General features: G+C 35.4%; 43 protein-coding genes (2 of these 43 running past the window's edge). 23 read left to right on the forward strand and 20 right to left on the reverse strand.

The window, feature by feature from the left end; genetic code table 11:
• From FFWV33_RS15910 to FFWV33_RS15960, 11 genes are all read right to left on the reverse strand, one after another.
• Positions 1–630, reverse strand: partial view of a DUF262 domain-containing protein gene (locus FFWV33_RS15910; RefSeq protein WP_108741809.1) — the 5' end (the start) only. It extends 1,803 nt beyond the left edge of the window; the window shows 630 of its 2,433 coding nt (coding positions 1–630); it begins with the start codon at positions 628–630; its stop codon lies off the left edge, out of view.
• 6 nt (positions 631–636) lie between these two features.
• Positions 637–2,433: a DUF262 domain-containing protein gene (locus FFWV33_RS15915; protein ID WP_108741810.1), complete on the reverse strand. Its 1,797-nt coding sequence runs from the start codon at positions 2,431–2,433 to the stop codon at positions 637–639.
• An 83-nt stretch (positions 2,434–2,516) separates the two neighbouring features.
• Positions 2,517–3,197, reverse strand: a complete 681-nt coding sequence (locus FFWV33_RS15920; RefSeq protein WP_108741811.1) for a hypothetical protein — start codon at positions 3,195–3,197, stop codon at positions 2,517–2,519.
• Between the two features lie 152 nt (positions 3,198–3,349).
• Entirely contained in the window at positions 3,350–4,012 is a 663-nt protein-coding gene (locus FFWV33_RS15925; RefSeq protein ID WP_211316273.1) for a hypothetical protein, read from the reverse strand.
• 116 nt (positions 4,013–4,128) lie between these two features.
• A complete protein-coding gene (locus FFWV33_RS15930; protein ID WP_108741812.1) occupies positions 4,129–4,629 on the reverse strand; it encodes a hypothetical protein in 501 nt (166 codons plus the stop codon).
• Positions 4,630–4,782: 153 nt separating this feature from the next.
• On the reverse strand, positions 4,783–5,337 hold the full coding sequence (locus tag FFWV33_RS15935) for a hypothetical protein (protein WP_108741813.1): 555 nt from the start codon (positions 5,335–5,337) through the stop codon (positions 4,783–4,785).
• Positions 5,338–5,346: 9 nt separating this feature from the next.
• Positions 5,347–6,069, reverse strand: a complete 723-nt coding sequence (locus tag FFWV33_RS15940) for a hypothetical protein (protein WP_108741814.1) — start codon at positions 6,067–6,069, stop codon at positions 5,347–5,349.
• A complete protein-coding gene (locus FFWV33_RS15945; RefSeq protein ID WP_159086056.1) occupies positions 6,066–7,304 on the reverse strand; it encodes a restriction endonuclease subunit S in 1,239 nt (412 codons plus the stop codon). The genes FFWV33_RS15940 and FFWV33_RS15945 overlap by 4 nt, the downstream gene beginning before the upstream one ends.
• Positions 7,298–9,736: a type I restriction-modification system subunit M gene (locus FFWV33_RS15950; RefSeq protein WP_108741816.1), complete on the reverse strand. Its 2,439-nt coding sequence runs from the start codon at positions 9,734–9,736 to the stop codon at positions 7,298–7,300. Before FFWV33_RS15950 ends, FFWV33_RS15945 begins: the two co-directional genes overlap by 7 nt.
• Before the next feature lie 223 nt (positions 9,737–9,959).
• On the reverse strand, positions 9,960–13,004 hold the full coding sequence (locus tag FFWV33_RS15955) for an AAA family ATPase (protein ID WP_108741817.1): 3,045 nt from the start codon (positions 13,002–13,004) through the stop codon (positions 9,960–9,962).
• Between the two features lie 12 nt (positions 13,005–13,016).
• On the reverse strand, positions 13,017–14,240 hold the full coding sequence (locus FFWV33_RS15960; RefSeq protein ID WP_108741818.1) for a metallophosphoesterase family protein: 1,224 nt from the start codon (positions 14,238–14,240) through the stop codon (positions 13,017–13,019).
• Between the two features lie 313 nt (positions 14,241–14,553).
• Here FFWV33_RS15960 and FFWV33_RS15965 point away from each other — a divergent pair, with 313 nt between their 5' ends.
• The 10 genes from FFWV33_RS15965 to FFWV33_RS16010 all read left to right on the forward strand — a co-directional run bounded on the left by FFWV33_RS15965 (position 14,554) and on the right by FFWV33_RS16010 (position 23,567).
• The gene (locus FFWV33_RS15965) at positions 14,554–15,060 is read left to right on the forward strand and encodes a YqiA/YcfP family alpha/beta fold hydrolase (RefSeq protein ID WP_108741819.1); all 507 of its coding nucleotides are present in this window, start codon (positions 14,554–14,556) and stop codon (positions 15,058–15,060) included.
• A 70-nt stretch (positions 15,061–15,130) separates the two neighbouring features.
• A complete protein-coding gene (locus FFWV33_RS15970; RefSeq protein ID WP_108741820.1) occupies positions 15,131–15,709 on the forward strand; it encodes a hypothetical protein in 579 nt (192 codons plus the stop codon).
• Between the two features lie 129 nt (positions 15,710–15,838).
• Positions 15,839–16,045 carry a hypothetical protein gene (locus FFWV33_RS15975; protein WP_108741821.1) on the forward strand — a complete coding sequence of 69 codons (207 nt, stop codon included), beginning with the start codon at positions 15,839–15,841 and terminating at the stop codon, positions 16,043–16,045.
• A gap of 48 nt (positions 16,046–16,093) precedes the next feature.
• Positions 16,094–16,669, forward strand: a complete 576-nt coding sequence (locus FFWV33_RS15980; RefSeq protein WP_108741822.1) for a hypothetical protein — start codon at positions 16,094–16,096, stop codon at positions 16,667–16,669.
• A gap of 601 nt (positions 16,670–17,270) precedes the next feature.
• Positions 17,271–18,593, forward strand: coding sequence for a TolC family protein (locus FFWV33_RS15985; protein WP_108741823.1), 1,323 nt, complete (start codon positions 17,271–17,273; stop codon positions 18,591–18,593).
• 11 nt (positions 18,594–18,604) lie between these two features.
• Positions 18,605–19,801 carry an efflux RND transporter periplasmic adaptor subunit gene (locus tag FFWV33_RS15990; protein ID WP_108741824.1) on the forward strand — a complete coding sequence of 399 codons (1,197 nt, stop codon included), beginning with the start codon at positions 18,605–18,607 and terminating at the stop codon, positions 19,799–19,801.
• 19 nt (positions 19,802–19,820) lie between these two features.
• Entirely contained in the window at positions 19,821–20,567 is a 747-nt protein-coding gene (locus tag FFWV33_RS15995; protein ID WP_108741825.1) for an ABC transporter ATP-binding protein, read from the forward strand.
• A gap of 2 nt (positions 20,568–20,569) precedes the next feature.
• Positions 20,570–21,790: an ABC transporter permease gene (locus FFWV33_RS16000; RefSeq protein WP_108741826.1), complete on the forward strand. Its 1,221-nt coding sequence runs from the start codon at positions 20,570–20,572 to the stop codon at positions 21,788–21,790.
• Positions 21,791–21,794: 4 nt separating this feature from the next.
• Positions 21,795–22,829 (forward strand): sensor histidine kinase, encoded by a 1,035-nt coding sequence (locus FFWV33_RS16005; protein ID WP_108741827.1) that lies wholly within the window; start codon positions 21,795–21,797, stop codon positions 22,827–22,829.
• Positions 22,830–22,832: 3 nt separating this feature from the next.
• Complete coding sequence (locus FFWV33_RS16010; protein WP_211316274.1) at positions 22,833–23,567, forward strand: LytR/AlgR family response regulator transcription factor; 735 nt, start codon at positions 22,833–22,835, stop codon at positions 23,565–23,567.
• 300 nt (positions 23,568–23,867) lie between these two features.
• Here FFWV33_RS16010 and FFWV33_RS16015 read toward each other — a convergent pair whose 3' ends face one another.
• Both FFWV33_RS16015 and FFWV33_RS16020 read right to left on the reverse strand, forming a co-directional pair.
• Positions 23,868–24,872, reverse strand: coding sequence for a PorP/SprF family type IX secretion system membrane protein (locus FFWV33_RS16015; protein WP_108741828.1), 1,005 nt, complete (start codon positions 24,870–24,872; stop codon positions 23,868–23,870).
• A 6-nt stretch (positions 24,873–24,878) separates the two neighbouring features.
• On the reverse strand, positions 24,879–33,866 hold the full coding sequence (locus tag FFWV33_RS16020; RefSeq protein WP_108741829.1) for a PKD domain-containing protein: 8,988 nt from the start codon (positions 33,864–33,866) through the stop codon (positions 24,879–24,881).
• Positions 33,867–34,271: 405 nt separating this feature from the next.
• Here FFWV33_RS16020 and FFWV33_RS16025 point away from each other — a divergent pair, with 405 nt between their 5' ends.
• From FFWV33_RS16025 to FFWV33_RS16040, 4 genes are read left to right on the forward strand one after another with little or no spacing between them, the layout of a single operon-like run.
• A complete protein-coding gene (locus FFWV33_RS16025; protein WP_108742583.1) occupies positions 34,272–35,084 on the forward strand; it encodes an SDR family oxidoreductase in 813 nt (270 codons plus the stop codon).
• Positions 35,085–35,138: 54 nt separating this feature from the next.
• Complete coding sequence (uxuA, locus tag FFWV33_RS16030; protein WP_108741830.1) at positions 35,139–36,296, forward strand: mannonate dehydratase; 1,158 nt, start codon at positions 35,139–35,141, stop codon at positions 36,294–36,296.
• Between the two features lie 7 nt (positions 36,297–36,303).
• A complete protein-coding gene (gene uxaC / locus FFWV33_RS16035; protein ID WP_108741831.1) occupies positions 36,304–37,716 on the forward strand; it encodes a glucuronate isomerase in 1,413 nt (470 codons plus the stop codon).
• Between the two features lie 39 nt (positions 37,717–37,755).
• A complete protein-coding gene (locus tag FFWV33_RS16040) occupies positions 37,756–39,201 on the forward strand; it encodes an MFS transporter (RefSeq protein ID WP_108741832.1) in 1,446 nt (481 codons plus the stop codon).
• An 816-nt stretch (positions 39,202–40,017) separates the two neighbouring features.
• Here the strand turns inward: FFWV33_RS16040 and FFWV33_RS16045 are convergent.
• Entirely contained in the window at positions 40,018–40,863 is an 846-nt protein-coding gene (locus FFWV33_RS16045) for an IS3 family transposase (RefSeq protein ID WP_245891548.1), read from the reverse strand.
• Between the two features lie 50 nt (positions 40,864–40,913).
• Positions 40,914–41,225 (reverse strand): transposase, encoded by a 312-nt coding sequence (locus FFWV33_RS16050; RefSeq protein ID WP_108741834.1) that lies wholly within the window; start codon positions 41,223–41,225, stop codon positions 40,914–40,916.
• A 142-nt stretch (positions 41,226–41,367) separates the two neighbouring features.
• Here FFWV33_RS16050 and FFWV33_RS16055 point away from each other — a divergent pair, with 142 nt between their 5' ends.
• Positions 41,368–41,721, forward strand: coding sequence for a 2-dehydro-3-deoxyphosphooctonate aldolase (locus FFWV33_RS16055; protein WP_159086057.1), 354 nt, complete (start codon positions 41,368–41,370; stop codon positions 41,719–41,721).
• A gap of 75 nt (positions 41,722–41,796) precedes the next feature.
• Here the strand turns inward: FFWV33_RS16055 and FFWV33_RS16060 are convergent, their stop codons facing one another.
• The 4 genes from FFWV33_RS16060 to FFWV33_RS16075 all read right to left on the reverse strand — a co-directional run bounded on the left by FFWV33_RS16060 (position 41,797) and on the right by FFWV33_RS16075 (position 49,135).
• Positions 41,797–43,359: a RagB/SusD family nutrient uptake outer membrane protein gene (locus tag FFWV33_RS16060; RefSeq protein WP_108741836.1), complete on the reverse strand. Its 1,563-nt coding sequence runs from the start codon at positions 43,357–43,359 to the stop codon at positions 41,797–41,799.
• Positions 43,360–43,377: 18 nt separating this feature from the next.
• A complete protein-coding gene (locus FFWV33_RS16065; protein WP_108741837.1) occupies positions 43,378–46,623 on the reverse strand; it encodes a SusC/RagA family TonB-linked outer membrane protein in 3,246 nt (1,081 codons plus the stop codon).
• Positions 46,624–47,176: 553 nt separating this feature from the next.
• Positions 47,177–48,757, reverse strand: a complete 1,581-nt coding sequence (locus tag FFWV33_RS16070) for an NADP-dependent glyceraldehyde-3-phosphate dehydrogenase (RefSeq protein ID WP_108741838.1) — start codon at positions 48,755–48,757, stop codon at positions 47,177–47,179.
• A 72-nt stretch (positions 48,758–48,829) separates the two neighbouring features.
• Positions 48,830–49,135, reverse strand: a complete 306-nt coding sequence (locus FFWV33_RS16075; RefSeq protein ID WP_108741839.1) for a rhodanese-like domain-containing protein — start codon at positions 49,133–49,135, stop codon at positions 48,830–48,832.
• A gap of 263 nt (positions 49,136–49,398) precedes the next feature.
• Here FFWV33_RS16075 and FFWV33_RS16080 point away from each other — a divergent pair, with 263 nt between their 5' ends.
• Positions 49,399–50,025, forward strand: coding sequence for a Crp/Fnr family transcriptional regulator (locus FFWV33_RS16080; protein WP_108741840.1), 627 nt, complete (start codon positions 49,399–49,401; stop codon positions 50,023–50,025).
• Between the two features lie 80 nt (positions 50,026–50,105).
• Complete coding sequence (locus FFWV33_RS16085) at positions 50,106–50,891, forward strand: sulfite exporter TauE/SafE family protein (RefSeq protein ID WP_108741841.1); 786 nt, start codon at positions 50,106–50,108, stop codon at positions 50,889–50,891.
• A gap of 1,063 nt (positions 50,892–51,954) precedes the next feature.
• On the opposite strand, the gene FFWV33_RS16090 is transcribed toward FFWV33_RS16085, so the two are convergent.
• Positions 51,955–52,209 (reverse strand): GIY-YIG nuclease family protein, encoded by a 255-nt coding sequence (locus FFWV33_RS16090; RefSeq protein ID WP_108741842.1) that lies wholly within the window; start codon positions 52,207–52,209, stop codon positions 51,955–51,957.
• A gap of 213 nt (positions 52,210–52,422) precedes the next feature.
• Between FFWV33_RS16090 and FFWV33_RS16095 the strand changes: the two genes are divergently transcribed.
• From FFWV33_RS16095 to FFWV33_RS16120, 6 genes are all read left to right on the forward strand, one after another.
• Positions 52,423–53,700 carry a tyrosine-type recombinase/integrase gene (locus FFWV33_RS16095; protein ID WP_108741843.1) on the forward strand — a complete coding sequence of 426 codons (1,278 nt, stop codon included), beginning with the start codon at positions 52,423–52,425 and terminating at the stop codon, positions 53,698–53,700.
• Between the two features lie 13 nt (positions 53,701–53,713).
• Positions 53,714–54,886 (forward strand): hypothetical protein, encoded by a 1,173-nt coding sequence (locus FFWV33_RS16100; protein WP_108741844.1) that lies wholly within the window; start codon positions 53,714–53,716, stop codon positions 54,884–54,886.
• A gap of 93 nt (positions 54,887–54,979) precedes the next feature.
• Positions 54,980–55,249, forward strand: coding sequence for a helix-turn-helix domain-containing protein (locus FFWV33_RS16105; protein ID WP_108741845.1), 270 nt, complete (start codon positions 54,980–54,982; stop codon positions 55,247–55,249).
• Positions 55,249–55,602, forward strand: coding sequence for a hypothetical protein (locus FFWV33_RS16110; protein ID WP_108741846.1), 354 nt, complete (start codon positions 55,249–55,251; stop codon positions 55,600–55,602). Before FFWV33_RS16105 ends, FFWV33_RS16110 begins: the two co-directional genes overlap by 1 nt.
• A complete protein-coding gene (locus FFWV33_RS16115) occupies positions 55,599–56,720 on the forward strand; it encodes an AAA family ATPase (RefSeq protein ID WP_108741847.1) in 1,122 nt (373 codons plus the stop codon). Before FFWV33_RS16110 ends, FFWV33_RS16115 begins: the two co-directional genes overlap by 4 nt.
• A 124-nt stretch (positions 56,721–56,844) precedes the next feature.
• A protein-coding gene (locus tag FFWV33_RS16120; protein ID WP_159086058.1) for a DUF6371 domain-containing protein crosses the window boundary here: on the forward strand, positions 56,845–57,671 show its 5' portion. The gene runs 58 nt beyond the window's last position; the window shows 827 of its 885 coding nt (coding positions 1–827); the start codon lies at positions 56,845–56,847; its stop codon lies off the right edge, out of view.

Here is a 57,671-nt window from a genome sequence, read left to right on the forward strand (position 1 = left end):
TAAATCTAAAAATTGAAATGTTAAGACTGGATTCTCATCTGAAAACAATAAATCATAGTAATGCTGCTTGTCTTTGAACATTAAATGAATTTCAAACAACATATTAATCATAGAGCAAACTGTAGCGTCTAAATTCCATGAAAGTTTATACCAATGAAGGTTTTGAACATATTTCTCAAAACCTATTTTTTTATCTTCACGCTCTTCAAATTCAACAAAATTAATGCCTTGATTCACCAATCCTTTACAAAATTCAGTCGAGCTTCTTCTGACCTCATATCTAAATTTAAATTGATTATCTCTGTTAATTAATTCAACCCACTCACTCTGACTTTCACTACCGTTTATGCTTGCTAAATATGTGTGAAGTAAAAACAAAGTTGTTAACCTTTGCTGACCATCAAGAGGTATGTATTCATTATCCTTACTATAACCATAAACAAAATCCAAATCTTGATTTTGTCCTTTCTCGAAATAGTCGAACAATGTCTTTAAAAAGTCCTGACGAACTTCCTTCTTATTCTTTTTCCCTTGAACGTAATCGCGTTGGATCAAAGGTATCACTATAGCGCTGTCACTATTCTTAAGAAGTTGACAAAACGAATATTTTTTTCCTAAATTTTCTGACATGATATATTATTTTGTTAAGTAGTAGGATAAAATTAATTTAATATTTTCGAAGTAAGCCTTCGCGTCAGATTCTTTCCAATACATTACATCTGAAAGTTTTTTACTGTAATATTTTAAAAATACATTTTTTGTACAGATTGGTGTAAAGATTCCCGCACTATCATTCGTTATAATTGTATTTCTTTTGATTGGAAATAAACTATTACCGTATGATCTATTTGTAACGGCATCAAGCAAAGTTAAATTAGAAATGTGATTATTATCATTGGATTCATTCCCTTTATATTTTTTGAATAATGTAAATGATAATTCTTCTATTTTTGCCTTAAAATCAATTTCGTCATTTAGTATATCAATAGTAGTATCAAGAATATGAAGCTCTTCGGGGTCTAATTGAAGTGTTAAATCCTCATAAAAATCTGTAAATTCCTCTTTGCTACTATCTAAATCTTCAATCTTTAATTTGTTGCCGGTAATGTATTCTAGTAAATCAATACACCAATCTTTATAAAACTCAATTTTGTCAAATGGGTTCTGTGGGTTAATATGTTCGATATCCCAATTTTCTGTTTTATATTTATCAAACGGAAATCTTACATGAGATTTTTTTGATTTAAGAATCGTCTCAATATTATGAAGCAAAAGCACTTTCTTGATAACCCTTTTATCTTTAGACTTATCAAAAGTCAATTGATCAATTTCTACATTTTTAAATTGAGATTTAATTTTAATTTTAATTTCATCTATAAACACATCTTTGTTCTTGTTCTTAGCAATACTTAGCACATCTGTTATTGTTGATCCTGTCGACAAAAGATAACCGATATAGTGATAGTGCTGATGATTACTGTACCACTCTTCAAGAATTTGAAACATATCTTTTATCGTAGCCCAAATATTATCAATATCAAAATGCTGTCCTTCTAGAGAAGTCCGCTTATAGCTTTCAATTAAGTTGCTAAAATAGAAAAAGGTGTGTAACTTCTCGCTATCATTTTTTTTCTCTGAGATTATATCTAGAATATATTCAATTTTATTATCAAATTTATTAGAGTTGTAAGAATCTGACAGAAAATACCAAAAAGCTGAATCTGATAATTTTTTTTCAATTTCATCCCATTCACTTGCTATAGCAATTTTTTTAGCAACTGCATTTTTTGTAAAATTTTTCTCTTTGACTAACAAAGCCTTTATTAGTTCAGCATTAGTCAATGGTATTTTCCCAATATTGATCCTAGTAAATACATCAACTGCTTGATGGGGCTGAATAACGTACCAAATAAATTTTACATTTTTCCCTACATCATTGGAAGATGTTAATGTCGTTAGTATCTTTGCCTTAATTAGACCATCCTTGCTAGAAAACCATTCTTCAACAGCTTTATAAGCAGTATAAATATGATAATAATCTACATTTTTATCTGACTTTTCCTTATCTATATCGTTGAGATATTCCTCACTATCAGGTCTTGTTTCATAACTTAATTCAAATTTGCCTTTACCAAATATAGCCGCAACATCTTTTAAGTATGTCAAGATTATATAAATTGTTGTAAGCCTTTGCTGTCCATCAATTACATGATACTTTTCATCTTTTTGAAAAACGATAAGTGGTTGCAAGCAGTAAAAAGCACTCTTGTCTGAATTTTCATTTTCATTTAAAAATTCTAATAGATCGTCTAATAATGCGGTAACTTCTACAGCTGTCCATCTGTATCCTCTTTGATAAGATGGTACAAAAAATTTGTAACTTAAAATATCACTTATTGGTCGAAGTAATATTTGTTGACTTTCATAACTCATATAATTTCCTTTTATTTTTTCTTAATCTTTACAAACTTAACCCCTAACCCCGCCAAACTATGTCGCCACACAATCAATTCTTACTATCTCAAAAACCAAATCCATCCTTCTTTTTCATTAATTTCATTGAGCGGTTGATAAAATAAATGCCGATCATTATCAAATTTTCTTGCTATTGCTGCGCAAATAAAAGCGTCTTGAATATCTTGATGTACCGATTGTAACTCTACAGGTATTTCAATTTGCTTGTTAGCACTCGGATACGTTTCAATTACCGTTAGTTTTTTATCTTGACTTATCACTACGCCAACGCTTTCTATAATTGGAGCGAACTTTGAGATAAAATGAATTCCTTTGGTAGCTTGCGCTCCAATCATATGGTTTACTGCCGAAAGTGGTTTAAATCCTTTTTCATATAAAAACTGTTCTGTTTTTCTAAACAAATACGGATTTGATGAAAAATCAGCTATAGATTCTGCAATAGTATCTTTAGTTAGCAATTTTACAAAAGCTTCCGAAAATCCTAACGGCGTATCAATCGCGAGAATAACTTCTTCATCTTTGTACTCCAAACCACAATGATTAAAAAATAATGTTACAATTTCTTTGGTAGTTGTAGCCGTATTTAGCCAATCTCTAATATTATTTCGTTTACCATAAAAAATTGTATCATCAGGTGAAATAATAACAATTGCATCTTTACTGCTTTTATTTTTATCACAATTCCAAGCACCAACATCCCAACCTATATAATATTTTTTCATTTATATAACTTTAAATCCTAGTCAATCTCAAAACCTAAACCAACCTTATACTCCCAGTTGAAATCTACTAAAGCACACCTTGTTCAACTTGCCTTACTTTTGCTAATTATGCAATATCCAAAACTAATTGGCAACTACTTCAAACCATGCCGTTATTTCAACAACTTTTTCACTACCGCCAAATCCTTATCGTAATCCCTCAAAATCTTATCTTTTTTATCAAACCTAAAATCAGAATACGAGATTTCGATGACTTTTATATCATGTTGTGGCAAGACTTCTAACCTTCGTTGGTCGTATATTTTTCTTTGTTGGCCACGATGAACACCACTTACGGTGAACAAGTCAGGTTTGTCAAAATGTTTGTTAGGTTTAGTGTGTTGCTGTTCTTTGTATTCAATAACCAAATTCAATTCATCGAAATAAATATCAACAGGTAATTTGGCTTTCCGCCCTTGGTTATTGGCATCACCTAACAAAAAATCAAACCGATGTTGTCGTAACCCTTTTATCTGCAAGACCTCATCACACAAATCCAAGACATAATGTTCATCACTATCCTTACGTGAATTACTACTGGACTTGTTAACTTCTACTGATTGCAATTTCGGATGAATGGCTTCTATTTTGGCAATTGAGCCTTGACCAAGACGTTGAAAAAACCAATTGGTATTCACCTCTTTTCGCTCTGCATACACATAAGGAATCAAATGCAATTGGTTGTTTTTATCTAATCGTCTCAACACATTACGGATGGGTAAGCCATCTTTAGCATCTTTAGTAAAAACACCAGCCAATATAAAATAGGGCATCATATCCTTGGCAGGAATGATTTTTACACTTTTTTTTTTTCAAAATAAGATTGAAGTACTTGGTTTATTTGTGAGATTTTTGTCATGATTTTTGAGCAATTTCAATATTTCAACTATTATTACATTTCACTCGGTATTTGAATTGAAGAATCCATATCATTAAACCCTAAAGTAGAACCCATAAAATTCTCAATATTTTCGTTGGTTTTAAGTAGTTTTTTTAAATCATTATTAATTATTTTTTTATAATCATTAATTACAGCCCAAATTAATTCCCCGTAAAATTTAGGATCGATACCAAGTGTTTCAGTAGACAACCGTTGTTTTAATAATTTAATATCATCCTCATCATAATTCATTTCATTTAATAAAAATATAAAGTTACCATGTAAGTCTTTATGTTCCTCTCTATTAAGAAAGTCTCTACAGATATACGCAAAAGCACTTGCATAAATAAAGCTTTCTAAAGTATCATCTTCTTGAATACCTGGATATTTAAATAAGCTTTTCACGACTTCATATAAATTAGCACATTCTATATCATAGTACTCTATCACTATTCTAAATGGCTGCGAGTTATAGTATCTTGTCAGTATTCTATATGGATCTGAATTTTTCATTATTTGTTTTCTATTTAATTAATACAGAATATCAATTGTTGTAACTTTCTTTTTCAGTAATGTAATTCTCTTAATCAATAAAATTTCCATCATTGCTCATTCTATTCAATAAGATTGTAGGACCTGATTTATTAGAATGTTTTTTGGTTAATTTTAAATAAATTCTAATATATCATCTATGTCTTCTGACTGATCAATTTCTTCTTCTTCTTCTTCTTCTTCTTCTTCTTCTATTCGCTCTAATTGTATGGAAAAGTATTCATCACTAAACCCTAAAACAGAAGCCATAAAACGCTCTATATTTTCATCTGTTAGAAGTAGCTTTTTTAGATCATTAGTAATTATTTTTTTGTAATCATTAAGAACACCCCAAACAAGATCTACAAATAATTTTGGATCGATAGCAAGAGTTTCAGTAGATAAGCCTTCTTTAAAAGTGTTAAAATCCTCAGACTTAAAAGATCCTCCATAATAGTCGATACTATTTAATAAAAGATCCAAGTCACAGTCGTACGGATCTTTCTGCTCTATTCTACTTAGGTATTCCCTACAGATGTATCCAAAAGCACTGGCATAAACAAAGCTTTGTAAATTATGATCTTTTTGAATACACGGATATTTAAATAAGTTCTTTACAACTTCATATAAATTAGCACATTCTATACTATAGCAATCAATCAATATTGTAAATGGTTCTGAATTTTTCATTTCTTATTTTTATTTAATTTTTATCGAATCACAGATCAATGTAAATGTACTTTTACCACAATTTATCGTTTTACCAACAAGACCTTCTGCACCAACTATTTCTGTATGGCCTGTAAAACAATCTTCCCACTCCTTATCAGTTTTAAATGTCTTGTAATTATCACTCATATCTTCACAATTTAAAAATCCTAAATACAACAACACAACAGGAATTCCTTGATTAGCTAACCACCAAGCATGTGCTACTCTATTAGAAAACTGATAACATGAATCTCTTGACAAAGCGATATCTGCTATATCTCCTTTGATATGTGTATTTGCTTCTGCTATGGCTAAAGCAATTTGTTCATGATTCTTTTTTGAATCAGTCGTTGCTTCTTTCTTTATGTTCTTTTTGTCATTTTTTAATTCCCCCTTATGTGCTTTGGCTTCCACTAAAAGTATGCCTCGTTTGCCATTAATTGTGCATGTGGAAATCAAATCCCATTTGGGGGCAGCAGAACCTTTGTATAGCCACCATTTAATGCTATCATTTGCTACTTGCACGTCAAAATTTGACCTTAAGAAAACATTTAAACCTACTTCTTTTGTTGGTGAAACACTATTAGGTATCCAAATATCATTAGAAGTTATACTTAAACCATCTTTTTTGAGCAAAACATTTATAATATTATGAAAACCAATTGACTTAACAAGTTTTGACATCGCTTTTTTACTTCCTTTCTCGCTCATATCAGTCTAATTCTCCCCGTTAACAACTCCTGCATCATTCCTTGCTTTATTTGCCTTGCTTTTTCTAATTGCTGCATCAACGCTTCTAACTCCAAATCCATATCTGATAAAATCGTACCTATACGAGTTTGTTCCTTTTTATTCGGGATATAAATTTCTAGTCCCAATAAATCTCTTGTATAAATCGCCGCAACACTAGTTGTTCCTGTCGCAATATCTTTTAATTTCTGAATTTGATATTTTGAGTTAAATACTGCATTCATAAATACATTAGAAGAAATAAATTCTGGTTTAAAAGTAATTCTCATTAAGTTTGAATTGAAATAAGCTTTTGGTAACTCATTTCTCCAAATTGAAACTTTTCCCACCAAGTCTATAGTATTTCTAGTATTGAATAAAAAATCATTAAAATGTAACAAATCTTTTTTTGAAGGTATTGTTCCGGATATATATTCAATTTTTTTTAAAGAAATAGATCCCCTTTGAATATTGCCCATTTTTATTAATGGATATTCATTATAAGAATCTGAATTTGCATAGTTTCCACCTAATTGATTTGATAATATTATATCCCCCAACTTCCTAACTTCCCAGTCTTTCTTAGGTGACAATAACTCTTGCATAGCACCTTGTTTGAGTAGGCGTTTTTTAGCAATGAGTTGTTCTAAGCTTTCTATCCAAGCATCAGCATCGCTTAATGCTTCGGCTATGGCTTGTTGTTCTGGAAGTGGTGGAAGTGGGATTTGGAAATTATATATTTGCTCTTGTGAAAGAGTAGGTATTGCACCACCCACAACAGCTGAAATAATTTGGTTTTGAAAATCATTTGCATAAACCAGGTATGAAAACAATTGGTTATTAATTTTCATAGATTTAAATACAACAACCTGTGGATTTAATGTAGCTTTTTCTACTAAGTTTTTAACCAAAGCAGATTTTCCAAAAGTAGACCCTGTTTTTACTAAAATTACATCTCCATTCTGTATTTTTATTTCTGGTGATTCTTCATATTTAAACCATGATATGTAAGTACAATTTTTATAATTTATTTTTCCATCTTTTATATTTGATGGACTTAATGATATGGCACCATAACCTTCTTTTACAATATCTTTAATTGTATAACCTCTAAATCCTATTCTACCATTTATGGTCACAACATCTCGAACCATAACTGCTTCCCAATCCTCAGGAATCAGGCCTATCTCTGTTTGCTTGTATCCTGTTTTTACCATTTCCATCCCATTTTTTCGAGGTGTAGCTTTACTTTTTTGGCTGATTCATTGGCTTGGTTATCTAAGCTTATTAAGGTCGTTGTATAACGTTCTACCAAGGTTTTAATGCGTTGGGTAAGGTTTTGGCTAATGCGTTCTTGTTCCTGCTGTAAGCAAGCTTGTAGATGTGCTTTCCATTTGTAATTCAAAATAGCATCTTTAATAATAGCTTCGGGTAAAGTTGCATATTTGGCAACGACGGCTTTTTCCAAGGCTTCGTTTAACTTCTTAATCTCGGCATTGGTTTTTTTAATAACTTCTGCATTGGCGATATATTCCCTTAATATCACTAGTTCTTCTTTGGCTGTGGTTTTGTCTTTTGATTTTTCTTTTAATAACTTCGTTACTTCGGCTGCATTTACTTTATCCAAATCAGCAAACAAGCCTTCTTCGCCGCTATGTTCTTCTTCGAGTTCGGTCAATCGTGCTTGGGCGGCTTCTACCAATTGTTCTTGTGTTGAAATGGTATTTTGCTCAGCAGTAAAAAATATCTTAATCAACAATTGTGGCGGTATCATTCTACCTTCTACACCAGCCAGTCCACCAATTTCTTTGTCTTTGGCTACTTTACCATCTTTGCCTTTTTTGCCTTTCACTACCAAACGTTGGTATTCGTTACCCGCTTTCCATCCGTCTATGGCTACCGAGTACACATCATCTTGCATGGTTTCGTTCCAATATTGCATTAGGTGTTGGTACATATCATAGCCATTCACCAACGCATTACTTTCGAAAGAATCCAATAGGGTTTCACCAGCTTGGGCAATAATTTCTTTAGGATGAGATCCTACAGTTAGTTTTCCCCACTGTTCTTGCTGTTCACTCATCCAATGGTCAAAAGTGTTTTGTAAATCAGTATTAAAAGACACAAACTCACTATGGTCGAAAATAGTAGTTTTCAGGTCCGTAATAGGAATGGTAACCTCGATAAATCCATTACGTAATGGTTGAAATAAGCTGTCGCGTAAATTTGGAAATACATTCCAGTAATTTTGCAAAGCATCTACATCTACTAGTGGGATACCGCCTTGCAAATGGGCTTCGATATTCTGTAAATCTTCGGCTTCTTGAGTGTCTATATAACGAGGAATATTGAGGTTGTAATCGTTTTTGGCATCGGCAATTTCACTAATAGGTACCATTCTGCTAAATTTAACTACTTCGGCTTGGGTAGTAAATACATCGGTGATTTTACGAATGTCTTGTTCGCGCAAGCGGTTTTTGTTACCATCTTTGGTAAAACCTTTACTGGCATCTACCATGAAAATTCCTTTACGGTGTTCCGCATTTTCTCTGTCCAAAATAATAATACAAGCCGGAATTCCTGTACCGTAAAACAAGTTGGCAGGTAATCCAATAATACCTTTGATGTAACCTTTCTTTAAGATATTTTTTCGAATTTCGCCCTCGGCATTTCCTCTAAACAAAACACCGTGAGGCAAAACCACTGCTGCTTTCCCTGTAGATTTTAAAGATTGTAAAATGTGTAATAAGAAAGCATAATCACCATTCTTTTCGGGTGGTACTCCTAATTCAAATCGGTCAAATTCATCACTTTCTATATTTACACCATTACTCCAGCTTTTTAACGAAAATGGTGGGTTACTAACTACATAGTCAAAACGTTTTAGCTTTCCGTTTTCGGTAAATGCAGGACGCGTTAGCGTATTATCAGCCACAATCGTAGCCGTTTCAGCACCATGCAATATCATGTTCATGTGTGCTAAGTTGGCTGTAGCCGTCTCTTTCTCTTGACCGTATAAATCAATGCCTTTTCCTGCCTCGTTCATTACTTTCAGCAGCAAACTTCCGCTCCCCGCTGTCGGATCATAAGCTGTGGTTTGGGTAGTGGCATTGCTTGGACTAATACCAATCACTTTTGCCAGGATGCGAGAAACCTCTGCAGGTGTATAGAACTGTCCTTTAGACTTTCCTGATTCGGTGGCAAAATGACGCATTAAGTACTCATAAGCGTCACCTAATATATCATCGCCTTCGGCAGAGTTTTTAGAAAAATCTAAACTATTATCATTGAATATACGCACCAGATTGGAAACCGTATCAACGAGATCTTTTCCTTTACCTAATTTATTTTCATCATTGAAGTCAGGGAAATCGTTTAATCCATTTTCCTCTTTAATGACATTCAGTATTTTTTTATTGATATCATCACCAATGTTAGCTGTACCTATTAACTGCACCATAGCATCAAACGAAGCTGCTGCTGGTACCACAATTGCAAAGCTATCATCCTTCTTCGCCTTGTCGGATATGTACTTTACAAACAACATGGTAAGTACGTAATCCTTGTATTGTGAAGCGTCCATTCCGCCACGTAACTCATCGCAACTTGCCCATAATGAGCTGTATAATTCTGATTTTTTAATCGCCATTGAAATTTTTATTGTGTCTGTAGCAGTTAGTCAGTGACTTTTACGCTCGATTTTAATTATTAAACTGATTCTTGGTAGCTAAAGTAATTATTATTTAATTAAGAATATTACGGCAAACCACAATGGGTGCCGTTTTATTTGAAAATAGTATTCAAACGTATAAACAACAACTAACAAATAAACAAACTAGCCTAGATTGTAATACGCAGAATTTTTCATCAAACTACCCCCAACTCTCGCTCACCACACTTCCACTCTCCTCATCCTTCACCACGTTGATCGAGCGCGGAATACGTTCTTGGAGTTCGGCTACGTGCGAAATGATTCCGACGATTCGGTTTTCTTTGTAGAGGGATTGTAGGGTTTCAAAAACAATGGCGACACTTTCGGGATCTTGGGTACCAAAGCCTTCGTCGATGAAGAAGAAATTTTTATCGTTTTTGTTTAAAGATTGAACGCTCTCTGCCAAAGCCAAAGCCAAGCATAGCGAAGCTTGAAAACCTTGCCCACCCGAAAGGGTTTTGACACTTCGGGAAGCACCATCGTTGAGGTAGTCGATCACCTCAAATTCGTTGGAACTGTTGATGGTCAGACTCAATTGGTTTTTGGTCATGCGGTGAAAACGCACATTGGCTACATCAGCCAAGTTTTGCAAATAGATGCTCGACACATAGTTTACAAATCCGCTGGCATTAAACATATTGGATAAAGTTCCCAAATTGGTATAACGCATATTTAAAACATCAAATTGAGTTAATAATTCCGCTTTTTGAAGCAAAGAATCTTGGATTCGTTTAAGCTCAGCTTGCAAGGCAGACACCTTCCCTACTTGCGCTTCAAATTGCGTTTTGCGTTCTGCTTCTACCATTTTCTTCTCTTCGAATAGTTTACTGTCAAAGCTTTGGTTTTCGACTAGCTTTTCAGCAGCTGCAACCGCAGTTTCGGCTACTTTCATATCTATTGCAAAATGTTTTGTTTTGGCTTTCTCGGCTTCGATATCCCAATTTTTTGATAGAATCGCTTGTACGGAATCTATACTTTCGAATTGATGGGTTTGTAATAAGGCTATAATTTTATTTTGGTTATCGGTAACCAATTGTTCAGCTGTGACCAATTGTTCGGTCAAAATTTTATAGCTGGCTTCATGACCTGCCAACTCCTGATTTTGCTGCACTAAAATGTCCGATTTTGACTTGTATTCGACTGCTATTCTGTTATTTTCTTGGTGTAATTTCTCTTTTTCTTCTCGAATGAGTGCTATTTCATTATTTTCATACTCTGCGAAAGCGAGCACTTTCAATTGCGATAATTCGTTTGTAATCGCACCTGATTTGGCTGCTATTTGATTGGCAATAGTGGCTTTCTCGTCTGCTTGTTTTTTTACTTCTTCTAGCAGTTGCTCTTGTTGTGAGCGCGTGGTTGTTGCTTGCTGTTCTTGTGCAGCAATTGCTTTCTCAATGATTTGTTGTTCTTGTTTTTTGGCTAAAAAACCAGCATTATCAGTAGCGGAGAAAGACTCCCAAACAAATTTTGAAAGGTGCATTTTTGAATTGGATTCTAAAGTTTCCTTATCTACAAAGGTCAATCGCAATTGTTCCTGTGCGTGCGCAATATCATTTTCGATCTTTAATGCTTTCTTTTCGATAGCATTGAGCTCTTTTCCATCCGTCTCTACCGTTTTTAATGCTGTTTCCACTGCATTCAATTGTCCGGTCACATCTTCTGCGTGCATCACATGAGGGTGCTCCAATGATCCGCATAACGGACAATTTTCGCCATCATGAAGTTTCGATGCGTAATCAGCCAATTCTTTTGAAACCATAAGTTTTGTCTTCGCATCCTGTAGCGTTTTAAACTTCTTTCGCAGTTGCTCTAGTTTTTCTAGGACTACCGTTTTCCAATTTGCTTTGGGCAACTGCATCGCTTCAAACTGTTCTTTGTGTGCTAGAAGTTCTTTTTCGATAGTAAGAATTCTTTTGTGCTTCACCTCTATTTGCTCCGCAATCGACTCTTGCTTTGTGAACCAATTCCCTACTTCTAACAAAACAGTTCCATCGATCTTTTTGGACTTCAAATTGATTAATTCGGTCTGTATGATTTCTGCTTTTTCCTTTAAATCTGTGGCTGCCTGCTTAATGGCAACCGCTGACAATTCCATAGCATCTGCCTTCTTTTCGAGTACAGCAACTTCAGTTTGTAAGGCTATACTTTTTTCGATCGACTCTAAATCCGACACTTTATTTTTCGAAGGTTCCAATTGATCAAATAGCGGTTGCAATTCCGTCAAAATGGCTTGATTGGCTCTTCTATTTTTATCTAAATCCTCTTTTATTTTTTCAAGCGAAATGCATTTTTCTTTTGTTTTCGAATAATTGCTTTTCGCCAAATCCAACTCTTTCAGTTCTTGCTTGAACGCTTTTTCAGTTTTCTCGAATAGATCAATACTCCCCTGTAAAACTTCCATTTCTGGTTTTCTTTCGATAAAAGTAGCAAGCTGGTTTTTCTTTTTTTCTACCTCTTCAAAATTTGTTTTCAAAACAGTCATCTTCTGCAGCTCGACTTGCACTAGCTCCAATTCGGTTTTACTCTTTTGAAGGTAGGTATTGGCTTCTGTAACCTCCACTTCCAAGGCAGCAACACTTTCTTTCGAAATGGTTTCAAATCCAGACAAAGCGCCTCGCAATTGGTCCAATTGTGTACGTGCGCTACTGTGTGCAGTAGCCACTTTCGAAGCCAAATCGAAGCGTTGCAAATGAAAGATCTCTTTCATCATGTCCGAGCGATCTTTGCCTTTTAGTTCTAAAAACTCTTTGAACTTCCCTTGCGGAATGATGATGGTACGACGAAAATTTTCATAGGTAAGTCCGATCAAGCTCGTCGCATCGGCAGAAGTTAACGGAATCCATTGCTCCTCTTTCCATTCATACGCCAATCTTTCTATGGTGGTGGTTTCTTCAAAACGTTTTTTATTTCGTTTCCAATCGGCAACAAACTTAAACTTTCGTTCTTCAAAATTCTGAAACTCAAATTCGATATTGGCTTTGTCCGATTTTAAGTTCAGCATATTATACGATCGTTTGTCACGGCTGTTTAAACGCTCGGTTTCCCCGTACAAGACAAAACCAATCGCTTCCAAAACCGACGATTTTCCGGAGCCAACGGCGCCAAAAATCCCAAACAAACCTGCATTTGTCAATTCTTCAAAATCAATGGTTTGCTTTTTTTGATACGAATATAAACCAGTAATACTTAATTTTAATGGTAACATAGAGGGTATTTTTTAATCGTTTTTAGTTTGCGTACCGATAATTTCGTTGAACAAATCCAATAATTCGTCGTTGGGTTCTTGCTTGTGCTTCGCCACAAAATAATCTTTGAACAAGCCTTGAATATCTTGCTCCAAATTCACTCTTGGCGTATCACTTTCTGCTGTGTCGCTCTTATTGACAATCGGAATAATGAAGATGATTCCGTCGTGACTTTCATGTATTTTTCGTAAATCTTGTGTGGTCAAAAAGGTATCACTTACCAAAGTCAACTCGACCAAACTGTATGGGTTTGCCAACAACCATTCCACAGCCAAATCGATACTATCAAATCGCTTTCGATGCAAAACCCGACCCGATTGCAACGGAATAGCGGTAAACTTGACCTCTTTATTAGGTTGCGCTTCGATCAAAACGACTTTCTTTTCTTGACCAGCCTCAGAAAAACTGTACGACAGCGGGCTGCTTGAATAGACAACAGGATTAGGATGCCCGCCTACATTTTGAAAACGATGCAAATGCCCCAAAGCCGTGTATTGCATTTGGTGCGGAATACAATCAGTATAAACAACATCGGCATTCCCTATACGCAAAGGTTTTTCTCCATCGGGTTCTTCGAGGATTTCGCCCCCACGCTTAAGCATGTATAAGTGCGTGGTTAGGATATTCACTCCTTTTTCATCACAATATTTATCGGCCAAAACAGCCCAAGAATTATGTAGCAATTGGTTGAGTTGGTCTTCTTTATTTTCTGCTCCCAAATAGGTTTTCAAACGCATTTCGTTGGCATAAGGTGTGGCTATTATTCGAATAGGAAAATCATAATGAGGCAATTTAATTTCGATAAAACCATTCTCAGACTGCGTGATTTCGAAGCCATTTTCGATAGAGATTATCGGAATCCTAACGTCTGGGTTACCCACAAACAAGATGCCGCACTCCAGCGCCAACGGGTTTGGAGCATCAATTCGGTCGGGACTATCGTGATTTCCTGCAATGGCAATCACGGGTCGTTTGCCATTGTTGGTGAGTCGTTTTAAGGTTTTGAACAATAAATCAATCGCTTCTACTGGCGGATTAAAAGTGTCAAATAAATCTCCTGCCACAACAATTACATCTGCATTTTGGTGGTCTGCAATTTCACAAATTTCGTTCATCACAATTTTTTGCTCCTCCAAACGTGAAAAATGATCTAGTTTTTTTCCTAAATGCCAATCGGCAGTATGCAGTATCCTCATGAGGTAAATTTATTTCTGATTTATTTTCTATCCTTGCCGTAAAACTACACTAGTTCGTGTGCCATAAATGTAGCATTTGCAACCAATGATTCCAAACAAAAGTAAGCATATAAAATTTGTGTATTTTACGGAAAACCGTACTTTTCTTATAAATTTAATTTGTAGTATTGCTGGAAATAAATCAGAAAACAAGAATGCTTCTCCTTTTCCGTTTTTTATTCGAAAGTGAGCCGGCTGGTTTTTATTCGATCTAAAAAAATAACCAAGAAGGTAATTTCCTGATTTTCTAACCTAAACCTTAAAATAAAGTAAGATGAATATTTTGTATCTCCATGGCCTTGAAAGTAAATTAAGTTCCCAAAAAAGAAGTGTTTTGGAACGTTTTGGAACAGTGACAGCGCCCGATTTGGATTATTATGCTGATCCAGAAATTTTTCTACTGCTGCAATCATTTACCAATTCGCAATCTTTTGATGTTGTCATCGGTAGTAGTATGGGTGGCTTTATGGGATATTATTTTTCGAATACTTATCAGATTCCTGCCTTACTTTTTAATCCAGCCTTGCCCTATCGATCTGTTAAACAAAATATCCCGACGCTGGATTGTTCACATAGTTCCTCTCTCTTGCATTTTGCTTTAGGCGGGCAAGACGACATAATCAAAGCCAACGATAATCTAAAATGGATTGCTGAAAACAGACTTGGAAGAACCGACATAAAAATTTCGATTCACAATCAAATGGGACATCAAATTCTGCTGGAAGTTTTTGAAAAGGAAGCAACTGAATTTTTCCGCCAATCGACTTTCGAATCAAAATAAATTTTGAATAAAAAAAATAGAAATCATTAAAAAAGCCCCTTTTAGCATCCAAAACAATAAATTAACCAAAATGAAAGACGAAATATATTATGTAGTTGAAGGAACTTTGTACCGCAATAAAGGTGATGTAGATGACCTGATCGAAATCAACGAAACCTTTACAAATGATGACCCCATCATTGCTAGAGAAGCCGCTTTTAGTCATTACCAAAGTTACATCGAAGTGCTTCTTGAAAGTAAGGGTAAGACTTATATTTCTCATAAAGAAACAGAGAAAGAACTTGCCGATTTTGTAAAGTCGGGAATAAAACATAAGCTTTTACCTGATATGGTCGATATGGATGCCATCAGTTTAAGCATTTTTATGAAAAGAAAAGTTCCGCTATCCTATACCACTACTTTTGGCGAAACAGGTTATCAGGACACTTGGCAAATTCATTACTTGGACAATAAGTTTGAAGATTGGCGTGATTATACCTTGAAAGGGTTACGATATGAATATTCATTGTATGAAAAAAATGGATATGATTGCCGCAACCATATTCTAAGGTGTAGTAATAAGAATAACACTAGCGGTAAAGTTTTAAAATCTACTCTAAAAACCCCACTATTTATGGAAGAAGACGACTTGTTTTTCGATCCACAATAACCTTTTTGGGATAATAGCATACTGCCAAAATATGTTTTGATTTTAATTGAATCGTCCTACTACTTCCTATTTCAACCGACACGTTTTGGCAGTTTACTGTTCTATATTTGTAACTTAGACAGCAATACTATGAAACACTTACAAATTACTTTGACCGATGAGCAATACGACAAACTGAAAGCCAAATTGAATGCTGAGGCACAAAAAAATATGGAACACACCACCTTATCTGGGTTTTCGATTACTTTGAATGAAGCCTTTCCCGGAGCGTCATGGCTCACCGTGAACATGAACGGTGAACTGGATTTGGGAGATGTTGATTGGGAATTAAAATGATTTACACCCTCTATGAACCTTTACCTTCACTTTGAATAATTCAAAACAATGCCTAAAATAAAAATAAACACATTCGGTGAAGGAATAGAAATTCGACAACTCCATTTGGATCCAGATACCTATCAAAAATGGAATGCAATTGCTGCTAGAAAAAATCGCCTTTTAGCCGATTTGTTATTGGATCCGTTTTTTTATTATCAATTAAAGGATTCGCGGTTTAAAGAAATGACTGATATCGATTCCGTTCTAGTTAGCGGCATGCTCAACACGACCAAAAGTCATATCGAAATATGGTTTGATCGTCGAAAAGTACAAAAAATTCAATCGCATGAAATATTCAATGAGATTGTACTATTCCCTTTATTTAAGTTGGCCACAAGTCAAAGCTTCGTTGCAAATGATTTAGAAAAAGGAATTTATGTAGTACAAAAAACCATTGGATTAATTCGTTCAGAACAATTACAAATTAGCGAGCAAAAATTGAATATGGATGATTTTATTTTTACAATTGCCGAATGGGAAAAAACTAAATTCGTAACCGAAATAAAATACAAAAACCAAACATTGAATCCTGTAAAAAGTGATACTTCGATTATATATCAAACGGCTTTTGAGATTCAATAGATTGTGTATGACTTTTTACTTTTCGAAAAAAAAACTATTACTTCTTATTCCATCTACTACTTCTGTAACTATTGTCTGTTTTCATAATTAGGACAACCAAAGCATTCTACATTCAACTCAAATTGATAGGTTGCCGAAAGTTCATAAATACCTCCCGATTTTCCTATTTTTGAAGTACTAAAATCATGTGATAATCCAAACTTAAAATGTTCATACTGCAGTCCTCCAAAAACATTGACTGAGGTTATGAGATGATTATTACCCTATTACCTCCATGGATTGCTAGCTGTAGAAACTCCAAACTATAGCGTTTTAAACATCAACGAAGAACCAAAATCGAGTCGGTTGTACGATCCTTGGTTCCTATAATTGGCCGAGATTAAAAACTTGGTATCGTACGGAAAACCTCAGCCGTAAACTGAAATTTAATCTATTTTCGAAAAAAACAAAATAGGCGATCTGATTTAACCACGACCAAAGTCCAATTTCTCATCGATAAATAAAGGCTAAACATATAGGGAAAGACCGCAAACATCTATTGCAATTTTAGTTAGGCTTCTGTTTTATGTTCTTTGCTGCATAGAAAACAAATCTTATCTGCATGAAACTATACCTAACAATATTGAGCCTCTTTTTTTTACAACTAAATTTTGCTCAGGTGACGCCATCTCCAAAAATATGGACCTTGAACGATTGCATTACTTATGCGATTGAAAATAATATTACCATTAAAGAAGCCGCATTGAGTCGTAGCAGTTCTCAAGTGGACTATGAAAAATCAAAATCGTCTCGCCTACCCAACTTGTTTGGAACAGCAGGGCAAAATTTCTCGAATGGTAACGCCATCGATCCAATTACTAGTGCTTTTGTATCCAATCAAATAAACAGTACCAATTTTGGAATCAATAGCGCAATGACCCTCTACCAAGGTAACACAATAAACAATCAAATTAAGCAAAATGAACTGTTGCTCAATCAAAGTATTTTGCAAGAAGAGGTCGAAAAAAACAATATCGTTTTGAATTTATTAGAAACCTACCTGCAAGCCCTTTACAGCAAAGAAAGTATCGACATCGCACAAAACAATTTGACCGCCTCCGAAAAAGAGGTTTTGAGAGCCAAATCCAGACTTGATGCAGGATCCATTGCGATCAATGACTATACCGAAGCGCAAAGTCAAGCGGCTACAAACAAATATACTTTGATCACTGCCAAGAACACCTATCAACAATACATCATTAGCTTGAAACAATTGCTGGAATTGGGACCCAACGAAACTATGGAAATCGCAACGGTGACCGACTCGACTTTACGATCAGACAGTGAACAAAATAAAGCATCAGTTTATGAAAATGCTATAAAATTTTTGCCTGAGTTGGGCGTTAGCAACCTCAATATAGCCGTAAATGAGAAAAAACTGGATATTGTAAAAGGTCCTTATTTACCCACCTTATCATTAACCAGTAGCTTAGGAACGGGATATACAAGTACAAATCTAAGTTCGTTTTCTGATCAATTGAACCTGAATTTCAACCAGAGAGTGGGTGTATCACTTAGTGTTCCAATTTTTAATCGAAATGCTACCAAAGCCGCTGTAAAAACAGCAACAATCAATATTGAAAAGGCAAAATTACAAAAGCAAACTACCGAAAAAGCGGTGTACAAGAAAATAGAAACAGCCTATCAAAATGCAATGTCGGCTCAAGAACAAATTGCAGCGGCCGAAGCGGCACAAACAGCAGCAGAATCTTCTTTTAAATTGGCACAAAAAAAGTACGAATTAGGCGCACTGAGCACCACCGATTTGGTCATCAGTCAAAATACGTACACCAATGCACAACAAACCTTTTTACAAGCAAAATACTTACAAATTTTATACAATCAATTACTAGAATTTTACCAAGGAAACGGTATTAAACTTTAATCTACACGAACATGAATAAAAAGAAACTAATAATAAGCAGCCTATTAGTACTAGTAGCAGCTGTGATTGCCTTCATCTTTATAAAAAATGATAAGGCCGTTCTGATCGAAGCCAAAACTACTCCTGCAACAACTGGTACTGTAACTACCATGATTACTGCAACAGGAACAATTGAACCCATAACACAAGTTGAGGTAGGGACACAGGTATCTGGTGTGGTCGAAAAAATTTACGTTGACTACAATAGCCCTGTAAAAGAAGGTCAGCTTATTGCAGAATTAGACAAGACGAATTTGAAAGCCGCTCTCACACAAGCACAAGCCGCTTATGACAATGCGCTTGGACAACGCACCTATTTGCAATCTGTTTTTTCGAGACAAAAAACATTGTATGATAACAAGGTGATTAGTAGAGCCGATTATGACGAAGCCTTCTATAACTTACAAACGGCCAAAAGTACGGTAACAGAGAAATTATCGGCTTTGCAACAATCAAAAACCAATTTGAGTTACGCCAATATTTACTCCCCAATTGATGGTGTTATTCTATCAAAAGCGATTGACGAAGGGCAAACCGTGGCAGCAAGCTTTAGCACACCGACCCTATTTACTATTGCACAAGATTTAAAAGAAATGCAAGTAGAGGCCGATGTGGACGAAGCCGATATTGGAGATGTAAAAGTGGGACAAAGAGTAACTTTTACTGTTGATGCCTATCAAGGACAAATTTTTAATGGTGAAGTGACACAAGTACGACTTGACCCTACTGTGACCTCAAATGTAGTTACTTATACCGTTGTCATAAAAGCCGAGAATCCAGATTTGAAATTAAAACCTGGATTGACTGCTACAATTTCTATCTACACCTTGGAGCTTAGCAATATCCTAACCACAGAAGCAAAAGCAATCAACTATTCCCCAGCAGATGAAACTTTGATGGCCTATTACAGACAACAAAAAATAGCTCCCAAGCCCCAAAATAAAAACACAACAGCCAAGGGTACCGATCAAGTATGGGTTTATGGAGCCAACGGCGAAATTACTCAAAAACAAGTAACCTTAGGGGCAAGTGATGGTGTTCATGTTCAAATTATATCAGGCGTTCAACTGGTTGACAAGCTGTTGTATAGTTTGAAACAAGGTGTGGTTGCTGATGGTCAAAAAGATGCCGCAGGCGAAAGTCCGTTTATGCAAAAACGACCTAGGTAAGAAAAAAAAATAACACACTATGAGCAAAGACATTATAAAAATCGAAAACCTAAAACGCGAATTCACCATGGGTACCGAAACGGTTCATGCCCTCAAAGGCATATCGTTTACAATTCAGGAAGGAGAATTTGTGACCATTATGGGATCTAGTGGTTCTGGAAAAAGTACCATGTTAAACATTTTAGGCTGTTTGGACCAACCCACATCAGGATTGTATCAAATTGATGGTGTTCAAGTAAAGAATTTAAGTCGAAATGAACTGGCTACCATTCGAAATGAAAAAATAGGATTCATTTTTCAGTCCTATAATTTATTAGCTCGAACCTCAGCAATCGAAAATGTAGAATTGCCCTTGCTATATAACAGTAAAGTCTCAACATCAGAACGCAGAGAACGCGCAATAAAGGCGCTACAAATGGTAGGTCTTGGTGATCGAATGCACCATACTCCTTCTCAATTATCTGGAGGTCAACAACAACAACGAGTAGCCATTGCCAGATCACTGGTTAACAACCCCGTTATGATTCTTGCAGATGAGGCCACAGGAAACCTAGACACCCGCACCTCATACGAAATTATGTCGTTGTTTCAGGATTTAAACAAACAAGGTATCACCATTACATTTGTAACACATGAGCCAGATATCGCAGCATTTAGCAATCGTACAATTGTTTTGAAAGACGGAAACGTTATTCAAGATTTCCAAAATAAAAATGTCTTATCTGCTGCAGAGCAATTAGCCAAGTTACCACCCGAAAAGCATTAATTATGAGACTACTAAATTTATTCAAAATCGCTCTCAAAGCCATTGTACTCAACAAGGTTCGAACATTGTTGACCATGCTCGGTATCATTATTGGTGTAGCATCTGTAATCGCAATGTTGGCAATTGGAGAAGGATCGAAAAAAAGTATTCGTACTACAATATCCAACATGGGGTCGAATATGATCACCGTTAAACCAGGAGCTGATGAACGTGGAGGTGTTCGCCAAGAAGGAAGCACTATGGAGACCCTCACACTCAAAGATTATCTTGCCATAAAAGAACAATCAACTTTGTTGAGCAATATCACACCACTAGTAAACAGTAGCGGACAAATGATTAATGGATCCAAAAACTGGCCATCTACCATTTATGGTGTCAATACCGAGTACCTAGCCATAAAAACAACGGATTTAAAAAGCGGAAGTATGTTCACAGAGGATGAAGTGCAAACTGCTGCAAAAGTAGTCTTGTTAGGACAAACCGTGGTTGACAATGCCTTTGGAGAAGGAGTTGATCCCGTAGGTCAAATGATCCGCTTTAACAAAATTCCGTTTAAAGTAATAGGTGTACTCGAGGAAAAAGGAGAAAACACATTTGGACAAGATCAAGATGATGTGGTGATAGCGCCTTATACTACGGTACAAAAACGTATCTTGGCAATCGATTATATCAACCAAGTTGTGGCCTCTGCCATTAGTGAAGACGATGCGCCTGCTGCCGTAATACAGGTCACAGACATCCTACGTACACAACACAAACTTACCGAAAATGAAGATAACGACTTTGATGTAAAATCAATGGAAGAATTAATTTCAACCTTTAGTTCAACTAGTGAGATGCTAACGTTACTACTTGTTGCAGTAGCAAGTATCTCCTTGCTTATTGGAGGTATAGGGATTATGAATATTATGTACGTTTCGGTCAAAGAACGAACCAAAGAAATCGGTTTGCGTATGGCCGTAGGCGGAAAAGGATCGGATATTTTGATGCAATTTTTGATCGAAGCCGTTCTTATTAGTGTTACAGGTGGACTACTTGGGGTTATTTTAGGTCTTGGAACAACCGTATTTATCGAAAAATTCTTAAATTGGCCCACGAGTGTGGCTTTATACTCTATCGTTGTTTCCTTTTTGGTATGTGCCGTTACCGGAATATTCTTCGGCTATTATCCTGCCAAAAAAGCTGCTGCTTTAGATCCCATAACCGCCTTACGATACGAATAAAATCATGTACAAGAACAACAAAATAAACATCTTTTCGCACCTACTAATTTGGTTTATCCTTTTTAGTATGCCCTATGTACTATCTCTTGGCAAGTCATCTGATTTGATTAGAACAATTGCTCATTTTTGGATTCCGATAGGGTTTTATGCTGTTATATTCTACCTCAATTATTTTGTGATTATCGATCGGTTTCTTTTTACTCGACGTACATTAGTATTTATTGGTGTCAATATGCTACTTATTACTTTTTTTATAATTTTAAAAGATCAAATAGATGATTCATTTTATCGTGAATTAATAAAAAAAAATGAATTTAATAAATCCGAAGGACCACCTTTTAGAATGTTTATGTATATTCAGATGCTATCTTATCTGGCTCCTTTGTTATTTGCAATAGCTCTCAAAACTACCCAACGCTACATTAAAACTGAGGCAGATCACCAAGAAGCTGCGCAGTTCAAATTACAATCAGAGCTACAACATTTGCACTACCAGCTTCAGCCACATTTCTTTTTTAATTCTTTGAATAACATCTATTCTATGGTGGATATTTCACCAGATGAAGCCAAAAAAGCGATACATAGTTTAAGCAAATTAATGCGTTATATGTTGTATGAAACCAATTCTGAACTCGTTCCTTTGTCCAAAGAAACTGATTTTTTGAAGAAGTACATTGATCTTATGAAACTTCGGGTTTCCGAAAAAACGTCTGTATCATACCAATTCCCTACCGAAGCAAACTCGATTCAAGTAGCTCCTTTGCTTTTTATTTCTTTAATCGAAAATGCCTTTAAACATGGTGTCTCTGCTAATAAAGAAAGTCACATTAAAATTCAAATGACAACGCACCAAAAAACAATTTTATTTAGTATCGAAAACCAGAATTTCCCTAAACAATCTGATGATAAAAGTGGTTCAGGTATAGGCTTGACAAATCTTGAGCAGCGCTTGAAATTGTTATACACCAACAAACACACATTCAAGACATTAATAAAAGACGACTTATTTATCGTGCAACTAGAAATCGAAACAACTTAGAAAATGAATAACCTGAAAATTAGCTGTATGATCGTAGATGACGAACCTATGGCGCTCAATTTGGTCGAAAGTTATGTAAACAAAACACCTTTTTTAGTACTCAAAAAAAAGTGTTCAAATGCAATTGATGCACTAGAATTTATAAAAGAAGAAACCGTTGATCTTTTATTTTTGGATATTCAGATGCCCGATTTAAGCGGAATAGAATTCTCAAAAATGATTCCGAAAACCACTCGGATTATTTTTACTACTGCCTTTGATCAATATGCGCTTGAAGGTTTTAAAGTGGAAGCGCTTGACTATTTATTGAAGCCGTTTGACTATGCCGAGTTTTTGGCCGCAGCCAACAAAGCAAGCACCTGGTTCTCCATGATAAACAGATCTAAACCAGCAGCAGCATCCGTCTCTGAGGAAAAAGAATTTTTGTTTGTCAAAAGTGAATACAAGCAGTTGCGCATTACACTAGCCGATGTATTGTATTTTGAAGGTTTAAAGGACTATATCAAAATTTGGTTGGTCAATAATCCTAAACCTATTTTAACGCTCATGAGTCTCAAATCATTGCAGGAAGAACTCCCAGAGAACACTTTTATGAGAGTACATCGTTCTTTTATTATCGCTTTGAAACATATTGAAGTGGTCGAAAGAAGTCAAATCATCATCAATAATCAACGAATTACGATTGCAGAACAATACAAACCTGGTTTTTTGGAATATATTAATTCAAATTCACTCTAAACGGATTTTATGTAGTACAAAAAACCATCGGATTAATTCGTTCAGAATAACTACAAATTAGCGAGCAAAAATTGAATAGGAATGATTTTACTTTTGCAATTGCCGAATGGCAAAGTGCTACATTCGTAACCGAAATAAAATATAAAAAACAAACATTGAATCCTGTAAAAAGTGATACTTCAATTATATATCAAACGACTTTTGAGATCCAATAGATTGCGTATGACATTTTACTTTTCGAAAAATTAAACCATATAAAGAACTTTCTATTACTGCTTATTTTATCAAATAGTACTGTAACTATTGTCTGTTTTCATAATTAGGACAACCAAAACATTTTACATTTAAATCGAATTGATAGGTTAGCGAAAGTTCATAAATACCTCCCGATTTTCCTATTTTTGAAGTACTAAAATCATGTGACAAACCAAATTTAAAATGTTCGTACTGCAGGCCTCCAAAAGCATTGACTGAGGTTACAAGATGACTATTACCCGATTGCCTCCATGGATTGGTAGCTGTAGAAACTCCAAAATACACCGTTTTAAACATCAACGAAGAACCAAAATCGAGTCGGTTATACGATCCCTGATTCATGTAATTAGCCGAGATTAAAAACTTGGTATCGTACGGAAAAGTGAGCACATCAATATAGTCAGCCAATAAGAATTCATATCCCATACTTGCCGAAAAAAACATATCTAGAGGCACATTTCCCTCCTCTACAAAAGAAATATTAGGTTTATTCAAGTGCTTTAAAGACAAACCAAACCATGCTTCTTGATTGTTTACTAACATACCTGCCGAAAAATCAAAAAAGGTAAATTTATTGTTTAAAACAGTTGGATCTACTGAGCTTCCGTTTATTGTTCCAGAACCAATGTTGATTTGATCTCCCAAAACCAACCCTCCAAAACCAAACGACTTTGTTCCAAATCCCAATTCGATACCCGGTCTAAAGTACCAATTGTCATTTAGCGCCACTCTATAGCTGTAATTCAGGTTGAATTCGGTAAGGCTATAATTGGTATTGTTCTCGCGATGACTAAGGACGCTACCTCCTATTCCGCTATTCATTTTCTCACTCCAGGTGTTTACAAAGGCATAATCGGTATCTACTTTTAGATTTAGATCAGGCCATTGCGAGCGGTGCAAAATACCTGCATAAGTGGTTTCTAAAAAACCTGTATAGCCAGGATTTAGCGTTTCTGGAATAATAAAATATTGAGTAAATATTGGATCTTGTGCTTGTACGGTTATTGAAAAACAAGTGAACAGGATGATATAAAGGGTTTTGAAATTCATGTTTTTTTATTTTATAAGTACAATTGCTCCTTGATCCTTTATCGTTCTACCGTAGAAAGTTTTACCAACTATTTTGAAATAATAATTCCCATTTTCGGCCAAACTATCTTTTATTTTTCCGTCCCAACCTCTAATATTTTCTCCTTTTTCAGTATAAATCACAGATCCCCAAGTATCAAAAACAGTGAATTCAATTGCATTTAAACCTACAAAAACGGGCACAAAATAATCGTTGATTCCGTCATTATTTGGAGTGAAACCGTTTGGAGATAATAATTTATATCCTTTGTCTACAACAATTTTTAGGGTATTGATATACACGCAGCCAAAAGGATAACTTATTTTTTGTGTTACCACATATTCGCCCTCGGTTTTGTAAATATGAATTGGATTGGGTTCATTTGAGAACGTATTGTCGCCAAAATCCCAAACAATCGAATCGTACTTTCCTGTAGCCGTATTGGTAAACTGAATGGGATCTTCAATAGAATACGTACCAAAAGTTGTTTGAGCAAAGGAAGTCGCGGTAAAAGCAGTAACCGAAGCCAAAGGAACCTCTACCTCAAAAATATGATCCGTTTTACAACCCAAACGATCGGTAGCAGTCAAAATCACAGAACCATTTTGATTGGTCGTCATAATTTCATTATTAACACCACTGACAGTACCACTAGACCAATTGAGTTGATACGGTGAAACGCCGCCAGAAACCACAGCGGTATATATTTGGTTAATGGTTCTCGTTTCACAATCAACATCTGTTTTGACAGTAACGTTCGCTACCAAAGGCACCGGACGGTTTATCGAAAACTGCCCTTCTTTTGTACATCCATTTGCATCTGTGACTGTCACTTCATAAGTTCCTGCCAAAACAGCAATTAAGTCTCTGGTTGTAGCACCATTCGACCATGCATACTTGAAAGGAGCTGTTCCTCCAGAAATCAATAAGCGTATCGCCCCAGATGCAGCATTATCACAATCCAAAGCATTGGTCACTGAGGAACCTACGACCAAGTTTTGTGGTTCAACGATCACAAAAGTGCGTTGTATTTGACATGGCGTACCATCTGAAATAGTAGCGGTGTACGTACCCGCAGCTAAATTATTTCGAGTAAGACCAGCAGTACTACCATCACTCCACACCAAAGTAACGGGTGCTTTACCTCCAGTTAAATTCATGGCAATACTACCATCTTTGGCTCCGAAACAACTTATATTTTTCTTAATTGGATTTACAGAAAAAACAGGAACTTGCGGAATTGTGATGGTTTTTGAAAACGTGCATCTATTGGCATCTGTTACGGTCAAAATATAATCACCTGCTCCCAAATTGGTTTGATTGAGCGTCGTTGCCAAATTGCTCCATTGGTAGGTATAAGGACCTGTCCCTCCCGAAATGGAAGCATTTATAGTTCCGTTTTCATCACCGTAGCACAAAATTGGTGTGAAACTAGAAGTAATTGCGATTTGTGTTTTCTGACTCAAATCCACCACAATTGTTGCACTACAATTGTTGGCATCGGTAACTGTTACATTGTAGCTTCCAGCAGGCAGATTATTTAAATTTTGACTACTAGCACTAAAGCCATTTGGTCCCGACCATAAAAAAGTATAACCTGATGTACCCAGACTACCACCGTTTACATCGATGATAATGGCGCCAGTAGCAGCTCCAAAGCATAAAATATCTGTCTTTGATTGCAGAGCCACGGTTAAGAGTGTAGGTTGTTGTATCGAATATAAAATGGATTGTGTCGTACAATTTTTAGTATCGGTAACAGTAAGTTGATACACCCCCATCGTCAAAGTCGAAATATCTTTTGTCGTTGAAAAAGGTAAATTATTTTTGGTCCATGCGTACGTATACGCGCCACTTCCGCCTGTGACATTAACTGCAAGAGCGCCATCATTTCCGTCGAAGCAACTGACATTTTTTTGATTTTGCAAAGCAATGATAATTGGCGTAGGAGCCGCAATTGTATAACTTTTTACAAAGGGACAACTACCAGCATCCGTTATCGTCAAACTATAAGTACCTGGCAAAAGATTTGAAATTGCATTAGTGGTAGCAGTAAATCCACTAGGTCCCGACCAAGAATAACGGTAAGCTGCTCCAGTCGAAAACGGAATTCCACCAGTTGCGTTAACTGATATACTTGCAGTATTTGCACCAAAACAACGGTTATCTACTAGCGTTTCAATAGTGCTAATTAATGGATTGACGGTGACCACTATGTTAAAATCTGCACCAATACAATTACCAGTAATGGGACGTACCGTATACGTAACAGTGGCAGGAGATGTGGTTGAATTTGTTAAAACTTGACTGATCCCTATTTGAGAAACTGCTTGAGCCGTTGCTCCTGTTACCGATCCTAGTGGGCTTATCGTCGGCGTTGTCCACGTATAAGTTGTTCCAGTCGGTACTATATTCCCACTCGTTAATGAAGGAGTAATTGTAAATTGTGTCCCACTGCAGGTAGACGCTGTAGTATTACCTATTTCAGCTTTTGGATTGATAATTACATTTGCAACAGTTGTTACTACCTTCCCACAGCTTCCAGAAAGTGAAGGAAAATTGATTACGCAATAGTAATAAAAAACACCTGTCGTTGCAGTTGGTGGTGCATAACTAGCATTTGTAGCCCCTGCAATTGCTAAGCCTCCTGTAGAAGAAGATGCAGTATTGGAAAACCATTGATAACTGGCCGTCCCTACCCCATTGCTTATTGTAAAAGCTAAAGTTGTGGCAGTGCCGCCCAAACAAATGGTGCTAGAAGCAGGTTGACTACTAAGGGTTGGTGAGGTCGCAAACTGAACCATTGCAGTTTCAGATGTTACCGAGCATCCAAAGGTGGTTAATTGGCTTACTTTGCAATAGTAATAACTTATTCCTGTAGTAATTGTTGGTTGGTAAGATGCCGCAGTGGCAGTCGCAATCGCTGAACCTGTGACTGTGTTGTTATTTGGATTTCGATACCATTGATACGTATATGTACCGTTACCACTTGTGGCCTGAACTGTTAGAAGTGTTGGAATATCACCCGAACAAAGCAGTTGGTTACTAATAGGTTGTGTTGTAATAGTTGGTTGATCATATACTCTTACTTCCGCAAAGGCACTTGTCTCGCTACCGCAGCCGTTGGCGCTTCGTGTTACTGTAAGGTAATAGTAATAGGTACCCGCACTTGTAAATACTGGTGGAGTATATGTACTTGAAGTTGCACCCGTGAGTGGTGACCCGCCTGTATTTGAGGCATCTGTATTGCTGTACCATTGATACGTTTGAGTTCCTGCTCCTCCAGTACTTACGACCGATAGCGGAGAAGAAAGTGTAAATCCAGTACATACACCTTGGGTTCTAACAGGTTGTGACGTAATTGAAATAGCAGGACTCACCGTCACTGATGCAATTGAAGAACTAAGTGCTGCACAGCCTGCTGAAGATAGATTGATAACGCAATAATAGTAGACTGTTCCAACGGCTGTTGTGGGTGGATCATAGATTGCAGTCTGTGCTCCTACGATTAGATTACCTCCCACACTGCTATTAGTCGAATTTGAAAACCATTGATATGTCGGATTTACAGCGACTGCACTTACTGCAACTGATAACTGGGTAGGTCTTCCATCCAAACAAACGGTACTCGGAACAGGTTGTGTCAAAATAGTTGGCGCTGGATTAACGGTCACAATTACAGTAAAACCTGCACCAATACAATTACCAGTAATCGGACGTACCGTATACGTAACAGTGGCAGGAGATGAGGTTGAATTTGTCAAAACTTGACTTATCCCTGATTGAGAAACAGTTTGAGCCGTTGCTCCTGTAACGGATCCTAATGGGCTTATCGTCGGCGTTGTCCACGTATAAGTTGTTCCAGTCGGTACAACATCCCCTTCAGTAGTTGAAGGCATAATTGTAAATTGTATCCCACTGCATGTAGTCTCTGTAGTATTACCTATTTGAGCTTTTGGATTGATAATTACATTTGCAACAGTTGTTACTATCTTCCCACAGCTTCCAGAAAGTGAAGGAAAATTGATTACGCAATAATAATAAAAATTACCTATAGCTGTACCTGGTGGCTCATAACTAGCATTTGTTGCACCTGAAACTGCAACACTTCCTGTAGTAGAAGATGAAGTATTGGTAAACCATTGATAAGTGGCAGCCCCTAAGCCATTGCTTATTGTAAATGATAAAGTTGTGGCAGCTTCGCCCAAACAAATGGTGCTAGAAGCAGGTTGACTATCAAGGGTTGGTGAGGTCGCAAACTGAACTGCTGAAGTAGCAGATGTTACCGAGCATCCAAAAGTTGTTAATTGGCTTACTTTGCAATAGTAATAACTTATTCCTGTGGTAATTGTTGGCTGGTAAGACGCAGCAGTTGCAGTCGCAATCGCTGAACCTGTGACTGTATTGTTAACAGGATTTCGATACCATTGGTACGTATATGCACCGTTACCTCTTATGGCCTGAACTGTCAGAAGTGCTGGAACATCATCCGAACAAAGCAGTTGATTACTTATGGGTTGTGATGTAATAGTTGGTTGATCATATACTTTTACTTCCGCAACAGCACTTGTCTCGCTACCGCAACCATTTGCGCTTCGTGTAATTGTAACGTAATAGTAATAAGTACCCGCACTTGTAAATACTGGTGGTGTATAGGTATTTGAAGTTGCACCCGTGAGTGGCATTCCGTTGGTGTTCGAGGGATTTATATTGCTGTACCATTGATATATTATATTTCCTGCTCCTCCCGCACTTGCGACCGATAGCGGAGAAGAAAGTGTATATCCTGTACACAAACCTTGGGTTGTAATAGGTTGTGTTGTAATTGAAATAGCAGGGCTCACCGTCACTGAAGCAATTGAAGAACTAAGTGCTGCACAGCTTCCTGAAGGTAGACTGATAACGCAATAATAGTAGACTGTTCCAATGGCATTTGTGGGTGGATTGTAGGTAGCAGTTTCTTCTCCTAGGATTAAAATTCCTGCAGTTGAGCTATCAGTATTATTTGAAAACCATTGGTATGTGGGGCTTACGGCGGCAGCACTTACTACAACTGATAACTGGGTCGGACTTCCATTCAAACAAACCGTACTCGAAATAGGTTGTGTCAAAATAGTCGGCGCAGGATTAACGGTAACTATCACAGTAAAATTAGAACCTATACAATTACCAGTAATCGGACGAACCGTATATGTAACGGTTGCAGGAGATGTGGTTACATTTGTCAAAATTTGACTGATCCTTGTTTGAGAAACAGTTTGAGCCGTTGCTCCTGTTACCGATCCTAATGGGCTTATCGTCGGTGTTGTCCACGTATAAGTTGTTCCAGTCGGTACAACATTCACATCAGTTGATGAAGGAGTAATTGTAAATCGTGTTCCACTGCAGGTTACAGTTGTTGTATTACTTATTTGAGGATTTGGATTGATAATTACATTTGCAACAGTAGTTACTACCAAACCGCAGCCTCCAGCAAGTGATGGAAATTTGATTACGCAATAGTAATAAAAATTACCTATTGTTGTACTTGGTGGTGCATAACTAGCATTTGTTGCACCTGCAATTGCTACACCTCCTATAATAGACGAAGTAGTATTAGAGAACCATTGATAATTGGCTGTCCCTACCCCATTGCTTATTGTAAAAGCTAAAGTTGTGGCAGTTCCGCCCAAACAAATAGTGCTAGAAGCAGGTTGACTGTTAAGGGCTGGTGAGGTTACAAACTGAACTGCTGAAGTAGCAGATGTTACCGAGCATCCAAAAGTTGTTAATTGGCTTACTTTGCAATAATAGTAGGTTGTTCCTGTAGTACTTGTTGGTTGGTAAGACGCAGCAGTTGCAGTCGCTATTGGTGAACCTGAGCTTGCATTGTTAACCGAATTACGATACCATTGGTACGAATATGCACCGTTACCACTAGTGGCCAGAACTGTTAAAACAGCAGGAATATCACCCGAACATAGCAGTTGATTACTAATAGGTTGTGCTGTAATAGTTGGTTGATCATATACTTTTACTTCCGCATAGGTACTTGTCTCGCTACCGCAGGCGTTGGCGCTTCGCATTACTGTAACGTAATAGTAATATATACCCGCACTTGTAAATACTGGTGGAGTATAGGTACTTGAAGTTGCACCCGTGAGTGGAGTCCCGCCAGTGTTTGAGGCATTTGTATTGCTGTACCATTGATACGTTAATGCTCCTGCTCCTCCCGTACTTGCAACCGATAGCGGAGAAGAAAGTGCAAATCCAGTACATACACCCTGCGTTGTGACAGGTTGTGATGTAATTGAAATAGCAGGACTCACCGTCACTGAAGCAATTGATGAACTAAGTGCTGCACAGACTACTGAAGATAGATTGATAACGCAATAATAGTAGACCGTTCCAACGGCTGTTGTGGGTGGATCATAGATTGCAGCTTGTGCTCCTACGATTAGATTACCTCCCATAGTGCTATTAATCGAATTTGAAAACCATTGATATGTCGGGTTTACAGTGGATGCACTTACTACAACTGATAACTGGGTCGGTATTCCATTCAAACAAACATTACTCGGAAGAGGTTGTGTCAAAATAGTCGGCGCTGGGTTAACAGTAATTACAAAATTAGCTGGAGTTCCAGTACAAATTCCGTTTTTTGGCGTTACTACATAGGTCACTGTTCCAGAAGTGGTATTTGTAGTGGTAATAGTTCGTGATGGAATTGTAGCTCCAGTACCCGATGCAACAAATCCTGTGATTCCCGCAGTAGCGGTAGCAGTCCAACTATAAGTCGTACCGACTACATCTGCTATTAAATTAATAGCTAAAGAAGTTGTACCAACGCAAATAGATTGTGCAAAATCAGTGTTGGTGATTTTTGGTGATGCTAAAACTAAAAAACTTTGCGTAGCAGTTGTTGAGTTTCCGCATTCGTTTGAAACGACTAATGACACCGTATAATTACCTGCAGTAGCATAACTTATTGAACCTGGATTAGCAGTATTGGCCGTTGCTGGTGATCCTCCAGGGAAAGACCAAGCATAAGCTAATGGTGTAGTCGACGATGTACAACTGCTTACAACGGCAACTGGATTAATACTGCCAGCTCCACACAAATTGCCAATCGAATTAATAGATGCGGTCGGTGGTTGTTTTACCTCTACTGTTTGCGAAGTAGAAACTCCCGCACAACTGTTCGTCGCTGTTAAGCGAATGGTATACGTACCGGGCTCAGTAAAATTGTATGTCGCATTTTTTGTCGTTTGATTAGGAATACTCACTGTTACTGGACCACAACTGGCTCTAGAATACGTGACTGTCCATAGGTAGCTCGCTGCTGTACATGAATTTGTTTCTACAGTATTATTTATAGCTGTAACTGCCATTGGAGCACAATCGCCTATTTTAATTAAAGTGAAAGCAGGCACTAACGGATTTTCGATGCAAATTTGTTGCGTTTTGGTATCGGTCCCACAATAATTTTGACCAGTAAGTGTAACTGTATAAGTACCTGGATTTAAAAATTTGTGTATTTGATCTGTAGGTAAGTAAGGTCCAGTAGTAATTATGGGCGTACCATCACCAAAATCCCATGTAAAAATAGACGTTCTATCGCAACTTTGTTGAAAGCCAGAAACTGTTGTATTGATAAAATTAACGCTGGAGTTGACACAAGCTTTATCAGTAAAACTAAAATCTACTTTAGGCTTTGTCAATATAGTTATATTAGATAAAGTAAAAGGTGTTGTACCGCATGCATTAGTAACATCCAGCTTTACTGTAAGTGTTGAACTTGGACATGAGGTTCCATTATATACGTGCGGAATTGGATAATTTAGAGATAATTCAGGTTTAGTAGCATTGTAATAAATTGAACCTATAAGTTCTTGCTGCGTTAAAATTTTCACGGGGGTATTATCTCCATAATCAACGCTATATGTAGTATCTAAAGAATTCTTGCCCCAGCTAGAAATTGAAAACTGCAATGGTTGTGTCGGCGAACATAAATTTTGAGTTGAGCCAGGACTATTGATACCTCCCAAAGGATTTGATATATTTTTAATTACATAGGTCTTTGTACCTATACAACCTTCATTACCCAAAGCAGTAACAACCATATTATAGACTCCTGTACTAGTATAGGAATGAGTTACTGGAAAACTAACTCCACTTTGCATGTTGCCATCACCCCAATTTATACTATATTCGGTTATACATGTCGAGGATCCGTTATTTCCAACTTTGATTTCATAATTAGAATTCTCAGAGGCATTACCACAATTATTAAATGGAGCGAAAGGACTATTAACATCTGTAATATTTATTAGTGGAGCCTGCTTAACTGATACTTCCTTATTGCTAACTACAGTACATCCATTAGAAAATACAGTAAGTTTAACTGTAAATTTTTGAGTTGTACATCCCGTTGCTATGTATGAGTGCACCGGATTGGCCAGTGTTGAAAATGCTGTACCATCACCAAAGTCCCAAGAATAAGTATATAGCCCTGACCCTGATACGACTGACTGAAATTGAATACTAGTACCTGCACAACTATTATCATTGTTAAAACTAAAATCAACTGATGGAGCGGCAAATACTTCAGTTGTATAATTTACATCCTGCGATATTTCCTTTGCATCGACAGAGGAATCTTTAATACTTCTAATAGAATATTTTTTAGGCCCTAGATCACTACTTGGTACAACAACTGTTGCAAAATTATCTGAACCTATGCTAGTAATAGTTTGGTCTGCACCATTATTAATCGAATAGGTAAAAGTGTAAGGTTTACTTCCTCCCGTCGCATTAAAAGTAATTAAATTGTTGCTGGAATTTTGGCATATTTCCTTAACACCTGAAATCGTACTGGTGGGATCTGTAATCTGAGAACTAATTTCTACACATCTCTCTGCATTAGTTGCTCCGAATAAAAAAGTAATTGATGTAGTTGTAAAAAAAAAGTAAAAAAGTAGGTAGTGTTTAATCATACAAATGTGTACTATTTAGTGGCATAAAAATATAATCCTTTATATTTCACCTACAAAAATATACTTAAATTTCGTTATTTACTTACGGCTTTACGTAAATAACGTATTTTAATAAACAAATTTTCAATATTGCTTAAAAGTTACAGATCTGATTCTTCTATTAAAGAAAAAGAAGGCTATCCAATTCCTGCTATAAAAAAAAACAACTTCATACGTTTTTATAATTAAAACTGCACTATTCAAAAAAATAATCATTTTTCATTTCGATTTTCATAAATCAAAATAGAAATTGTCTATATTTGTGATGACCGTGTGCGTACACAAGTACACGTGAATTGATATTTCTATCGTTTATAAGGACGCAAGATTACTTATTAGATTATACTTAAAATGAAACTAAACACTATGAATAAAACATTCGATCTAAACGGAAAAATAGCATTGGTCACCGGCGGCGGCGGCGTTTTGGGCGGTAATATGGCACAAGCATTGGCACAAAATGGAGCAATCGTAGGCGTTATGGGTAGAACTCCCGAAAAACTAGATCAAATGGTTGCTACCATTCAAGCAAACGGAGGGCAAGCATTTGCAATTGTTACCGATGTTGTGAACGAAAGTGATTTAGAAAAAGCAAAACAGCATATCGTTACTACTTATGGCAAACTAGACATTCTTATCAATGCTGCTGGCGGAAATATGCCTGGTGCAACCATAATGCCTGACCAAGATTTCTTTAATGCAAAACAAGAAGATTTACAAAAAGTACTAGATCTAAATGTCATGGGCACAATGCTTCCATCAAAAGTTTTTGCTGAATTGTTTGCCAAACAAAAAAATGGCGTAATCATAAATATTTCGTCAGCGGCCGCAGATCGTCCTCTAACTCGTGTTGTAGGCTACTCCGCATCCAAGGCAGCAATTGATAATTTTACTCGCTGGATGGCTGTAGAAATGGCTACCAAATACGGTGAAGGAATTAGAGTAAACGCTATTGCTCCCGGCTTTTTTATTGGCGAACAAAACAAGGCGCTCTTACTTGCTCCAGACGGAAGTCTAACTTCCCGAGGTGAAACAATTATCTCAAAAACCCCAATGGGACGTTTTGGGAATCCTGAAGACCTTGACGGTACATTAATATGGTTGTGCAGCGAAGCATCCAAATTTGTTACCGGCATAGTCGTACATGTGGATGGAGGTTTTGGAGCTAAAAGCATATAATCAAATTAAAAGTGGAATTGAAAATAGAGGTTATCATTAAACATAAATAACACAATGGAACAAACATGGAGATGGTACGGACCAAATGACCCAGTGAAATTATCGGATGCTAGACAAGCTGGTGCTACCGGAATTGTTACTGCCTTACATCATATTAAAAACGGACAAGTATGGGAAGTGGATGAAATCATGAAACGCAAAAACGAAGTCGAAGCCGCTGGATTGACTTTGTCAGTGGTAGAAAGTATTCCCGTTCATGAAGATATCAAAAAACAATCGGGTGATTATTTAAAATATATCGAAAACTACAAGCAGAGTATCAAAAATTTGGCGGCTTGTGGTATTGATATTGTTTGTTATAATTTTATGCCCGTTTTGGACTGGTCAAGAACTGACTTGTCGTATGAGGTAGAAGATGGCTCCAAAGCATTGCGTTTTGATGTAAATGAATTTGCAGCTTTTGAATTGTTTATTTTAAAAAGACCAGGAGCAGAAAAAACCTATAACGAAGCTCAAAAAGTAAAAGCTAAAGCTACTTTCGAAAAAATGACAGATGCTGAAAAACTTAAATTACAGCAAAATATTATCGCAGGTTTACCTGGTGCAGAAGAATCTTATTCTGTCGAAGATTTCTTGAAAGTGCTACAAGGATATGATGGAATTGATGCAGCCAAATTAAAAGAAAATTTATATTATTTTTTACGCGAAATCATCCCTGTGGCGGAGAGTGCTGGTGTAAAAATGGCTATTCATCCCGATGATCCACCCTACCCTATTTTAGGTTTACCAAGAGTAGTAAGTACCGAAGCGGATTTGAAACAATTATTAGAAGCTATTGATTCTCCTTCCAACGGATTTACTATGTGTACGGGTTCCTACGGTGTAATTGCTGAGAATGACCTACCTGGAATTGTAGACCGTCATGGTGCTAAAATGAACTTTATCCATTTGAGAAGTACACAACGCGATGCCGAAGGGAATTTTTACGAAGCCAATCATCTAGAAGGTGACGTTGATATGTACGCAGTGGTAAAATCAATTATCCAAAAAGAAAAAGAAACTGGCCGAATTATTCCAATGCGTCCCGATCACGGACACCAAATGTTGGATGATTTGAACAAAAAAACAAACCCAGGGTATTCAGGAATTGGTCGCTTACGTGGTCTTGCTGAATTACGTGGTCTTGAAGTAGGAATTAAAAGAAGTTTATAAAAAAAATATGTCACAAACATTCATCACCGAAGATTTTTTATTACATACTGAGGTTGCCAAAAAGTTGTACCATGAGTATGCCAAATCGCAACCCATTTATGATTATCACAATCATTTGTCTCCAAAAGACATAGCCGAAGATCGTCAGTTTGAAAACATTACCCAATTGTGGATCGAAGGCGATCATTACAAGTGGCGTGCCATGCGTGCCAATGGGATCAACGAAAAGTACATTACGGGTGACGCAAGCGATTTGGAAAAATTCAAAAAATATGCCGAAACCCTTCCTTATACTTTAAGAAACCCCTTGTATCATTGGACACATTTGGAACTGAAAAATTATTTTGGAATTACAGAGCTATTAAACGCTGATTCTGCCGAAAGAATTTTTCATACCTGCAACGAGCTTTTAAAAACTCCTGAATACAGTGTTCGAAAGCTATTGCTAAAAATGAATGTCAAAATGGTAGGAACTACCGATGATCCTACAGATGATTTAGCCTACCACAAACAGTTGAAAGAAGAAGGTTTTGAAATCGCTGTTTTACCAACTTTCAGACCTGACAAAGCTACAGAAATCGAGAAAAGCCTTGCTTTCATAAACTGGATTCAGAAATTAGCAACCGTTGTTGGCTATGCTATTTCAGATTATGCAACCCTGATAAAAGCCATTGCAGAACGTCATGATTATTTTCATGAAGTGGGTTGCCGTATATCCGATCATGGACACAACAATTATTATGGAGCAGATTTTACTGCCGAAGAAGTAGATACCATTTTCAAAAAAGGTTTACAATTACAACCACTTACTTCATTAGAAATAGAAAAATACAAATCGGCTGTATTAAACAAAATTGCTACTATGAACCACAGTAAATCGTGGGTACAACAATTTCACGTAGGCGCTATTCGAAATAACAACGCCAAAATGATGGAAGTTTTAGGACCAGACCAAGGATTCGATTCTATCGGAGACCAAATCATGGCCGAAAACATGAGTCGCTTTTTTGGTCGATTAAGTATCGAAAATGCCTTGGCCAAAACGATTGTCTACAACCTCAACCCTCGTGACAACGAAATGATTGCATCAATGGTAGCCAACTTTAACGATGGTTCTGTCGCTGGAAAAATGCAATACGGTGCCGCTTGGTGGTTCTTGGACCAAAAAGATGGAATGGAAAAACAATTGGACGTCCTTTCTAACTTTGGGTTACTAGGCCGTTTTGTCGGAATGTTGACTGATTCTCGCAGCTTTCTATCGTTTCCACGTCACGAATATTTCCGACGCATTCTCTGCAATGTTTTGGGTGAAGAAGTCGAAAAAGGAGAATTACCTAATGACATGCAACTCATCGGTACGCTCGTAACCAACATCTGCAGTCAAAATGCAGTGCAGTATTTTAATTTTTCAAAAGATTAATTTCTTTTAAAAATTGTAAACTATAAATCAAAAAAAACTATGATTAACCAAAACCAAAACGTTGGAAAGTACCGCTGGTCCATTTGTGGATTACTGTTTTTTGCAACCACCATCAATTACCTTGACCGACAAGTACTGTCCTTGACCTGGAGCGATTTTATTGCTCCCGAATTTCACTGGACCAATAATGATTACGGAAACATAACAGCCTTATTTTCTATATTTTACGCTGTATCCTTATTATTTGCTGGTCGATTTGTCGATTGGTTAGACACCAAAAAAGGATTTCTATGGGCAATTGGTATCTGGTCAATTGGTGCTTGTTTGCACGCTTTTTGCGGAATTGCAACTTCTGGAATCATCACTGGTAATTGGTTTGTGAGTTTCGGCGGCGCCAAAGAAATCATTGAAAACATCAACGATACCGGAATGGTAATCAACGTGAGTGTTACCTTATTTATCTTTGCCCGTTTTGTGTTAGCTTTAGGTGAAGCCGGAAATTTTCCAGCTTCCATCAAAACAACAGCCGAATATTTCCCTAAAAAAGACAGGGCCTTCTCTACCAGTATTTTCAATGCTGGAGCAACAGTTGGTGCTTTGGCAGCACCCATTACAATTCCGTTTATCGCCAAAGCTTATGGGTGGGAAATGGCTTTTATCATCATTGGAGCCTTAGGTTTTGTATGGATGGGATTTTGGATTTTCATGTATGACAAACCCGAAAAACATCCAAAAGTAACTGCTGCCGAATTAGAATATATTCAGCAAGACGATATTGCAGCTAGCAAACTAGAGGGATACATACCTGAGACAACCGCAAAAGTATCCTTGAAACAGTGCTTAAAATACAGACAAACTTGGGCGTTCGCCTTTGGTAAGTTCATGACCGACGGTGTGTGGTGGTTCTTTTTATACTGGACACCTGCTTATTTGAGTTCTGTTTATGGCATGAATTCAACTGATGCTGCTTTCCCATTATTCGTACTGTATATGATCACCTTACTTTCGATTATCGGAGGATGGCTACCTACCTATTTTGTAGAAAAAAAAGGAATGGATCCCTACGCAGGTAGAATGCAATCCATGTTAATTTTCGCCTTTTTCCCATTATTGGCTTTAGTAGCACAGCCATTAGGACACATTACCTACTGGATACCCGTTATCATCATTGGTATCGCAGGAGCGGCTCACCAAGCTTGGTCTGCCAATATATTTACCACTGTTGGTGATATGTTTCCACGAAAAGCCATCGCAACCATCACCGGAATTGGTGGTTTGGCCGGAGGAGTAGGATCTACTATAATCAACAAAAGCTCGGGACTTTTATTCGATTACGCAACCGTAACCGAAATGAATTTTATGGGCTTTCACGGCATCGAAGCAGGATATTTCATCATTTTCTCTGCTTGTGCCGTTTGCTATTTAATCGGTTGGTCTGTGATGAAAATCTTAGTTCCAAAATATGCTCCTATAACCGATTTGTAATTTAGATTATAAATTATTTGGGCATGCCACCATATAAAAAAAGGGGCTAATAATGCAATGCGCTTATTAGCCCCTTTTTCATCTGCTGTCGGGCTATCGGCTATATCTCTTCGTTTCACTACGAGGATACCGCCTCTATCCCTCATGCGAGCGTAACCAATTCAAATGGACTCTTTTTATACCATTCGAATATTTTAATTTTTTCAATCCTATTTCTTATATCAAAGTTCGCTTTTAACAAAATTTACTACTAGCATTAACTGCAATTTTTATCCAAACCACCAAGATTTTGATAATCACTATTAAACAACAAGAACAAACATTTTATTCCTTTCTTATAGTTTCAAAATATCTTTTATTACTTCTTGCAGCAGCTTTATTATTATTATTTCTTCCTTACAATTCCCTTATACATCATTTCACCAATTTTAAAAATGAATGTATTTAGCAGTCATCTCTTTATCATTCTCAGTCGAGCATTTGCAAAAAAGAGAACAATCATTGCTAACAATTTATATCGATCATAGAAGTTATAATTCATGTCAAATCTTATTAGCTTCGATTTAATTTTAAATTGCAAAAAGCGCATCATGGCACGTTCATAATTTAACAAACGGCTGTTTCAAAATAATTTGAAGCAGCCGTTTTTGTATGCTGAAAAAATTTGTACATTAACAACTACAAGCAATCACTCAATCGCAACATCAAAATTCACTTGAAATGATAAAGAATAACTTGATTTCTATTGGCATGCTAGCCTTACTAGTGTTTTGACCCCTATAAAACAAGAGTATTATTCTAAATTTCGATTATTAATTATGCGGTTAATTTTTCCAATAAAATTAGATCTTTATCTTGGTTCCATTTTTCCATTGGTGTAATACGTCCTAATAGCCCATGCAGCCTATTATTGTTATAGAAAATCACATACCTTTTTAATATCTGTTCAATTTCTCCAAAAGTTCTATAATCAACCCTTTGGAACACTTCTTTTTTTAGGATTCCATGATAAGCTTCAATATGTGCATTTTCTTCAGGTGTGGCTACATGTGTAAATTCCTGCTGAACACCTATTATACCTAGGTATTCACGAACACTTTTGGCAATAAATTGACTACCATTATCACTTCTAATAACAACGTTTTCAGGGTATTGGTATTCTAAAAATAAATCAGAAAGGAATGTTATTACTTTGTTCTGTTTTATTGAAAAAGAGAAGTAATCTTTTAAAATTCTACGGGTATGAACGTCTATGATTGATAGTAAGTAGGCATTTTTACCTACACTAGGAATCCAAACCATCTTAATATCCATTTCTATACACTGAAACGGCCTAACAGTAATAACCTTTCTATATTTTACAAACTTACGCCCAGAACCACTCCTGTTTATCCTATTTTCGAGTTTTAACAAGCCTTCTTCTTTCATAATTCGGTAAAGCTTTTTGTGATTAATCTTATATCCATCTCGATGTAAGTAAGAAGTCATTAAGCGGTATCCGCAGTCTATAAACTCATGGCTTAAAATCTCTTTAACCGATGCTATAACAGTTTCTTGACTCACCATTCCCTTGGACTTATTATAAGTAAAGACACTAGGCTTATTACCTTTTTTGCCAAGACTTGGCCTTCGGTAATAGCTGCTTTGATTCATACCTAACATACAAATGACTTTGCTTTTACTGATTTTATGTTTGCTACAGATACTATCAACTAAATCTTTCTTGGATCGGACGTCCCAAACTTTTTTTTTAAAAGTTCACGTCCAATTTCTAGTTCAATTTCTTTATTAGCTAATAATTTACGTAGAATTCTGTTCTCTTCCTCAGCTTGCTTTAACTCTTTGCTACGATCGTCATAAGTAACTTTTAAGCCTGCCTCTCCTTGTTTTTCATGCTTCTTCTTCCAACTATACAAACTTCCTGTACTAACACTGTATTTACGACAGGTTTCTACAACGCCTAATTCTTCGCAAGAAGATAAAATTTCTAACTTCTCTTCTAAACTCCATTTCTTGTATTTCATATCTCAAATGTACTATTTGAAATTTAGAATATCACTCTGAACTTATAAGGGGCTAAAATAACTAGGCTGCAGCAGTCAAAAAACTGCACAACTAGCAGACAACGATACCGGAAAGGGAGACACACGCACACATGAAGTGAATATGATTGATGATAACACTTATTTGTTAACTGAAAGCGCAACCGATAAAACCTATGGTTACACAAAAGAAAACCCCATAAAAGTAGGCGGTGTAAAAGATAAAACGGGTCCTAAAAATGAACGTCGATTTTTGAATGCGCTCTTTGGTCCAAATGATAAAATGACAACCTACTTTAGAGCAGGAAGTTGCTGTCCGTTTAAATCTCCTAACGGTTTTATAAACAATTTAGGCATGCTTGATCGCTATAGAATCACAGAAATAGGAAGCAAAGATACTCTTGACATTTTTATCAATATGTATGATGAAGGAGATTTACTGGTTCCACAAGGATTGAAGGCACAGCAACCCAAATAGTAGTAAAAAAAAACACCCAATAACAATCGTATTAAAACGCTTTGTTATTGGGTGTTAAAATTTTAAAAGCTGTTATTAATTGTAACCAGCATTTTGAGTAATCGTAATAGTATTGTTAGTATCCAATTCTATTTGCGGAATCGGCAATAACATACTGTTAGCATTTACTCTTGAGGTTAAAATAGCAGGAGTAACATTTGCAGCATTGTCTGTATAAAATGAATATAGCAATGGTTGCATATCAATTATAAGATGTTGTCTCATCACATCTACAACATTGATCGTTGATAGTGTAGTACTATAACGCAACAAATCATACCATCTTTGATTTTCCCCAGCAAATTCCCAACGTCTTTCATTTGCTAGTGCAAGATTAAACTTAGCATCAGTATCAATATTACTTGCTACTAGTGATGTTAACCCAGTCGCTCTTGTTCTAATTTTGTTCATATAAATCAAAGAATTAGCATCTCCTTTACCTGCCGCTTCAGCATACATTAATAATACATCTGCATATCTAATAATTGGGAAATCAAATTCTGAATCATACTTCACAGTTTGTGCTGCATGAAATTTAGTGTAATACAATTTTCTAGGCAAAGAAATATCGGCAGATTGCGCAACAAATGCTCTACGACCATCCGTAGCATTGAAAGAATTATACAATTCAACAGTTGGAGCATTGTCACCTTGATTTCCTGAAACAGTTACCCCACCTGTAGTTGCATTTGGTGCAAAGTCAGAAGTGAAAGGAGAGCCCAAACCTATGTTTCCTGTTTTGTAACGTATTGTAAACAAAATTTCTTTGTTTAACTCATTAGTTGTAGCATATACTCGAGAAGCAGTTGTTTCTAAATCATATCCACTATTAGCAATAATATCAGTTGTTAAAGCTAAAGATTCTGCCTTGCGACCTAAAGTTAAATATACCTTAGCCAATAAAGCTTTAGCAGCCCAAACATTTGCTTTTCCAGCATTTGCAGCTGTAATATTAGCATACTTTGCAGCGTTACCATTAGCAATAGAACTTTGTAGATCGGCAATAATTAAATTATAAACAGAAGCTTGATCAGCACGATTCAAAATAGAAGCGTCGCTACGAGTTACTGGTTCGTGAACTAAGAAAACATCACCAAAAAGACGTACTAAATTAAAATAGTGGTACGCGCGTAAAAAACAAGCTTGCGAAGCCACATCTTTGATATCAGCAGCTGATGCATTTATTGAGTTACCGCCATAAACGACAGCAGTACCGTTATAGTTAACATTCATTTTGTCCAAAAGAATGTTGTTGTTCTTGATATTTACATAAGTGTAGTACCAAAAGTTCTTCAAATTGGTATCGTTTGTACCTACAAAAAATGCATCATAAGACAAAAAGAAAATGTTATCTACAGAGGTGGTAGCGATTTGATTCATCGCTGTGTTGTCTGAACGTAATTCTGTAAATTTCCATTCTTCCGCTGCAGGAGCTCTCATACCCGCATAACAAGCATTAAGAGCAGTGTTTAGTTCAGCAGTATTCGAAAAGAATACTGCCTCCGTAATATATGATTGAGGTGCGATGTCGATAAAACTGTCACTACAACTAGTTAAACCTAACATTAATGCTCCAATAAAATATTTATATGTTTTCATACTTACTATTTTTTAAAATTAAAATTTAACATCAAAACCAAAAACTAAAGTTTTAGGAACTGGATATCCTCCTCTGTCGTAACCCGTAATTAATGGGTTAGAATAAGTACCACCTGACTTTCTGCTCTCTGGATTGATTCCTCTAAAGCTTTTTGAACTTAAGTAAAGTAAATTTTGTGCTGTAAAATATACTCTAAATTGATTTAAACCAACTTTTTTAACCCAGTCCTTGTCCAAAGAATATCCTAATGTAATCTCTCTCAACGCAATGTATGAAGCGTCGTCAATACCGTAGTCCGTTTGAACCCATTGTAGACCTCCATTAGTTTCATAAGGTGTTTTTCCATCACCAGGATTAGATGGACTTATCCAGTGGTTAGCAGTATAATTTAAGACTTGTCTTTTAACCTCTGTGTATCCAGTATCTCCTTCGTACATTTGAATACCTTGTACCCCTTGAAATCCAAGTGATAAATCGATTCCTTTGTAATCAAAACTGTTAGTAATTCCCCAAGTAAAATCTGCGTAAGGATCACCAATTACAGTTCTATCATCTGTTGTAATTTTACCATCACCATTTACATCTACAAGTTTTAAACCACCTGGAGTTAATGTACCCACACTTACGTTTGAGGCTGTAAAACCTGATTTGTTGATATCATCTTGTGATAACCAAATACCATCTGTCTTGTATCCGTAAAACTGTACTAATGGGCTACCAACTTTTGTTATGTACTGCTCACCTCTTTCACCGGTTTGAGGTGTTTCTGCTAAACCACCAAAATCAGTTAATTTCAATCTATTAGATGCATAATTGGCAGACGTAGTCCATTTAAAATCTTTCGTTTTAATGTTCGTAGTAGACAATTCAATCTCATGACCACGGTTTTGAAGGCTTCCAACATTACTCCAAGATAAAGCTGTTCCAGAAAACAATTGGGTATTAGTTTGTAACAATAATTTATCTGTATTTGATTCGTAAAAATCAAGAGATAAGTTAATTCTATTTCTTAATAAACTTAAATCAAAACCTAAATTTGCAGAAACTGTAGTTTCCCAAGTAAGATCTGGATTAGCTCCGGTATCACTTGGCGTAGCTTGACCATTTGCAACAACACCATTTCCTGTACCTGAAACATAATTTGCCGAAATTGAATTACTATAAGGCGTATTTGTTAACGTGTTTAAGTATGGATTGTATGCGTTGTTTCCACCTAAATTATCAGTTCTATTATTTCCGGTTTGACCGTAAGCTGCTCTAAAGTTTAATTTATTAATCACTTTTGATGATGCAATAAACTCTAGTTTAGCCAAATTTGCTCCAGCAGAGATAGATGAAAAAGTCCCCCATTTATTACCTGGTCCAAATTGTGAAGCACCATCTGTTCTAACTGTTGCAGTAAGGTTCAAAAAGTCATTGTAAGAATATACTAATCTTCCGTAGTAAGACAATAATGCTGTCGAGTTTTTTATTTCTCCAGCTGCACTACTTGATAGGTTGTTAGACAATGTTATACTTCCTGCACTATTAAAGGTACGAATGTTTTCATTAGGATAGTTATTCCCTTGAAATACAGACGTATAAAACTCTGTTTTTTGAGCAGAAAAACCAGCTAAAGCATTAAATGAATGCTTTTTGTATTCTTTTGTATAATTCAATGTGTTTTCAGTTAACAAATCTTTTGAGTTGTTTCTTGAATAAACTGCAAAATTTGAATTTGTTTCTGCATTTGCATTTGTACCCACCCATTGCATTCTATCAGAATATTTAAGATACGCACTAGCGGTTGTCTTGAAAGTCAAACTTTTTGTGATTTTATAAGTTAAATCAAAAACCGACTGAATTCTAAAGTCATCTTGCGTGTCATCTTGCAAATTCAACACTTTTAAAGGATTGATACTTGAAGTAGTCCATGGATTGGTTGTACTAGTACTAGTATACATTGAACCATCAGGTAATTCATAATTTGGAAACACCAAACCGTAAAAATACTGAGGATTTACATAATCCCCTACTTTTAGGTTAGGATATGCGCCTGCTTGTTGTACGAAAGCCAGAGTTTCGGCATTGAATGTTGTCGGGATAAAACTTGGAAATCTATAGTAATCTCTATAATCATTTGCAGGTCTTTTCGTTTTGCTATATGTAGGAGCAATATTAACCCCAATAGATACTTTATTATTTAAGTCTATATTGGTTTTAAGTCTAAATTGGTATTTTTCATAATTACTGTTCTTCATCATACTTTCGTCTCCATTGTATGCACCAGAAACTCTATAACTAAAACCTTTTCCTCCTCCAGAAGCACTTAAACCAATATTTCTAAAAGTTCCAGTTCTCATGAATTCGTCTTGATAATCTACTCCTTGACCATTAAGAAATTTTTGTTCAAAAATATAAGATTTTTGAAAACCAGTTGCCACAGATGTTGAACCACCTGTCCAAAGAGGATCAGCTTCTTTTAATGCTTTCTCTGTATACAATTGTTTTACATAATCAGAAGTAGATTGAATATCATATAATTTGTAAGCACTTTTGTATCCTACTGAATTATTGAAACTATAAGTCGTTTTTTTGTTACTACCACTTTTTGTAGTTACCAAAATTACTCCATTTGCACCTCTAGAACCATAAATAGCAGCAGAAGATGCATCTTTTAATACCGATACCTCTTGTACATCGGCCATGTTAAGTGAAGATAAACCATCTTCAATAGGCTGACCATCTACTACAACCAAAGGGTTTGGACTAGCATTGATAGAAGATTGACCACGAATTCTAATTGTAGGCGCCTCACCTGCAGCAGATGATGTGTTTAAAATTTGAACCCCTGCAATTTTTCCTTGAAGTGCTTGATCAACTCTAGAAACTGGTAATTGGTCCATTTTTTCGTTCTTGTAGCTTGATACAGAACTGGTAACATTCGATTTTTTCATTGTACCATAACCAACAACAACTATTTCATTCAGTTGATTACTAGCTTCTGCAAGTGATACATTAATTGTTGTGCTCTTTCCTACAGCAACACTTTTAGTTTCAAATCCTAAGTAAGAAAATTTTAGAACCGACTTAGCACTATTTGCTAAAATCACATATTTCCCATCAAAATCAGTTACTGTACTTTTCCCGTCTACTGTAACAGTAGCGTTTGGAATAGACATACCCGTATTATCAAGTACTTTTCCTGATACCTTGATAGTAGCAGTTTGAGCACTCATAATAGATGAGAAAACTAAGAGAAACATTAAAATCGTTTTTTTCATAATTTAATCCGTTTGTTAGTTGTTTTTTAATTGAAGAATTAAAGCCAACACAATCTAGTTTACTATAACGTTTGAGTGCTCTAAATACAACAACCAAAACCTCTAGATAACCAAACTGGTTAACCAATCAATGTGCCAAATTTATATTAATTTTAACTAATAAAAAAGGCTTATTTTTACAAAAATCAAAAAGAACAAAAAAAAACATTATTAATTATAATTTACTCAATTCTTCACACTCAGACGAACAATTATCTTAATTTTAAGACTATTACCTATATAAATACAGAATTATAAGTGTACTAAAAATGGACTTTCTATGAAAAAAGTACTATTTAACTTTATAAAATAAAAAACAATATCTCCAAAAAAGCTATAAATCTTATAATGTGAAGAAAACCTAGATAACTTCTTAAATAATTGACACATTACAACACCAAAGCCAGCCCAATTCCTTATTATTAAACAATACTCCCATAACACTAAAAACATCACAAAAAAAACCTCCTAAATACGAATATAAAGGAGGTTTTTACTAAAAACTGCAAGATTATTACAGGATATAATCGGTATTCACAAAGTTTGAAGCTCTACTATCTAATAATTCTTGTAAAATAGCATTATTGTAGGCGTTGTCTTTTGATGCAACAAATGTTCGAATAGAAAATGAACGCAACGCATCATGAATACTTAATGTTCCTACTGCAGAATCTTTTCGACCTGTAAACGGAAAAACATCTGGTCCACGTTGACATGAGCTATTCAAGTTAACTCTACTCACCAAATTTACCAAAGAGTCAATTAATGGTGCAATTGTTTTAGCATCTTTACCAAACAAACTTACTTGCTGACCATAATTGGATTCTGCCATATCATTCAAAGGCTCTTGAATATCTTTGAAACTCAAAATTGGCACCACTGGTCCAAATTGCTCTTCCTTATATACTCTCATTTCTTTGTTTACAGGAAACAAGACCGCAGGAAAAATATAGTTGTCTGAATGTTGTCCTCCTTTTGCATTAATGATTTGTGCACCTTTACTTGTAGCATCATCGATCAATTCTTGAATATAGGCTGGTTTGTCTTTCTCTGGTAATGGCGTCAAGGATACTCCTTTTTCCCATGGATTACCAAAAAGTAAATTATCTACCTTTTCAGAGAAACGTTTATTGAACTCTTCTGCAATAGACTCATGTACATACAATACCTTCAAGGCTGTACATCGTTGCCCATTAAAGGATAGTGTACCTGCAATACATTCGCTAATCGCTAAATCTAAATCAGCTTCTGGCAAAATAATTGCTGGATTTTTTGCTTCTAATCCTAAAACCAAACGCAAACGGTTTTTATTAGGATGTTGATCTTGCAATGCAATTGCCGATTTACTGTTACCAATCAAAGCCAAGATATCCACCTTACCCGACTTCATCACAGGAGCAGCCACTTCTCTACCTCTACCATACAATATATTGATTGCTCCTTTTGGAAAACTATTTCTAAACGCTTCTAATAGTGGCGAAATTAATAACACACCATGTTTTGCAGGCTTAAAAATAACAGGATTCCCCATTATTAAGGCTGGTATCAATAAAGAGAACGTTTCGTTCAAAGGATAATTATAAGGTCCTAGACACAAAACTACTCCCAGCGGACTTCTACGTACCATGGCATTAACGCCTTGAACTTTAGAAAAATGAGCACTACGACTGTTCAATTCTTTGTAACTATCAATAGTATCATTAATATACTCTACTGTTCTGTCAAATTCTTTTTCAGAATCTCCTAAGGATTTCCCGATTTCCCACATCAAAAATTTAACTACCTCTGAGCGGGTTTCTTTCATTTGCTTTACAAACTTCTGCATGCATTTGATGCGATCTACAACCTTCATTGTAGGCCATAATCCTTGACCATGATCAAAAGCGGCAGATGCAGCTTCTACAGCCTCAAGTGCTTCTTTTTCTCCCATAAACGGAATCGATCCTAAAATTGTAGGACTATATTCAGCCGTTGATGATATGGTAGAAAAAACAGCTGTTGTTTGTCCTTCCCATTTTTTTAATTCACCATTTACTAAATAAGTGTCTTGGTTTAAAATGTCTTTAATCTGATATTCTTCTGGAATTGCATTCATCTTTTTTTTGTTGGTTTTTTGTAGTGTTTATCTAAAATTAAAAAAAGAGGAATTACCCTCTTTTCTCAATACTTATTCAATTTCTCCTTCCCACTCTAGCATTCCGCCAAGTAGGTTGTAAGCGTGATCAAAACCTAGTTCATTCATAATTTCACAGGCTTTTTGACTTCTCATTCCAGAACGGCAATAGACATAGTATTTTTTGTCTTTATCTAATGCTTCAATTTCCGAAATAAACTCTTGTCCTTTGTGAATATCAATGTTTATGGCATTCGGAATCATACCTTCATTTACTTCGTCTTCAGTACGCACATCAAGAATTACAACATTCTCGTCTGATGCCATCTGAGCAACCCAATCTTCTTGTGATAAATTCATAATTCGTTGTTTTTATCAAAAATACAATGTTTTTACAAAACTATATATATTATTTTCATAAGATTAACATTGACGAAAACGTATTCGAATAGACAAACACCTGACAAACAAATTGTTGATTTTTTTTGAATTTTTTTTCGAATGTTAAAATTAGAAGGAGCGTACAATTGCGATTCAAGGATTGAAGTTGTATTTTAATTAATAAGCCTATTTTCAAAAAAAAAGATTTTTGTTCCTTATATTTGACTAAACTTATTTTATACATGTCAACTTCAACGCAATCCCTTTTCCCCGCTTTCTCAGCAAATTTATTGCAAGCAATAGATAGTAATGCAACTATCAAAAATATCCCAGCTGGCGAAGTAATTATGAGAACCGGCCAGTATATCAAAACAACAGTTTTGGTAACCAAAGGTCAAGTTAAAGTATACCGAGAAGGAGAAAATGGCGAAGAGTTTTTCATGTATTACCTGCAGCCGGGCCAAGCTTGCGCACTCTCTATGATCTGTGCTACACGCAACCAAACAAGTCAAATCATGGCCAAAGTGGTCGAAGATGCTGAACTACTGATGATTCCGCTTTCGCTAATGGACCAATGGATGATGGAACACCGCTCGTGGTATGAATTTGTAATTGAAACCTATCGAAATCGATTTGAAGAAGTGCTCGAAGTGGTTGACAGCATCGCTTTTAGAGCCATGGACGAGCGCCTAGATTTTTATCTAAAAAGACATAGTGCGGCCTGCGGATGCAAAGATCTAAAATTATCTCATCAAGAAATTGCCACAGAATTAAACAGTTCTAGAGTGGTCATCTCTCGATTATTAAAAAAAATGGAGCAGCGAGGCTTGGTACAACTACATAGAAACCATATTGAACTCCTAACCTAGTCAAATATAAATTGCCTCTGTGTAATAAATGTTACCGTTTACAAATAATTTCGGCACCAACTTTGTAAAAAATAATTGTAATGGAATATTTAGGGTATTTAGCATCAATCATAATCGGACTTTCATTGGGCTTAATCGGTGGCGGTGGCTCTATATTGACGATTCCTATATTAGTTTACTTATTTAAGGTAGATCCTGAATTGGCTACAAGTTATTCCTTATTCATTGTTGGAGCTACTTCTCTTTTTGGCGGGTACAACCATTACAAATTAGGGAATCTAGACCTAAAAACAGCTCTCTATTTTGCTGTTCCCTCCATCATTTCGATCCTAATTATTCGTGAAGTGATTTTTCCTCAAATCGCCTCTACCCTATTTACGGTAGCATCGTATGCCGTTTCAAAGAATCTGCTCATCATGATTGTCTTTTCAGTTCTCATGATTGCCGCCTCCATATCCATGATCAAGGATCGAACTACCGTAGTCAAAAATCCAAAAACCAATTTTGTCCAATTGGGTATAATTGGTTTCTTAGTAGGAATCGTAACCGGATTTCTAGGCGCAGGTGGTGGTTTTTTGATTATTCCAGCGCTACTTTTTTTTGCTAATCTACCCATGAAGCAGGCCGTAGGAACGTCTTTACTGATTATTTTCATCAACTCAGCTATCGGTTTTGCTGGTGACTTATATATTGGTACACCCGTAGATTATGCATTTCTTTTACTCATTTCGAGCATTGCCGCTGTCGGCTTACTCATTGGCGTACAACTCTCCAAAAGAATTGATGGTCACAAGCTAAAACCTATCTTCGGCTGGTTTGTACTCATCATGGGGATTTATATCATCACCAAAGAGGTTTTCTTTTAGAATAAGAAACCACCTTTTTTACCAAATAAATTTATATTTTAATCTAGGTTTTTCTGGTATACTGCCAATGCAATGTAAAAATGGCACCATACAATTAGTCTATATTGACCCGAACCTGAAAGTGCGAACTATCTAAGCAATATGTAATCGGTAGTAATGACATGCATGGTTAAACCGATATAAGAACTACAAAAGCTTATTTGAATAAACTACCCATCAAAAAATTAGATCAAATTATTGATGATGTATTTGAGAATTTCAAATATTTCAAAATAGTAAGATATATAAGGTGGGCAACTATTTTTTTGCAATTTTGGTTAAATTTAAATAATGCGGTGGTAATTGTTTTTAATTACCACCGCATTAACATACCGTTATTACCGCTATAACAGTAATTTTATACTTTTTTAGTTATTCATTAGCAAAAAGCACTATTTACGAGTTAAATTTACTGCTATAACAGTAATATAGACTTATTTTCTATCGATGAACTTAATATAATAAGTAAATTGATCTATCTTACCGCTTAACCAGTAAAAATAAGTGATCTTGAATTAGGAACTTTAGTAAAAGATCATTGAAAAGAAACGAAATATCGTATGTAATGAAGTAAGAATACTATACGAGATTGTCTATGGAGTATCAGTTAAAACACGATAAAAAATTTGAACTATACTTAATAAAAAAAGCAAAAAAAAGGAATGTACCTTATCACTCCAAATGACAAAATTCCTTTAACTGAAAAAATTGTTGAATAATACAAATACTCAAATTAAATAGTGGAAAGTACAGCATTTTCAGCCCACTTAAATCCTTGTAAAATTTGATATTCACTAATGAGTTAAATTTAGAATGTCCCTGATTCGACAAATTCTCATTGATTTAAACTATATAAAATCCCAAACACCTATTTGATTCAACTATAATGTTCGTCAAATGTTCGTTTTATACCAGAAAAAAAGCCCTAACATTGCTGCAAAGGCTAAATTTTTAAATTAGAAATAGAAGAATTCAAACCTTCGGCCGTCCCGATTAAAAAGTCGGGATGCGCTATTCAACTGAGCTATGGACTGGACTCATTTATTAATTTTTGAATTTTTATTCTGCTTTTCCATTTCTTCACTTCTAATTCTCTTTTGTAAGCTAAAGATTTAGTTTCAAATTCCTCATAGTAAACAATAGTCCAGTCTTTGACTTTTGAGGTAAAGCCAGAATGATTTGATAAATGTTTACGCAAACGTTCATCAAGAGTTTCTGAAGTATGTCCAATATAATACTTATCTACTTCAACAGAATATAAAATATACAAGTAGTTCATATAGTTAAAATTTGAAATAAATATATACAAAAAAAACCGTTCGATTGATCGGTTTCTTGTGAAGGCAGAAGTATTTGAACTTTTTAGCACTTATTTTATGTTAACAACTGTTTTTATTACTGTTAACCCTTAAAGATAAAGAATGTTTATATTTGTTATCACAATGATTTTATAACGAATAAAAAAGTAATTGTTACCTAAATTGTTACCTATATGAAATATACATTCACATTAAAGCAACCAAATGCAGACAGCGAAACCTTAATATATTTTACTTGTTACTTTAATAAAGAAAATAAGAGGTTTATATTTTCTACAGGAGAAAGCATACACCCCGATAATTGGGATTTTGAAAATAAGTTTCCTTTTACCATTGGCAAGAAAAAATCAAAATTCGCTGAAAGTATCAAAATGCAATTAGATAGACATTCCAATTTATTTAATGAAACTGAAAGTTTGTACAAACGAATTAAAGAAGATTTTACAAGTAAAACTTTGAGAAATGTATTTGATACAGAATTTAAAGTTGCTATAAAAGGTAAAAATATTTTCTTTGATGCTTATGACGTTTTCATGGCTGAAAAAAAAGCATCGCTTCAATGGTCGGCAGGAACTGTAAAGAGATACAACAATATAAAAAATACCTTAAAGGAATTTGAAACCGCTAAAAAGTACGAATTAACATTTAGCAGAATTGATTTAAACTTTTACGGAAAGTTTGCTAGTTACTGCATGGAAGACCGAAAACAAATAAACAATACCTATTTAAAGAATCTAGGTTTTTTTAAAACGTTTATGTTTTGGGCGGTAAAAAATAAATATACATACAATACAACTTTTGAAAATTTCAACCATGATGACAATGGCAAATGTATAATTAAACCAACCTTAACAAAACAAATTGCCTTAACGATTGAAGACCTTAATAACTTAATGCAGTTTGAATTTAAAACGGCTAAACTTGAAAAAGTAAGAGATGTTTTTGTATTCCAATGTGTTACTGGAATGCGTTTTGGAGAAATAGCAACGATTACAAAAAGTAATGTAACAGAAAAGGACATTATTCTAAAAGAAGAGAAAGACGAAGCTAAAGCACAACGAGAAATTCCATTAACAAATATTTCAAGATACATTTTAACAAAGTATGATTATCAACTACCATTGATTACAAACCAGAAACAAAACGAATATATTAAGGATGTATTTGAAGAGATGAAATATTCTAAATTAGTACAAAAAGTTACAGTTAAAGGAAAAGACAGTATAAAAGTTGACATGAATTTTTACGACCGTATAAGCACGCACACCGCCCGACGCACATTTATAACTATGATGAAAAGAGAAGGTAAAAGCGATAAATTAATTGCTTCAATGACTGGACATACAGACATGAAAACATTAAACGCATACTACCAAGTCGATGCTCCCGATAAACAGGAAGCAATGGACGAGGTTTTTAATATTGAAATCCCGTTGCGTAAAGCAAAATAAAACGACAAAAAATATGGAGTTAAATTCCTTTATAGAAAAGTATAGAATTACAAAATGGGATTCTTACAACGACACAAGTGAAAAAATAATTGACGTAAAAGAAAAAATTAATCATTGGGTAAACTTGGTTTTAGAATACAATAAAGATTTTCTTTTTTTAGACATAAAAAACCGCATGATTGCATCCCTAAGCGATGAATTGATTTTTACCAATGAAGATAGTTCTTTTATGTTTGGTTACAAATTTGACCATTATTGCGAACAAAAAATAATTTTCCATCGCAAGCAGTTAGACCTATTAGGTAATTTAGAAGTTATTCCTCAACAAAAAGAAATTAAAAAAGACACAAAATTTGTTATTAATATTTTTGAAAATTCAGAAGTAAGAGAAACAAGCGATTATATAAATATTAAGAATCTAATTGAAAGTAACGGTTCTTTCATTTATGATAATGTAAAAATTTACACCCCTGAATTAGGTTACTTTTTTTATAAAAAATCTTTAACGGCTTACGATTGTGATAAAAAAGAAGATACTTTGATAGCTGGAATAGACTATTTAGACACCTATATTAAAGCATATAAAGAAGGTGAACAGTTTTTTGAAATTGAATACAAACCTTCAACAAATATATTGTACGGTGAAAACGCAAATAGTTATGTAGAAAACATTCACAATAATTATTTCCATGTAAATCATTATGGAGCGAATGAAGGATGGAACTTTGTTAAAAATAGTTACTCATTAACAATAAAACATGAAATAATTTCTCAATTTGGTTATTATGCTGGTATCGTTAATAAAGTAGATGAATTGGTAGAAAAACATTTTACAATATTTAAAAAGTTTGACAAATGCGAGCATAATATTGATTTGCATTCTGAAAACAAACTAAAGATAAAGCAAATTGCTTTAAAATTAGTTTACGAAAATGTAACAGTAACTAAAGAAAACTCAAATGAAATTATAAAAAAATATGGTCATAATTCAGGTCATAAATTAAAGTTAGAATATGATAAATTTTTCAGGACAGTTGATAGAACTGCAGACCCCGACATTAGTCCGAAAGTACTTAAGAATAAGATTGAATTATTTGAAAGTGTAATTGATTTACTTGAAGATAAATACAAACAAAAAGCAATAGATGAATGCAAAACCCTTAAATTACATTTATCTAAATATTAGATAGTTACAAGTTAACAACTGGTTACAACCAGTTACCAAATACCATAAAATCAAACATTTGTATCAGATAATAACAATTAAATCTGATACAAAATGAACAATCCATTTGCAACACTCGAAGCACGTTTGCTTAACATCGAAAACTTACTACTCGATTTAAAGCACCCATTACAACAAACTGAAACCAAACTACATTCAGTTAAGTCACTAGCCGAATACGTAGGAGTTTCTGAACTCTCAATTCGTAACTACATAAAGGAGGGAAAAATTAAAGCCAAACAAATAGGGCGAAGAATTTTTATTGATGAAAAGCAGTTTGAAGCTGGTTTAAGCGAAGTTAAATCTTTAAAATATAAAAGATAATGAAAGCGAACAACCCTTCAAAAACTGCCCGCCTTCAAGAAAGACAAAGTTACATAAATTTCTACCGTAAAGAAGTTTTAAAGTATCATGAAATTTCATTTTCTCAATTCATTAAAAAGCCACAAGAAAGACGTTTATTTCTAGCCTTGCAGGTAATTCCAGCAACAGCCAAAGTTGTTTCTATTGCCTTTAAAATCCCAATAGAAAGCCAATGCAGGAGGAAACGCAAACTTGAAGATAAAGGACTTTTGCAAGTATCAAAGAAACGTTCAATTTGTCCAATTACAAAACACTATGCCAATTTATTGACTACTAATAAAGAATTATTTAACTCAAAATATTTTTCTTTATGAGTGATTCAATTAAGAACAACGGCAAAGAAATGAGTAAGGCTATTGATGAAGCCTTTTTAATACCTAATAAGAATTTGAATTTATGGGAAACAAAATATAAAATTGATGTATTAGAAAAAATACCACCTCCCGAAATAGCTTTTAGTTTATTCAATACTGAAACTCAAAAAAATGACATTTTGGGAACGCTTGGAAATTTTAGCGTAATTATTGGAAAGGCAAAGGCTGGAAAGTCTTTTTATATTAATACTGTATTAAGTGCGGTTGTAAGCAGTTCTTTAATATTAGAACGCATAAAAGGACATTTACCGCACGATAAAAATGTAGTAATCTATATTGATACGGAACAAGGAAAGTACCACGTACAGAAAGCCGTTAAGCGTATTTGCACACAGATAGACCAAGAGAACCCTATAAATTTACACGTTTATTATTTAAGACCATTAACCCCAGCCGAAAGACTGGATTTTATCGAGCATATAATTTACGTTACTAAAAATTTAGGCTTTTTAGTGATTGACGGAATTAAGGATTTAGTAACCTCAATCAATGATGAAGAACAAGCCACAAATATAGCTTCTAAGCTATTGAAATGGAGCGAAGACCTTAATATACATATTACTACTGTATTGCATCAAAATAAATCAGATACAAACGCACGTGGACATATTGGAACAGAGTTAACAAATAAGGCAGAAACCGTTTTGGAAGTTGCAAAAAGTGAAAGCGACAAAAGTATTACAATTGTTACACCTCTACAATGTAGAAACATTGAGCCACAAGTTTTTGCCTTTGAAATTAATGAGTTTGGTATTCCAATAATTGCAGAAAATTTTGAATTAAGGACAGAAACCAAACAAAAAAAGTTTGATGTAACCGATTTGGAAGACTTCAAAAAGTATCAATTATTAACGGAGGTTTTTAGTAATGGAGAAAGTTTTGGTTATAAAGAACTTGAAACTCAATTAAAATTAGCTTCAAAGAAACAGTTAAGCAAAGAACTTGGTACAAATGCTATTACTTCATTAATCACATATTGCAAAAATAATAGTTGGTTACTTCAAGAAAGAGCAAAAGCACCCTACACAATTGGAACGTTTCAAGAAGATGAAATTTAACCTATCACTTTAATTTGAAGTTAATTTTTATTTCCTATCACTTTACTTTAAGCGTATATATACGCTTATAAAGTGATAAAGTGATGATAAAGCTTTAAATAAAGTGTTTTAAAGTGATAAAGTGATGATACAGTATAAATACAGTTTAGATAAAAGTAGCAGGAAATCCCTTTGTCCTAAATGCAATAAACGAACATTTGTTAAATACATTGAAACTGAAACCAATAGTTATTTGAGTGATGAGTTTGGGAGGTGCGACCGTGAAACAGAGTGCCAATATTGGGCAACCCCCGAAAAGGAAAATAATATAGTATTTGAAAAAAAACACATACCAGCACCAAAACCAAGTTTTCACAATTTAGAGTTATTGGATAAAATGTACACTAATGAAAAACAACAAAACAACTTTTCTTTATTTCTTGAAACCATTTTTACACGTGAAGAAGTATTTGAAGCCGAACAAAAATATTTTATAACTTCAAGTAATCACTTTAAAGGAGGTGCAACAATCTTTTGGCAAATAGATAATTTAGAACGTTTACACGCTGGAAAAATATTGCAGTATGACAAAGTAACTGGTAAACGAATAAAGACAGCAGAGGGTAAAGGATTGATTAATTGGGTGCATTCTGTTTTGAAGTTAGAGAACTTTAATTTGAAACAATCGTTGTTTGGTTTACACTTAATAGCTGAAACAAACCAAAAGACTATTGCAATAGTAGAAGCAGAAAAAACAGCCGTAATAATGAGCATTTTTAAACCTCAATATATTTGGTTAGCAACTGGAAGTAAAAGCGGTTTTAAATATGATTTATTGAAGCCTATAAAAGACTTTAATATTATTGGGTTTCCTGATAAGTCAGAGTTTGAAGATTGGAACACAAAATCAATAGAATTAAACAAAGTAGGTTTTAAAATTAAGGTTAACGATTGGTTAGAAAAAACAGATTA

It is taken from the genome of Flavobacterium faecale (assembly GCF_003076455.1).
GTDB lineage: Bacteria > Bacteroidota > Bacteroidia > Flavobacteriales > Flavobacteriaceae > Flavobacterium > Flavobacterium faecale.

Coding starts and splice junctions, on each gene's coding strand:
- FFWV33_RS15915 (WP_108741810.1), bottom strand. CDS start 2,433: ATGAGTTATGAAAGTCAACAAATATTACTTCGACCAATAAGTGATATT.
- FFWV33_RS15920 (WP_108741811.1), bottom strand. CDS start 3,197: ATGAAAAAATATTATATAGGTTGGGATGTTGGTGCTTGGAATTGTGAT.
- FFWV33_RS15925 (WP_211316273.1), bottom strand. CDS start 4,012: ATGATGCCCTATTTTATATTGGCTGGTGTTTTTACTAAAGATGCTAAA.
- FFWV33_RS15930 (WP_108741812.1), bottom strand. CDS start 4,629: ATGAAAAATTCAGATCCATATAGAATACTGACAAGATACTATAACTCG.
- FFWV33_RS15935 (WP_108741813.1), bottom strand. CDS start 5,337: ATGAAAAATTCAGAACCATTTACAATATTGATTGATTGCTATAGTATA.
- FFWV33_RS15940 (WP_108741814.1), bottom strand. CDS start 6,069: ATGAGCGAGAAAGGAAGTAAAAAAGCGATGTCAAAACTTGTTAAGTCA.
- FFWV33_RS15945 (WP_159086056.1), bottom strand. CDS start 7,304: ATGGTAAAAACAGGATACAAGCAAACAGAGATAGGCCTGATTCCTGAG.
- FFWV33_RS15950 (WP_108741816.1), bottom strand. CDS start 9,736: ATGGCGATTAAAAAATCAGAATTATACAGCTCATTATGGGCAAGTTGC.
- FFWV33_RS15955 (WP_108741817.1), bottom strand. CDS start 13,004: ATGTTACCATTAAAATTAAGTATTACTGGTTTATATTCGTATCAAAAA.
- FFWV33_RS15960 (WP_108741818.1), bottom strand. CDS start 14,240: ATGAGGATACTGCATACTGCCGATTGGCATTTAGGAAAAAAACTAGAT.
- FFWV33_RS15965 (WP_108741819.1), top strand. CDS start 14,554: ATGAATATTTTGTATCTCCATGGCCTTGAAAGTAAATTAAGTTCCCAA.
- FFWV33_RS15970 (WP_108741820.1), top strand. CDS start 15,131: ATGAAAGACGAAATATATTATGTAGTTGAAGGAACTTTGTACCGCAAT.
- FFWV33_RS15975 (WP_108741821.1), top strand. CDS start 15,839: ATGAAACACTTACAAATTACTTTGACCGATGAGCAATACGACAAACTG.
- FFWV33_RS15980 (WP_108741822.1), top strand. CDS start 16,094: ATGCCTAAAATAAAAATAAACACATTCGGTGAAGGAATAGAAATTCGA.
- FFWV33_RS15985 (WP_108741823.1), top strand. CDS start 17,271: ATGAAACTATACCTAACAATATTGAGCCTCTTTTTTTTACAACTAAAT.
- FFWV33_RS15990 (WP_108741824.1), top strand. CDS start 18,605: ATGAATAAAAAGAAACTAATAATAAGCAGCCTATTAGTACTAGTAGCA.
- FFWV33_RS15995 (WP_108741825.1), top strand. CDS start 19,821: ATGAGCAAAGACATTATAAAAATCGAAAACCTAAAACGCGAATTCACC.
- FFWV33_RS16000 (WP_108741826.1), top strand. CDS start 20,570: ATGAGACTACTAAATTTATTCAAAATCGCTCTCAAAGCCATTGTACTC.
- FFWV33_RS16005 (WP_108741827.1), top strand. CDS start 21,795: ATGTACAAGAACAACAAAATAAACATCTTTTCGCACCTACTAATTTGG.
- FFWV33_RS16010 (WP_211316274.1), top strand. CDS start 22,833: ATGAATAACCTGAAAATTAGCTGTATGATCGTAGATGACGAACCTATG.
- FFWV33_RS16015 (WP_108741828.1), bottom strand. CDS start 24,872: ATGAATTTCAAAACCCTTTATATCATCCTGTTCACTTGTTTTTCAATA.
- FFWV33_RS16020 (WP_108741829.1), bottom strand. CDS start 33,866: ATGATTAAACACTACCTACTTTTTTACTTTTTTTTTACAACTACATCA.
- FFWV33_RS16025 (WP_108742583.1), top strand. CDS start 34,272: ATGAATAAAACATTCGATCTAAACGGAAAAATAGCATTGGTCACCGGC.
- uxuA (WP_108741830.1), top strand. CDS start 35,139: ATGGAACAAACATGGAGATGGTACGGACCAAATGACCCAGTGAAATTA.
- uxaC (WP_108741831.1), top strand. CDS start 36,304: ATGTCACAAACATTCATCACCGAAGATTTTTTATTACATACTGAGGTT.
- FFWV33_RS16040 (WP_108741832.1), top strand. CDS start 37,756: ATGATTAACCAAAACCAAAACGTTGGAAAGTACCGCTGGTCCATTTGT.
- FFWV33_RS16045 (WP_245891548.1), bottom strand. CDS start 40,863: ATGTTAGGTATGAATCAAAGCAGCTATTACCGAAGGCCAAGTCTTGGC.
- FFWV33_RS16050 (WP_108741834.1), bottom strand. CDS start 41,225: ATGAAATACAAGAAATGGAGTTTAGAAGAGAAGTTAGAAATTTTATCT.
- FFWV33_RS16055 (WP_159086057.1), top strand. CDS start 41,368: ATGATTGATGATAACACTTATTTGTTAACTGAAAGCGCAACCGATAAA.
- FFWV33_RS16060 (WP_108741836.1), bottom strand. CDS start 43,359: ATGAAAACATATAAATATTTTATTGGAGCATTAATGTTAGGTTTAACT.
- FFWV33_RS16065 (WP_108741837.1), bottom strand. CDS start 46,623: ATGAAAAAAACGATTTTAATGTTTCTCTTAGTTTTCTCATCTATTATG.
- FFWV33_RS16070 (WP_108741838.1), bottom strand. CDS start 48,757: ATGAATGCAATTCCAGAAGAATATCAGATTAAAGACATTTTAAACCAA.
- FFWV33_RS16075 (WP_108741839.1), bottom strand. CDS start 49,135: ATGAATTTATCACAAGAAGATTGGGTTGCTCAGATGGCATCAGACGAG.
- FFWV33_RS16080 (WP_108741840.1), top strand. CDS start 49,399: ATGTCAACTTCAACGCAATCCCTTTTCCCCGCTTTCTCAGCAAATTTA.
- FFWV33_RS16085 (WP_108741841.1), top strand. CDS start 50,106: ATGGAATATTTAGGGTATTTAGCATCAATCATAATCGGACTTTCATTG.
- FFWV33_RS16090 (WP_108741842.1), bottom strand. CDS start 52,209: ATGAACTACTTGTATATTTTATATTCTGTTGAAGTAGATAAGTATTAT.
- FFWV33_RS16095 (WP_108741843.1), top strand. CDS start 52,423: ATGAAATATACATTCACATTAAAGCAACCAAATGCAGACAGCGAAACC.
- FFWV33_RS16100 (WP_108741844.1), top strand. CDS start 53,714: ATGGAGTTAAATTCCTTTATAGAAAAGTATAGAATTACAAAATGGGAT.
- FFWV33_RS16105 (WP_108741845.1), top strand. CDS start 54,980: ATGAACAATCCATTTGCAACACTCGAAGCACGTTTGCTTAACATCGAA.
- FFWV33_RS16110 (WP_108741846.1), top strand. CDS start 55,249: ATGAAAGCGAACAACCCTTCAAAAACTGCCCGCCTTCAAGAAAGACAA.
- FFWV33_RS16115 (WP_108741847.1), top strand. CDS start 55,599: ATGAGTGATTCAATTAAGAACAACGGCAAAGAAATGAGTAAGGCTATT.